This window comes from Romboutsia sp. (genome assembly GCF_051659545.1).
In the GTDB taxonomy this organism is placed as follows: domain Bacteria; phylum Bacillota; class Clostridia; order Peptostreptococcales; family Peptostreptococcaceae; genus JBOFOR01.
On the sequence record NZ_JBOFOR010000077.1, the window covers coordinates 1 to 57,671 of the forward strand.

The 57,671-nt window shown below is 29.3% G+C and carries 62 protein-coding genes (1 of these 62 running past the window's edge); 58 read left to right on the forward strand and 4 right to left on the reverse strand.

All coding sequences use genetic code 11. The features are described 5' to 3' along the window. The coding region (locus ACRC03_RS04360) for an Rqc2 family fibronectin-binding protein (protein WP_438651331.1) at nt 1–1,751 on the reverse strand (1,751 nt) is incomplete at its 3' end. A 208-nt stretch (nt 1,752–1,959) separates the two neighbouring features. Between ACRC03_RS04360 and dapF the strand changes: the two genes are divergently transcribed. The 18 genes from dapF to ACRC03_RS04450 all read left to right on the forward strand — a co-directional run bounded on the left by dapF (nt 1,960) and on the right by ACRC03_RS04450 (nt 19,038). Next, nucleotides 1,960–2,790 (forward strand): diaminopimelate epimerase, encoded by an 831-nt coding sequence (dapF, locus tag ACRC03_RS04365; RefSeq protein WP_438651332.1) that lies wholly within the window; start codon nt 1,960–1,962, stop codon nt 2,788–2,790. A gap of 1 nt (nt 2,791) precedes the next feature. Then, entirely contained in the window at nt 2,792–3,673 is an 882-nt protein-coding gene (locus tag ACRC03_RS04370; RefSeq protein WP_438651333.1) for a YicC/YloC family endoribonuclease, read from the forward strand. A gap of 77 nt (nt 3,674–3,750) precedes the next feature. Beyond that, nucleotides 3,751–4,368: a guanylate kinase gene (gmk, locus tag ACRC03_RS04375; RefSeq protein ID WP_438651334.1), complete on the forward strand. Its 618-nt coding sequence runs from the start codon at nt 3,751–3,753 to the stop codon at nt 4,366–4,368. 2 nt (nt 4,369–4,370) lie between these two features. Further along, the gene (gene rpoZ / locus ACRC03_RS04380) at nt 4,371–4,631 is read left to right on the forward strand and encodes a DNA-directed RNA polymerase subunit omega (RefSeq protein ID WP_438651335.1); all 261 of its coding nucleotides are present in this window, start codon (nt 4,371–4,373) and stop codon (nt 4,629–4,631) included. 5 nt (nt 4,632–4,636) lie between these two features. Next, nucleotides 4,637–5,830, forward strand: coding sequence for a bifunctional phosphopantothenoylcysteine decarboxylase/phosphopantothenate--cysteine ligase CoaBC (gene coaBC / locus ACRC03_RS04385; protein WP_438651337.1), 1,194 nt, complete (start codon nt 4,637–4,639; stop codon nt 5,828–5,830). 169 nt (nt 5,831–5,999) lie between these two features. Further along, the gene (gene priA, locus ACRC03_RS04390) at nt 6,000–8,489 is read left to right on the forward strand and encodes a primosomal protein N' (RefSeq protein WP_438651339.1); all 2,490 of its coding nucleotides are present in this window, start codon (nt 6,000–6,002) and stop codon (nt 8,487–8,489) included. Nucleotides 8,490–8,508: 19 nt separating this feature from the next. Continuing rightward, nucleotides 8,509–8,949, forward strand: coding sequence for a peptide deformylase (gene def, locus ACRC03_RS04395; RefSeq protein ID WP_438651340.1), 441 nt, complete (start codon nt 8,509–8,511; stop codon nt 8,947–8,949). Nucleotides 8,950–8,962: 13 nt separating this feature from the next. Next, nucleotides 8,963–9,892, forward strand: coding sequence for a methionyl-tRNA formyltransferase (fmt, locus tag ACRC03_RS04400; protein WP_438651341.1), 930 nt, complete (start codon nt 8,963–8,965; stop codon nt 9,890–9,892). Between the two features lie 11 nt (nt 9,893–9,903). Continuing rightward, nucleotides 9,904–10,632, forward strand: a complete 729-nt coding sequence (locus ACRC03_RS04405; RefSeq protein WP_438651342.1) for a DUF116 domain-containing protein — start codon at nt 9,904–9,906, stop codon at nt 10,630–10,632. Between the two features lie 21 nt (nt 10,633–10,653). Next, nucleotides 10,654–11,346: a zinc metallopeptidase gene (locus ACRC03_RS04410; protein WP_438651343.1), complete on the forward strand. Its 693-nt coding sequence runs from the start codon at nt 10,654–10,656 to the stop codon at nt 11,344–11,346. A 58-nt stretch (nt 11,347–11,404) separates the two neighbouring features. Continuing rightward, the gene (rsmB, locus tag ACRC03_RS04415; RefSeq protein ID WP_438651344.1) at nt 11,405–12,730 is read left to right on the forward strand and encodes a 16S rRNA (cytosine(967)-C(5))-methyltransferase RsmB; all 1,326 of its coding nucleotides are present in this window, start codon (nt 11,405–11,407) and stop codon (nt 12,728–12,730) included. Nucleotides 12,731–12,737: 7 nt separating this feature from the next. After that, entirely contained in the window at nt 12,738–13,769 is a 1,032-nt protein-coding gene (gene rlmN / locus ACRC03_RS04420; protein ID WP_438651345.1) for a 23S rRNA (adenine(2503)-C(2))-methyltransferase RlmN, read from the forward strand. An 18-nt stretch (nt 13,770–13,787) separates the two neighbouring features. Continuing rightward, a complete protein-coding gene (locus ACRC03_RS04425) occupies nt 13,788–14,537 on the forward strand; it encodes a Stp1/IreP family PP2C-type Ser/Thr phosphatase (RefSeq protein WP_438651346.1) in 750 nt (249 codons plus the stop codon). A gap of 12 nt (nt 14,538–14,549) precedes the next feature. Beyond that, the gene (pknB, locus tag ACRC03_RS04430; protein ID WP_438651347.1) at nt 14,550–16,397 is read left to right on the forward strand and encodes a Stk1 family PASTA domain-containing Ser/Thr kinase; all 1,848 of its coding nucleotides are present in this window, start codon (nt 14,550–14,552) and stop codon (nt 16,395–16,397) included. A 154-nt stretch (nt 16,398–16,551) separates the two neighbouring features. Beyond that, nucleotides 16,552–17,433: a ribosome small subunit-dependent GTPase A gene (gene rsgA, locus ACRC03_RS04435; RefSeq protein WP_438651348.1), complete on the forward strand. Its 882-nt coding sequence runs from the start codon at nt 16,552–16,554 to the stop codon at nt 17,431–17,433. A gap of 1 nt (nt 17,434) precedes the next feature. Then, nucleotides 17,435–18,097 carry a ribulose-phosphate 3-epimerase gene (gene rpe, locus ACRC03_RS04440; protein ID WP_438651349.1) on the forward strand — a complete coding sequence of 221 codons (663 nt, stop codon included), beginning with the start codon at nt 17,435–17,437 and terminating at the stop codon, nt 18,095–18,097. Nucleotides 18,098–18,101: 4 nt separating this feature from the next. After that, entirely contained in the window at nt 18,102–18,743 is a 642-nt protein-coding gene (locus ACRC03_RS04445; protein WP_438651350.1) for a thiamine diphosphokinase, read from the forward strand. Between the two features lie 145 nt (nt 18,744–18,888). Next, on the forward strand, nt 18,889–19,038 hold the full coding sequence (locus ACRC03_RS04450; RefSeq protein ID WP_438651351.1) for a 2-oxoglutarate translocator: 150 nt from the start codon (nt 18,889–18,891) through the stop codon (nt 19,036–19,038). A gap of 204 nt (nt 19,039–19,242) precedes the next feature. On the opposite strand, the gene rpmB is transcribed toward ACRC03_RS04450, so the two are convergent. After that, nucleotides 19,243–19,431, reverse strand: a complete 189-nt coding sequence (gene rpmB / locus ACRC03_RS04455; RefSeq protein WP_438651352.1) for a 50S ribosomal protein L28 — start codon at nt 19,429–19,431, stop codon at nt 19,243–19,245. 371 nt (nt 19,432–19,802) lie between these two features. On the opposite strand from rpmB, the gene ACRC03_RS04460 reads away from it, so the two are divergent. The 6 genes from ACRC03_RS04460 to ACRC03_RS04485 all read left to right on the forward strand — a co-directional run bounded on the left by ACRC03_RS04460 (nt 19,803) and on the right by ACRC03_RS04485 (nt 25,565). Continuing rightward, nucleotides 19,803–20,153, forward strand: coding sequence for an Asp23/Gls24 family envelope stress response protein (locus ACRC03_RS04460; RefSeq protein WP_438651353.1), 351 nt, complete (start codon nt 19,803–19,805; stop codon nt 20,151–20,153). 15 nt (nt 20,154–20,168) lie between these two features. Further along, complete coding sequence (locus tag ACRC03_RS04465) at nt 20,169–21,794, forward strand: DAK2 domain-containing protein (RefSeq protein ID WP_438651354.1); 1,626 nt, start codon at nt 20,169–20,171, stop codon at nt 21,792–21,794. 86 nt (nt 21,795–21,880) lie between these two features. After that, a complete protein-coding gene (gene recG / locus ACRC03_RS04470; RefSeq protein WP_438651355.1) occupies nt 21,881–23,941 on the forward strand; it encodes an ATP-dependent DNA helicase RecG in 2,061 nt (686 codons plus the stop codon). 19 nt (nt 23,942–23,960) lie between these two features. After that, nucleotides 23,961–24,533: a 16S rRNA (guanine(966)-N(2))-methyltransferase RsmD gene (gene rsmD, locus ACRC03_RS04475; RefSeq protein WP_438651400.1), complete on the forward strand. Its 573-nt coding sequence runs from the start codon at nt 23,961–23,963 to the stop codon at nt 24,531–24,533. A gap of 5 nt (nt 24,534–24,538) precedes the next feature. Then, nucleotides 24,539–25,036 (forward strand): pantetheine-phosphate adenylyltransferase, encoded by a 498-nt coding sequence (coaD, locus tag ACRC03_RS04480; protein ID WP_438651356.1) that lies wholly within the window; start codon nt 24,539–24,541, stop codon nt 25,034–25,036. Between the two features lie 4 nt (nt 25,037–25,040). Then, the gene (locus ACRC03_RS04485; protein ID WP_438651357.1) at nt 25,041–25,565 is read left to right on the forward strand and encodes a hypothetical protein; all 525 of its coding nucleotides are present in this window, start codon (nt 25,041–25,043) and stop codon (nt 25,563–25,565) included. 37 nt (nt 25,566–25,602) lie between these two features. Here ACRC03_RS04485 and ACRC03_RS04490 read toward each other — a convergent pair whose 3' ends face one another. After that, complete coding sequence (locus ACRC03_RS04490; protein ID WP_438651359.1) at nt 25,603–26,802, reverse strand: sporulation integral membrane protein YlbJ; 1,200 nt, start codon at nt 26,800–26,802, stop codon at nt 25,603–25,605. A 134-nt stretch (nt 26,803–26,936) separates the two neighbouring features. Between ACRC03_RS04490 and ACRC03_RS04495 the strand changes: the two genes are divergently transcribed. The 5 genes from ACRC03_RS04495 to ACRC03_RS04515 all read left to right on the forward strand — a co-directional run bounded on the left by ACRC03_RS04495 (nt 26,937) and on the right by ACRC03_RS04515 (nt 32,924). Next, nucleotides 26,937–27,647, forward strand: a complete 711-nt coding sequence (locus ACRC03_RS04495; RefSeq protein ID WP_438651360.1) for a FadR/GntR family transcriptional regulator — start codon at nt 26,937–26,939, stop codon at nt 27,645–27,647. Between the two features lie 174 nt (nt 27,648–27,821). After that, complete coding sequence (locus tag ACRC03_RS04500; RefSeq protein ID WP_438651361.1) at nt 27,822–29,390, forward strand: L-lactate permease; 1,569 nt, start codon at nt 27,822–27,824, stop codon at nt 29,388–29,390. A 92-nt stretch (nt 29,391–29,482) separates the two neighbouring features. Continuing rightward, a complete protein-coding gene (locus ACRC03_RS04505) occupies nt 29,483–30,271 on the forward strand; it encodes an electron transfer flavoprotein subunit beta/FixA family protein (protein ID WP_438651362.1) in 789 nt (262 codons plus the stop codon). Nucleotides 30,272–30,284: 13 nt separating this feature from the next. Further along, the gene (locus ACRC03_RS04510; protein ID WP_438651363.1) at nt 30,285–31,496 is read left to right on the forward strand and encodes an FAD-binding protein; all 1,212 of its coding nucleotides are present in this window, start codon (nt 30,285–30,287) and stop codon (nt 31,494–31,496) included. A gap of 12 nt (nt 31,497–31,508) precedes the next feature. After that, the gene (locus ACRC03_RS04515; RefSeq protein WP_438651365.1) at nt 31,509–32,924 is read left to right on the forward strand and encodes an FAD-binding oxidoreductase; all 1,416 of its coding nucleotides are present in this window, start codon (nt 31,509–31,511) and stop codon (nt 32,922–32,924) included. 60 nt (nt 32,925–32,984) lie between these two features. On the opposite strand, the gene ACRC03_RS04520 is transcribed toward ACRC03_RS04515, so the two are convergent. After that, entirely contained in the window at nt 32,985–34,256 is a 1,272-nt protein-coding gene (locus ACRC03_RS04520) for a nucleotidyltransferase (RefSeq protein ID WP_438651366.1), read from the reverse strand. Nucleotides 34,257–34,597: 341 nt separating this feature from the next. Between ACRC03_RS04520 and ACRC03_RS04525 the strand changes: the two genes are divergently transcribed. The 29 genes from ACRC03_RS04525 to ACRC03_RS04665 form a co-directional block, all read left to right on the forward strand. Then, the gene (locus ACRC03_RS04525) at nt 34,598–35,794 is read left to right on the forward strand and encodes an acetate/propionate family kinase (protein ID WP_438651367.1); all 1,197 of its coding nucleotides are present in this window, start codon (nt 34,598–34,600) and stop codon (nt 35,792–35,794) included. 178 nt (nt 35,795–35,972) lie between these two features. Next, nucleotides 35,973–36,500: a YceD family protein gene (locus ACRC03_RS04530; RefSeq protein ID WP_438651368.1), complete on the forward strand. Its 528-nt coding sequence runs from the start codon at nt 35,973–35,975 to the stop codon at nt 36,498–36,500. A gap of 13 nt (nt 36,501–36,513) precedes the next feature. Further along, complete coding sequence (gene rpmF / locus ACRC03_RS04535; protein ID WP_438651369.1) at nt 36,514–36,690, forward strand: 50S ribosomal protein L32; 177 nt, start codon at nt 36,514–36,516, stop codon at nt 36,688–36,690. Nucleotides 36,691–36,840: 150 nt separating this feature from the next. Beyond that, nucleotides 36,841–37,398, forward strand: a complete 558-nt coding sequence (fapR, locus tag ACRC03_RS04540; RefSeq protein WP_438651370.1) for a transcription factor FapR — start codon at nt 36,841–36,843, stop codon at nt 37,396–37,398. 11 nt (nt 37,399–37,409) lie between these two features. Then, nucleotides 37,410–38,429, forward strand: a complete 1,020-nt coding sequence (plsX, locus tag ACRC03_RS04545) for a phosphate acyltransferase PlsX (RefSeq protein WP_438651371.1) — start codon at nt 37,410–37,412, stop codon at nt 38,427–38,429. Between the two features lie 24 nt (nt 38,430–38,453). Further along, nucleotides 38,454–39,458, forward strand: a complete 1,005-nt coding sequence (locus ACRC03_RS04550; protein WP_438651372.1) for a beta-ketoacyl-ACP synthase III — start codon at nt 38,454–38,456, stop codon at nt 39,456–39,458. Beyond that, complete coding sequence (fabK, locus tag ACRC03_RS04555; RefSeq protein WP_438651373.1) at nt 39,451–40,380, forward strand: enoyl-[acyl-carrier-protein] reductase FabK; 930 nt, start codon at nt 39,451–39,453, stop codon at nt 40,378–40,380. Before ACRC03_RS04550 ends, fabK begins: the two co-directional genes overlap by 8 nt. A gap of 14 nt (nt 40,381–40,394) precedes the next feature. After that, nucleotides 40,395–41,351, forward strand: coding sequence for an ACP S-malonyltransferase (gene fabD, locus ACRC03_RS04560; RefSeq protein WP_438651374.1), 957 nt, complete (start codon nt 40,395–40,397; stop codon nt 41,349–41,351). Further along, entirely contained in the window at nt 41,345–42,094 is a 750-nt protein-coding gene (fabG, locus tag ACRC03_RS04565) for a 3-oxoacyl-[acyl-carrier-protein] reductase (protein WP_438651375.1), read from the forward strand. The genes fabD and fabG overlap by 7 nt, the downstream gene beginning before the upstream one ends. A gap of 91 nt (nt 42,095–42,185) precedes the next feature. Then, on the forward strand, nt 42,186–42,410 hold the full coding sequence (acpP, locus tag ACRC03_RS04570; RefSeq protein ID WP_438651376.1) for an acyl carrier protein: 225 nt from the start codon (nt 42,186–42,188) through the stop codon (nt 42,408–42,410). Between the two features lie 13 nt (nt 42,411–42,423). Further along, complete coding sequence (gene fabF, locus ACRC03_RS04575) at nt 42,424–43,659, forward strand: beta-ketoacyl-ACP synthase II (protein WP_438651378.1); 1,236 nt, start codon at nt 42,424–42,426, stop codon at nt 43,657–43,659. Between the two features lie 145 nt (nt 43,660–43,804). After that, nucleotides 43,805–44,308: a PTS sugar transporter subunit IIA gene (locus ACRC03_RS04580; RefSeq protein WP_438651379.1), complete on the forward strand. Its 504-nt coding sequence runs from the start codon at nt 43,805–43,807 to the stop codon at nt 44,306–44,308. 509 nt (nt 44,309–44,817) lie between these two features. Then, a complete protein-coding gene (spoIIIAA, locus tag ACRC03_RS04585; RefSeq protein ID WP_438651380.1) occupies nt 44,818–45,792 on the forward strand; it encodes a stage III sporulation protein AA in 975 nt (324 codons plus the stop codon). After that, nucleotides 45,782–46,303, forward strand: coding sequence for a stage III sporulation protein AB (locus ACRC03_RS04590; RefSeq protein ID WP_438651381.1), 522 nt, complete (start codon nt 45,782–45,784; stop codon nt 46,301–46,303). Before spoIIIAA ends, ACRC03_RS04590 begins: the two co-directional genes overlap by 11 nt. A gap of 10 nt (nt 46,304–46,313) precedes the next feature. Further along, nucleotides 46,314–46,511, forward strand: coding sequence for a stage III sporulation protein AC (gene spoIIIAC, locus ACRC03_RS04595; RefSeq protein WP_438651382.1), 198 nt, complete (start codon nt 46,314–46,316; stop codon nt 46,509–46,511). Nucleotides 46,512–46,535: 24 nt separating this feature from the next. Beyond that, on the forward strand, nt 46,536–46,913 hold the full coding sequence (spoIIIAD, locus tag ACRC03_RS04600) for a stage III sporulation protein AD (RefSeq protein WP_438651401.1): 378 nt from the start codon (nt 46,536–46,538) through the stop codon (nt 46,911–46,913). Nucleotides 46,914–46,927: 14 nt separating this feature from the next. Continuing rightward, a complete protein-coding gene (spoIIIAE, locus tag ACRC03_RS04605) occupies nt 46,928–48,109 on the forward strand; it encodes a stage III sporulation protein AE (protein WP_438651383.1) in 1,182 nt (393 codons plus the stop codon). A gap of 16 nt (nt 48,110–48,125) precedes the next feature. Further along, entirely contained in the window at nt 48,126–48,707 is a 582-nt protein-coding gene (locus ACRC03_RS04610) for a stage III sporulation protein AF (RefSeq protein WP_438651384.1), read from the forward strand. Nucleotides 48,708–48,721: 14 nt separating this feature from the next. After that, nucleotides 48,722–49,276, forward strand: coding sequence for a stage III sporulation protein AG (locus ACRC03_RS04615; protein ID WP_438651385.1), 555 nt, complete (start codon nt 48,722–48,724; stop codon nt 49,274–49,276). A 24-nt stretch (nt 49,277–49,300) separates the two neighbouring features. After that, nucleotides 49,301–49,954 (forward strand): SpoIIIAH-like family protein, encoded by a 654-nt coding sequence (locus ACRC03_RS04620; protein WP_438651386.1) that lies wholly within the window; start codon nt 49,301–49,303, stop codon nt 49,952–49,954. A 179-nt stretch (nt 49,955–50,133) separates the two neighbouring features. After that, nucleotides 50,134–50,496: an Asp23/Gls24 family envelope stress response protein gene (locus tag ACRC03_RS04625; RefSeq protein WP_438651387.1), complete on the forward strand. Its 363-nt coding sequence runs from the start codon at nt 50,134–50,136 to the stop codon at nt 50,494–50,496. A 77-nt stretch (nt 50,497–50,573) separates the two neighbouring features. After that, nucleotides 50,574–51,086 carry a transcription antitermination factor NusB gene (gene nusB / locus ACRC03_RS04630; protein ID WP_438651388.1) on the forward strand — a complete coding sequence of 171 codons (513 nt, stop codon included), beginning with the start codon at nt 50,574–50,576 and terminating at the stop codon, nt 51,084–51,086. Continuing rightward, nucleotides 51,076–52,044 (forward strand): Kae1-like domain-containing protein, encoded by a 969-nt coding sequence (locus ACRC03_RS04635; RefSeq protein WP_438651389.1) that lies wholly within the window; start codon nt 51,076–51,078, stop codon nt 52,042–52,044. Before nusB ends, ACRC03_RS04635 begins: the two co-directional genes overlap by 11 nt. A gap of 2 nt (nt 52,045–52,046) precedes the next feature. After that, complete coding sequence (xseA, locus tag ACRC03_RS04640; RefSeq protein ID WP_438651390.1) at nt 52,047–53,252, forward strand: exodeoxyribonuclease VII large subunit; 1,206 nt, start codon at nt 52,047–52,049, stop codon at nt 53,250–53,252. A 2-nt stretch (nt 53,253–53,254) separates the two neighbouring features. Beyond that, entirely contained in the window at nt 53,255–53,470 is a 216-nt protein-coding gene (gene xseB, locus ACRC03_RS04645) for an exodeoxyribonuclease VII small subunit (RefSeq protein WP_438651391.1), read from the forward strand. A 3-nt stretch (nt 53,471–53,473) separates the two neighbouring features. Further along, entirely contained in the window at nt 53,474–54,361 is an 888-nt protein-coding gene (locus ACRC03_RS04650; protein WP_438651392.1) for a polyprenyl synthetase family protein, read from the forward strand. Nucleotides 54,362–54,370: 9 nt separating this feature from the next. Then, nucleotides 54,371–54,808 carry a divergent PAP2 family protein gene (locus ACRC03_RS04655; protein ID WP_438651393.1) on the forward strand — a complete coding sequence of 146 codons (438 nt, stop codon included), beginning with the start codon at nt 54,371–54,373 and terminating at the stop codon, nt 54,806–54,808. Nucleotides 54,809–55,089: 281 nt separating this feature from the next. After that, nucleotides 55,090–56,946, forward strand: coding sequence for a 1-deoxy-D-xylulose-5-phosphate synthase (gene dxs, locus ACRC03_RS04660; RefSeq protein WP_438651394.1), 1,857 nt, complete (start codon nt 55,090–55,092; stop codon nt 56,944–56,946). A gap of 17 nt (nt 56,947–56,963) precedes the next feature. Continuing rightward, nucleotides 56,964–57,671, forward strand: the 5' portion of a protein-coding gene (locus ACRC03_RS04665) for a TlyA family RNA methyltransferase (protein ID WP_438651395.1). Its footprint extends 99 nt past the window's final position; the window shows 708 of its 807 coding nt (coding positions 1–708); the start codon lies at nt 56,964–56,966; its stop codon lies beyond the right edge, outside the window.

Consider the following 57,671-nt stretch of genomic DNA (forward strand, 5'->3'; position numbering starts at 1 on the left):
TTTGTAACTAACTCTTCACTAGGAGTAACATAAACCGTACTATTAGTTTCATAAATCACCATACCAGGCTTAGCTCCATTAGGCTTTTTGATATTCTTCTTTTTAGTATAATCAACAGGTACTTGAGAAGATAATTTAGCTTTACTAAAGAAGGCAGCAAGCATAGCACCTTCAAGTATTGTTTCATCTGGGACATCTTTTCCGTCAGTTTTTATTATAACGTGAGAACCAGGGATATTCTTAGTATGCATCCAAATATCATCATTATCAGCTACTTTCAAAGTAAGATGGTCATTTTGCTTATTATTTTTTCCGACAAGTATTTTAAATCCATCAGAACTCATAAACTCATTAGGATTAGTAGTAAGCTTAGTTTCTTTTTTATTTTTATTTGAAGATTTTAAGTAACCGACTTTTATTAACTCTTCTCTTATGTCTAAAAGTTCAGCTAAATTCTCACAGTTTTCTATACTTAGTAATATATTTTCTAAGTAATCTACTTCTTCCTTACTTATTTCTATCTGATGAGTTACTTCTATTTTAGCAGTTTTCATTTTACTGTACTTTTTAAAGTATTTTTGAGCATTTTCAGAAGGTGTAAGATTCTTATTTAATGAAACTTTTACAGGTTTGTAGTCTGGGTCGTAAAAATTAGCAACCTCAACACTTTCCATACCTTTTTCAATCATATATATATAAGAAGTAATTAATTCACCTCTCACTTTATATATATCTGCAGTTTCAGACTCTTTTAATTCATCTTCTTGCTTATGTAGCTTGTTATAAAGTCTATCTAGTTTAATAGATATACTTTTTCTTAAATCAGAAGAACGTTGATGTATTCTATCCTTTGCATCTTTAGTCCTGTAGTAGTCTTCTAATATTTTAGACATACTCTCATCGTGTATATATGATAAATCTTTAAATAAAGTTAATTCAATACAACTAAAATCAATAACTTTATCAATACTTTTGTCCAACACTATGCAAGGATTATAAATGTTGTTTTTTATATTATCAAATAAGCTAGAAAATACATTAAAAACAGAACAATAGTCCTCTGAACTTAATTCATTTGTAGATAAATTATCTTGTAGATTAGCTCTAAAAACTATTTCTTTAGCTATAGTAGGGCTAATTCCCAAGAACTTAGAGTAAATAGCTTTAAATAAGGGTCCGTCAAAGTTATTTAAAGTATTTGTAAAATCATCCTTAGAAATATTATCAATAGGACTTAACTTATTTTGTTCAGGTGGAAGAAAATAAGTGTGACCAGGTAATAATTGACGAACTCTACTTATACTCGGAGGAATTCTTTTTGCAGAGTCAATAATTTTATTATCTAAAGAATGAGTAAGAATAATATTACTATGTCTTCCCATTATTTCTACATAAATATCTTTAGTAGTTTTTTCTTTTAATTCATTGTAAGATTCAACACTTATTTTTATTATTCTTTCAAATCCAACTTGAGAAATGTCTACAATATTTCCGCTCTGTATATATTTTCTAAATAACATACAAAACATAGGTGCACTCATAGGATTTTCTTTTTTATAATTACTTGCTAAGTAAACTCTAGGAATAGAAGCGCTAGAGCTTAAGACTAACTTAAAGTTTTCTTTATTATTTCTTATATGTAAAATTATTTCATCATCTTCAGGTTGATAAACTTTATCAATTTTACCTCCTAGAAGCTTTGATGATAATTCATTTACTATAGAATGTATTACTAAACCATCTAAAGCCATAATATCTCTCCTTTCGGTTATAAAGCTGTATTAAATTTATTATTACACAATATTTATATATTGTGAATAGTGTAGACTATATATTGTAATCAGTATAAAAGCTATTATCTATATTTTATAATATAACTATACTTTATAATTTCCTTTTCTAGTTAAAATATTGTATAATAGTAAGTTAGTAACTTAAATTTATAGAGGGGGATTAACTGTGAATTTTTGGAAATTACATGGAATAGGTAATGATTTCATAGCAATAGATGGTAGATTTGATAATAAACAAAGTTTTGAGTACTCCAACTTAGCTAAAAAAGTATGCCATAGAAGATTTTCTGTTGGAGCAGATGGCCTATTAGTAGTAAAAAAATCAGAGACTACAGATGTTGAAATGGTATATTACAATGCGGATGGTTCAAGAGCTGCAATGTGTGGAAATGGATTAAGGTGTTTTGTAAAGTTTGTTTATGACAATAATATTGTTAAAAAAGAAGAATTTCAAGTTGCTACATTAGATGGAATAAAAAATATAAATGTTAATCTTAAGGACGGGGAAATAGAAAGTATAAAAGTAAATATGGGAAAAGGAAGTTTTTTAGCTAAGGATGTTCCTGTACTTACAGAAAAAGAAAATTTCATAGAGGAAAAGATTAGTATATTAGATAAAGAATTTAAAGTAAGTTCTATATTAATGGGAGTTCCTCATACTGTAATATTTGTAGACGAGCTTAATAAAGAAGAAGTACATAAATATGGAAAAGAAATAGAAAAAAATAATATTTTTCCTAAAGGGACTAATGTAAATTTTGTAAAAATAGAAGATAATAAGAACATATCAGTTTATACCTGGGAAAGAGGATGCGGATATACGCTAGGATGTGGAACAGGAATGACTGCAAGTGCTATAATATCAAACTTTTTAGGAAAAACTGAAAAAAGTGTAAGTGTTACATCAGAAGGCGGATGTGTAAAAATAGATATAGATGAATTCATTTATATGACAGGACCTAGTAAAAAAATATGCGAAGGAATTTTGGAGGTATAATATGGCAATAAGTATGACGGGCTTCGGAAGAGGAGAATATAAGGATGATAACTATTATTTTTTAGTTGAATGTAAGACTATAAATCATAAATATGCAGATATTAATATACGTCTTCCTAGAAAAATATCATTCTTAGAAGACAAAGCTAGAATATTAATTAAAGACTACGTAAAAAGAGGAAGAGTTGATCTATACATAAAGCTTGACTTAATAGGTAGTGAAGATGTAAACTTAAAATTTGATGAGGCATTAGCTGGAGAATACGTAAATATACTAAAGCAAATAAAAGATAAATTTGATTTAGTAGACGACATAAGTGTTATGAATGTAGCTAAGTTTCCAGATGTAGTTAAAAGTGAAGAAAAAGAAGAAGATGAAGAACTATTATGGTCAATGTTTAAAAAAGCACTAGAAGAGTCTTTAACAAAGTTAAAAGAAATGAGAAGTGAAGAAGGTAAAAAATTAGCAGAGGATGTTATAATGAGATGTGACCTTCTAAAAAAATATATTGAAGAAATTGAAAAGTATTCATATAATGTTGTTATTGACTATAAGGAAAAGTTAAATAATAGAATAAGTGAAATGTTAGAAGACCCTAGCATAATAGACCCAAATAGATTAGCACAAGAAGTGGCTATATACGCAGATAAAAGTAGTATAACAGAAGAAATAGTAAGATTTGAAAGTCATATAGAACAACTTAAAAAGACTGTTGTAAAAAATGACTCAATAGGAAGAAAAATAGACTTCTTAATTCAAGAAATGAATAGAGAAACTAATACAATAGGTTCGAAATCATCAGATATAAACATAACTAATTTAGTAGTTGAAGTTAAAAGTGAATTAGAAAAAATAAGAGAACAAATTCAAAACATAGAATAATAAAAAAAATCTTTTACATAAGATTTTAAAATATAGATATCTAGATAAGATTCGAAAAGAGAGAAAGGAAGAGAGTAATGGTTAAAAAAAACGGGCTATTATTAGTTGTATCAGGGCCATCAGGTGCTGGAAAAGGTACAATATGTAAAGAGTTATTAAAAAAGAATGACCAAATAAAACTTTCAGTATCAGCGACAACTAGAAAGCCAAGAACTGGAGAAGTTGATGGTGTAAATTATTTCTTTATAGAGAAAGATAAGTTTACACAAATGATAGGTAATAGTGAATTTTTAGAATATGCTCAAATATACGATAATTTCTATGGAACTCCAAAAGCTGCTATAATGGAGTGTTTAGAAAAAGGTCAAGATGTAATACTAGAAATAGAAATGCAAGGAGCAAAGCAAATAAAAGAAGTTTGCCCTGAAGGAGTATTTATATTTGTACTTCCGCCATCTCTTGAAGAATTAAAAAACAGAATAGTTGGAAGAGGAACAGAAACAGTTGAAGAAATAGACAAGAGATTTAGCTGTGCCTTTGAAGAAATAAACAGAATTGTAGATTATGATTATTTTGTAGTAAATGATGATTTAGAAAAGTCTGTTAAAGAAATAGAAAGTATAATATCATCTGAAAAAAATAAAGTTACTAGATATAAAAATAATATAATTGATAAATTTAAGGAGGAATTATAATCATGTTAAAACCATCAATCAATGAAGTATTAAACAAAATAGAAAACAGATATTATTTAGTAGGGACTGTTTCAAGAAGAGCGAGAGAGATAATCGATGGTGCTGATATTTATGTTCTAAACAAGCAAAAGGAAACTAAGCCAGTTAGTATAGCTACTCAAGAAGTTGCTGAAGGAAAAATATCTTATAGATTATTAACTCAAGAAGAAATAGACATAGAGCACGCTAAACAACATACAGCGCAAGTTGTAGAAGAGGAGTAATATCCATGCTAAAAGATAAAACTGTTGTAATAGGTGTAAGTGGTGGGATAGCTGTATACAAAGTATTAGATGTTATAAGCAGACTTAGAAAATTAGGCGTAAATGTATACGTTATAATGACTAAGAGTGCAACTGAGTTTGTAACACCGCTATCATTTCAATCATTAAGTCAAAATTATGTGGTTTGTGATATGTTTGAAGACCCTAAAACTTGGGATGTTGAACATATATCTTTAGCTAAGAGAGCGGATGTATTTTTAGTAGCTCCAGCTACAGCAAATGTCATTGGTAAAATGGCAAATGGAATAGCTGATGATATGCTTACAACAACAGTCATGGCAACAAAAGGTAAAGTACTAATAGCCCCAGCCATGAATACAAATATGTATGAAAATCCAATAGTTCAAAGAAACATAGATATCTTAAAAGAATTAGGTTATGATTTTGTTGAACCGGAAAGTGGAAGGCTTGCTTGTGGAGATACAGGCAAAGGTAAATTGGCATCTCCAGAGGTAATAGTTGATGAAATAGTTAAATTACTATCTAAAGAACAAGATTTAAAGGGAAAAAGTATAATAGTAACAGCGGGACCAACTGTAGAAAGTATAGATCCTATGAGGTTTATAAGCAATAGATCAAGTGGTAAAATGGGTTATTCAATAGCGAAAGAAGCTATTGAAAGAGGAGCAAATGTGACTCTTATATCAGGGCCAACAAATTTAACTCCACCTCAAAACCTTAAAAAGCTTATAAGAATAGAATCAGCAGAGGACATGTACAATGCAGTTGTAGAAAACTTAGAAGAAAATCAAGTAGTTATAAAAAGTGCAGCTGTTGCAGATTATAAACCTAAAAATTATTCAAATAAAAAAATAAAAAAATCTGATGAGGATTTAGTTATTAGTTTAGATAGAAATAAAGATATTGCCTATGAAATAGGTAAAATAAAAAAGGACAAAATATTAGTAGGCTTTGCAGCTGAAACTAATGACCTTTTAGAAAATGCTAAAGGTAAGGTTAAAAAGAAAAATTTAGACTTTATAGTAGCAAATGATTTAACAATGGAAGGTGCAGGCTTTGGCGTGGATACTAACATAGTTAAAATAATAGATAAAGACGGAAATATTACAGAATACCCTAAAATGAAAAAAGAAGAAGTAGCTAACGTTATTTTAGATAAAGTTAAATCACTACTTTAAAAGTAAGCATCTATGTTAATAGATGCTTATATTTTTAAAGAGCGCATACAACTGAAGTGTTTCGCCAACACGTTGCTCAAACGAATGTGAAGGCGTATCGTTGGCTATGAAATTTTAAAGAGCAGATAAAATAAAAATAAGCACTTAAATTAAAAATAGAGGTTATGATATGGAAAGATATGCAAAAGTAGTTGTAAGAAGTAATACTATACATACAGATAACTTATTTACATATAGGATTCCAGAATTTTTAATAGATGATATAAATATTGGTCATAGAGTATTAGTTCCATTTGGTAAGGGAAATAAACCTACAGAAGCTTTTGTATTTGAAATTACTAACAATTTAGAAGAAAACATAAGAACTAAAGATATAGTTGATGTACTTGATGAAAAACCTATATTTAGAATTGAAGATTTAGAACTAGTAAACTGGATGAAAAATAGGTATCTATGTACTTATGTGGACTGTATTAATTTAATATATCCCAAAGGATACAAATTAAATAATTACAAAGTTGCAGAGCTAAGTGAAGAATTATTAAGGTTAAATAAAGGTGAATTTGATAATATAATATTAAATTTAAATGAAAATCAAAAAAGCATAGTTGATTCTATAATTGAAAACAAAGGAAAAGTAAAAATAGAAAAATTAGGCAAAATTTCTACTATTAACAATATATTAGAAAATTTAAAAAAGAAAAATATTGTTGATATAAAATGGGAATACAAAAGTCACAAAAATGAAAAGAAATTATGCTATGTAGCTTTAACTGTGGAAGAACACGAAGTTGATGATTACATTGTTAACCATAAAATAAATCTAGGAACTAAACAAAAAGAAATCGTAAATTTCTTGAAAAATAATGATAACGTAGAAATAAATGACTTAATGGAATTATTAAAGGTATCTAAGCCAAGTATAAAATCTTTACATGAAAAGAATATTATAACTTTAGAACTTAAGGATTACTACAGAAAACCTGAAAGTATATATAAATCTAACCACAAAGATATACATCTAAACGAAGAACAAATATATGCTATAAATAAAATAACTTCAAATATGTTTGAAGAAAATAAAAAGCCTTATTTGTTACACGGAGTAACAGGTAGTGGAAAAACAGAAGTGTATATGGAAACAATAGAGTATGCTTTAAGTCAAGGTATGGATAGTATTGTTTTAGTTCCTGAAATAGCACTTACTCCACAAACTATATCTAGATTTAAAAATAGATTTGGAGACATAGTAGGAGTTTTTCATAGTCAACTTTCAGAAGGACAAAAACACGATGTTTATAAGGCTATAAAGAGCGGAAAAATAAGGATATTAATAGGTGCTAGATCTGCTTTATTTGCACCATTTAATAGTTTAGGAATAATTGTAATAGATGAGTTTCATGAGGGATCATATAAATCAGAAAAAAATCCAAAGTTTAGTGCAATAGAAGTAGCTAAATTTATGGCTATTAAAAACAATGTATCTTTAGTATTAGGTTCAGCAACTCCATCGATAGATGAATATTACAAAGCTAAAAATGGAGAATATGAACTTATAGAAATAAAAAATAGAGCTAATAAAAAGCCCTTACCTAAAATTGAAGTTGTAGATATGAAAAATGAACTTAATAATGGTAACACTAGCATATTTAGTGCTAAACTTCAGGAACAAATAGAAGAAGCCATTAGAAATAAAACTCAGGTAATACTATTTTTAAATAGAAGAGGATATGCGAGCTTTGTTTCGTGTAGAAAATGTGGTTATGTGTTTCAATGTGAAAACTGCGATATATCATTGACTTATCACAAAAGCAAGAATATAGGTAGATGTCATTATTGTGGATTTGAAAAACAAATTCCAAAGGAATGCCCGGAATGTAGTAGTACATATGTTAAACCTTTTGGAGTAGGAACTCAAAAAATTGAAGAAGAATTAAAGAATATATTTCCTCAATACAAAGTTCTAAGAATGGATAAAGATACAACCTCTAAAAAAGGTTCATTAGAAGAAATTTTAAATAAGTTTAAAAATAAAGAAGCACAAATTTTAATAGGAACTCAAATGTTAAGTAAAGGTTTAGATTTTGATAATGTAACCTTAGTAGGAATATTATCAGCTGATATGATACTTAATTTTCCTGATTTTAAAAGTTTTGAAACAACTTTTCAATTAGTAACTCAAGTTTCAGGTAGAGCAGGAAGGTCAGATAAAGAAGGTATAGTTATACTTCAAACCTACGATACAGACCATTATGCTATAAGAAGAGCTATAAATTATGACTTTGAAGGATTTTTTGAAGATGAAATAAAAATAAGAAAAGCATTTGGGTATGCTCCATTTAACAATATGATAAGTGTAGTTATAAGTGGAGAAAATGAAAAAAATGTAACTCAAAATGCTAAAAACATGTATGAATCAATTGTTTACCTATTAAAACAAAGGGGGATAGATGATTTTGACTTTATATTAGGTCCAAATCCTTGTTCAATAGGTAAAATAAATCAAAATTATAGATGGCAAATATTATTTAAAGATGATAATATTGAAATTAATTTATTAAAGGGTATAATAAAATATATATGTATAACAAAAAGAGATATTGTATTTAGCAAAGATGTTAATGTATCGATAGACATTAATCCAAATAGTGTATTATAAATTTAGGAGGAAAGATAAAATGGCAATAAGACAGATAGTTCAAATAGGTGAACCTGTGCTTAGAAAAAAAGCAAAAAAGGTTGAAAAAATTGATGAAAAAATAATTCAATTATTAGAAGATATGACAGATACAATGTATGAAGCTGATGGTGTAGGCCTTGCAGCACCACAAGTTGGAATATTAAAGAGAGTGGTAGTAATAGATATAGGTGAAGGTTTAATAGAGTTTATAAATCCAGAAATAGTAGAAACTTCAGGAGAATATATAGATGATGAAGGCTGTTTAAGTGTTGTAGGAGAATCTGGAGCTGTAAAAAGACCTTACTATGTAAAAGTTAGAGCATTTGATAGAAATGGACAATTATTTGAAATAGAAGGTGAAGAACTTTTAGCTAGAGCTTTCTGCCACGAAATAGACCACTTAGAAGGTGTGTTATTTGTTGACAAAATAGAGAAATAATAGGAGTGATTACATGAGAATTGTTTTTATGGGAACACCTGAAATTGCAACAGGGTGTCTACAAAAACTAATAGATGAAAAACATGAGATAATAGGTGTTGTAACTCAACCTGACAAACCTCAAAATAGAGGTAAAAAGTTAGGGATGCCGCCTGTAAAAGAACTTGCCATAAAGTATGATTTAGCAGTATATCAACCACAAAAAGCAAGGGAAGAAGGCTTTGTACAAACTTTAAGAGAGCTTAATCCTGATGTTATAGTAGTTGTAGCTTTTGGTCAAATACTACCAAAATCTATACTAGATATACCTAAGTATGGATGCATAAATGTACACGTATCTTTATTACCAAAATATAGAGGGGCAGCTCCTATAAATTGGGTGATAATAAACGGAGAAGAAAAAACTGGTGTAACTACTATGTATATGGATGAAGGTCTAGATACAGGAGATATTATATTAACTGAGGAATTTGGCTTAGATGATAGTATAACTGCAGGAGAACTTCATGATAAAATGATGGTGAGTGGAGCACAAACTCTAAAGGAAACTTTAGACTTGATAGAAAAAGGATGTGCGCCTAGAACAATACAAAACCACGAAGAACACACTTATGCTCCTATGATGAATAAATCATTAGGAAATATAGATTGGAATAAAGATGCTAAAGATATTCACAATCTTGTTAGAGGAGTTAATCCGTGGCCAAGTGCATACACAACCTACAATGATGCTACAATGAAGGTTTGGAAGACTAAGGTATTAGATGAATCTAGCGAGAAAACACCTGGAACTATACTTAAAGTAGACAAAGACGGTATTAGAGTAAGTACAAATAATAAAGTTATACTAATTGAAGAAATTCAGATGCCAGGCAAGAAAAGAGTGCAAGTATCTGAATATATAAAAGGAAATAGTATAGAACCTAATACAGTATTGGGTTAGGTGATAAATATATGGAAGCCAAAAAATATTTAACTACAGTTACTATATTAGTTGCAATACTTTTAGCAGTTACTATAATAATAAATATTTTCATATCCAGTTTGGCTCAAATGTTTGGAATAATAATAAATATTATGGTTGCTATATTAGTTACTATGATAATTTTTTCTACTATAATAACTTATAGTGTAATTAAAGACAGAAAAATAAATTCTAAACTAATGAGTATAAACTTTAAAATAGTGAATATTTTATTTCCTATAATAACTTCAATAGCATCAACTATAGGAATACCAAAAAATGAAATAAGAAAAATTTATGTAAAATTAAACAATAGCTATATTTATAGTCAAAAATATAGTGTTAAACATGAAGACATACTAATACTTATACCTCATTGTATACAAAAAAACAGTTGTAAGCTTAAAGTTACCACAGACATAAAGAACTGTGCTAATTGTGGTAAGTGTAATATAGGAAACTTGGTACAACTAAAGGAAAAGCTAAATGTAAATATATTTGTAGCTACAGGAGGGACCTTGGCTAGAAAGATTATTATGGAAAACAAACCTAAAGTTGTTATAGCGGTAGCCTGTGAAAGAGATTTAACTTCAGGGGTACAAGATGTAAAAAAAATACCAGTTTTAGGTGTGTTTAATAAAAGGCCTAACGGTCCATGTGTAGACACAAGTATAGATATAAAAGAAGTAGAAGATGCAATAAGTTTCTTCACAAAATAAATTTATGGGAGAGTGTTTAATATGTATCCATACGGTTTTGGCTGGGATCCAACGTTTATAATACTAATTCCAGCTATACTATTCACAATTTATGCTCAATTTAAAGTAAGCTCTACCACTAGTAGATACCTAAAAGTAAGAAGTCAAAGAGGTTATACAGGAGAGCAAACAGCTAGAAAAATATTAGATACAAATGGATTATATGATGTTAGAATCGAGATGGTAAGGGGGCGCTTATCGGATCATTATGATCCAAGAAGTAAGGTATTAAGATTATCTCAAGATATATACTATGAAACTTCTATAACATCAGTTGCAGTAGCTGCACATGAATGTGGTCATGCTATACAACATGCTAAAGGATATGCTCCTCTTAACTTAAGAAGTGCATTAGTTCCAGTAGTAAACTTTGCATCAAATATGTCTTGGATTTTAATAATGCTAGGATTTATTATGCAAGGTCCATTATTAAAGATTGGTATACTATTATTCGCAGCTTCTGTATTATTCCAAATAATAACATTACCTGTTGAATTTAATGCATCTAACAGAGCAATGGTTCAACTTTCAAATATAGGAATACTAGAAGGCAAAGAATTAAATCAAGGTAGAAGTGTACTTACAGCGGCAGCTTTAACTTATGTAGCAGCAGCACTTACAGCAGTACTTCAATTACTAAGATTAGTAGCTATAGCAAACAGAGATAATGATTAGAGGAGATTGTCCTAGTAATTCTAGGACTTTTTCTGTTTAAATAAAAGGAGAAAAAATTATGAAAGCTAGAGAAATAGCATTTAAAGTACTATGCGATATAGAAGATAATAATAATTATTCTAATATTGCTATTAATAAACATTTTAGAAATTTACAAATAACAAATCAAGACAGAGGTCTTGCTACAGAACTAATATATGGAGTGGTAGAAAATAAATATTATTTAGATTATATTATAGATAAACTTTCAAAGATAAAGACGCAAAAGCTATCAACTTATGTTAAAATATTGCTAAGGATGGGAATTTATCAAATTGCTTTTCTAGACAGTATTTCAGACTATGCATCAGTTAATGAAACTGTGAATTTAGTAAAAAAATATGATAATCGATCAGCAGGATTTGTAAATGCAATTCTTAGGAATATACTAAGAAGTAAAGAGGAAGTTTTAAAGGTTGATACAGGAAATCAAATAATGGACTTAGCTACAAAATACTCTTATAGTCCTTGGATAATAAAAAATTGGACAAAAACTTTTGGTGAGGAATTTACAGAAGATTTATTAGAAGCAAATAATGAAAAACCAAATCTTTACTTAAGAGTTAATACTTTAAAAATAAGTAGAGACGAGCTTATTGATAAATTACAAAGTCAAGATATAAAAGCATATAAGGTACCGACTATAGAAGAAGCAATAAGAGTTGAAAACCTTAAAGATATTGAAAATAATGAGCTATTTAAAAATGGATTATTTACAATACAAGATATAAGCTCTATGCTTATAGGGAAAGTAATTAATCCTAAAGAAAATTCATTAATTTTAGATGTATGTAGTGCCCCAGGAGGTAAAACTACTCACCTAGCAACACTAATGAATAATACAGGTAAGGTAATCGCAAGAGACGTTTTTGAGCACAAATTAAAACTTATACAAAATGCTGTTGATAGATTAGGCCTTACAAATGTAGAAGTAGAAAACTTTGATGCTTCTCAAATAGATGAGAATAACGCTGGAAAGTTTGATTATGTATTAGCAGATGTTCCTTGCTCAGGTCTTGGGATAATAAGAAGAAAGCCTGAGATAAAATATAAGACTAAGGCAGATCTTAAAGATTTACCGACAATACAAAGTTCGATACTAGAAAATGCATCAAAATATGTAAAGGTAGATGGTATATTAGTTTATAGTACTTGTACTATTCAAGATAATGAAAATATTAATGTAATCGATGAATTTTTAAAGAATAATGATAATTTTGAGTTAGTAGCAATAGATGAATTAAATGTAGATTTAGATAATCAAAACAAAGGATATCTGAAAATATATCCTAATATTCATGGTATGGATGGCTTCTTTATATCAAAATTAAAAAGAGTAAGGTAGTGATAATATGAATCAGAATAAAGTGGCATTAAAAAACTTTACAGAAGAAGAAATGAAAGAATTTATGAAGACAATAGGAGAAAAGCCTTTTAGAGGAACTCAGATATTTTCGTGGATTTATAAAGGAGCCAAAACTTTTGAAGATATGAATAACATTCCTAAAAATCTAAGGACTAAATTAGAAGAGGTTTCTTATATAGGAACTATAAAACAAGAACTTAAACTAGAGTCCAAAAAAGATGGAACTAAAAAATATCTTTTTGAATTGAATGATGGCAATATAATAGAAACTGTAATGATGGACTATGAAAGTAGAGTAACTGTATGTGTATCTAATCAAGTTGGTTGTAGAATGGGTTGTAGATTCTGTGCATCTACAATAGATGGATTAGTTAGAAATCTAGAGCCATGGGAAATACTAGACCAAATCATGCATATACAAGAAGACAATGGGAAGAGAGTATCAAACATTGTTTTAATGGGAAGTGGAGAACCTTTAGATAACTTTGAAAACACTAAAAAGTTCTTACAACTTGTAAATGAAAAAAATGGACTAAATATAGGATATAGACATATAACTTTATCTACTTGTGGGATAGAACCAAAAATGAGAGAATTAGCAGATTTAGGTTTACCTATAAATCTTGCTCTTTCGCTACATTCTCCTTACGATGAAGCAAGAAAAGAAATTATGCCTATAGCAAATGCATATTCAGTTAATGAAATAATAAATGCTTGCAAATATTATATTGAAAAAACTAATAGAAGAGTTACATTTGAGTATTCACTAATAAAAGGTGTAAATGATTCTGAAAAAGAAGCATTAGCCTTAGTGAAGCTTTTAAAAGGTATACTATGTCATGTAAATATAATACCTATAAATAAAGTAGAAGAAAGAGAATATGAGAAGCCAGATAAAGCATTTGTTTACAAGTTTAGAGATATACTAGAAAAAAACAATATACCAGCTACTGTTAGGATATCTATGGGCTCTGATATTAGTGGAGCTTGTGGTCAGTTAAGAAGAAAACATAAGTAGCTTTAAGGGGGAAGTCTTATGATTTATAGTTGTATCTCCCATATAGGAAAAGTAAGGAAAAATAACGAAGACTACTGTAAGGGCGAAATTATAGATACAGAGCGTGGATCTATAGGAATCTTTGCTTTGGCTGATGGAATGGGCGGTCATAACAAAGGTGAAGTAGCAAGTAAATTAGCTGTAGAAAATATAATCTGTTTCTTAAAAGAGAATTTATTGCAAAGTAACAACATAAAAATTGATTATGTAGATGATATAATCAAGCAAGCTTATAATAATGTTAATTCTATTATTCACAAAAAATCAATGGAAGATTTAGAGTTTGAAGGAATGGGTACAACACTTACAACTGCTATTTTATACAAAGATAATTTGTATGTGGCAAATGTAGGTGATAGTAGATGTTATTTATTTCAAGATGATAAATTAGAAAAAATAACAGTAGACCACTCTATAGTAGAAGAACTTATAAGAGCTCATGTTATTACGGAAGAAGAAGCTAAAACTCATCCAAGAAGAAATCATATAACAAGAGCTATGGGCACTGATGAAATGGTTATTGTAGATATCTTTAAGCGTAAGCTAAATAGAGGAGATAGAATTCTTCTAGCAAGTGACGGTTTGACAGGGTTTGTAGATGATTTTCTTATAAAAGAAATAATTGAAAAAGAAGATGAAATAGAAATTTTAAGTGAACAATTAATAAATATAGCCAATGACATTTCAGGTAGGGATAATATTTCGGTTATATTGATAGAAGATATTTAGGACGGTGATATAGTGGGAGAGACTGTTTTAGGAAACAGATATGAAATCATCAGAAAAATTGGTGATGGAGGAATGGCTTTCGTCTACGAAGCTAAGGATAGATTGTTAAACAGGACTGTAGCTGTAAAAGTGCTTAGACCTGAATTTGTAGATGATGAAGAGTTTTTAGGTAAGTTTAAAAGAGAAGCAGAAGCGGTAGCAAGCTTATCACATCAAAATATAGTGAATGTATATGATGTAGGAGAAGACGGAAAAGTTCACTATATAGTAATGGAATTTATAGATGGACAAAATCTAAAAGAAATAATAAAAGATGAAGGAACATTAGATGAATATACTGCATTAGACATAGCAAAACAAATAGCGATGGCACTTAGTGCAGCACATAAAAAAGGCATTATACATAGAGATATAAAGCCTCACAATATACTTATATCTAATGAAGGAAGACTAGTTAAGGTGGCTGATTTTGGTATTGCTAAAGCTGTATCTAATTCAACAGTAACTAACATTGGTAGTATAATAGGGTCTGTTCACTATTTTTCTCCAGAGCAAGCTAAGGGTAAGTTTGTAACTAATAATGCGGACCTTTATTCTCTAGGAATAGTTTTATATGAAATGTTAATAGGTAAAGTTCCTTTTAGAGGAGATAGTCCAATTTCAATAGCGCTTCAACATATAAATGATGATATAGAATTTACACCTGAAGAGAAAGTGAGTATACCTCAAAGTGTAAGAACTATAATTAAAAAATTAACTGAAAAATCTAGTGATGATAGATATCAAAGTGCAGAAGAATTAATAGAAGATATAGAGTATATAGAAAAAAATATAGATTTAGACTTTATCAAAGAGTACGACAATTTTGCTACTCAAAAAATTGATGAAAAAGAATTTAGTAGGGCTACAAAACATCAAATTACTCCAATTCACATAGAAGATGAAGACGAAGAGGAATTTGAAGACGAAGAGGAATTTGAAGAAGTAGTAAAGCCTAAAAATCAAAAGGCGAATAAAAAATCAAATAAGGATTCCAAAAAAAGTAGAAAAAGGCTAAAAATAGCGGCTATAATATTAGGTTTAATATTGCTGATTCAAGGATTCTTTATAGCTAAATTTGCATTATCTGGAAGTTTAGGAAATGCTGTAACAGAGGAAGGTACGCTGACTACTCCAGATGTACAAAATATGTCCTTAGAAGATGCTCAAAGAGAACTTGATAAATTAGATTTAAAAGTATCTTGGAGAGATGAGTACAATGCAGATGTAGAAAAAGGTGATGTAATATCTCAAACTCCTTTACCAGGATCAGATATTAAAAAAGGAGATATTGTAAACTTAGTATTAAGTAAAGGTTCTAAAAGTGCAGAGGTTCCTAATGTAGTAGGATTTACACTTGGAGAAGCTGAAACTATATTAAAAGATAATAAATTAAGCTTAGGAAATATAAAGTATGAATATAATGACACTTATAAAAATGGTGTTGTACTAAGACAAGATCCTAACTCTGGAACTTCTAGTGTAGAAGAAGGAGAAAAAATAAATCTAGTAGTAAGTAAAGGTCCTAAGGAAGTTGAACCAGAAGCAACTCCTGAACCAGAAAAACCTACGCTTCCACCTAATCCTGGCACTGGAGGAAGTGGAACTGGAGGAGGAAATACTGGATCTGGCAACTCTGGTGGTACAGATACTGGTGGTACAGATACTGGAGGAGGAGATAACGGATCAGGTGACTCAAATAATGGGTCAGGAAGTACTAAACCTGATGGAGATGGGGACTCAGGTAGTGGAGAAGGGGATACAGGAAATGATACAGATACTGGAACAACTCCAAATCCTCCTACAACACAAACACCATAGATAAAAGGTAATTATAATATGTAATTTGTAAAAGTCCAACTTATTATAGTTGGGCTTTTACAATATAAATAAAATCAAAACATAAAGTTATTATGATATTATATAAAAATAGGATACAATATTTATATGAGTTAAAAATTTAAGGAGGCAATAAATGATAAATGGAAAAATTATTAAAGGAATAGGGGGATTTTATTACGTAGATACTGAAAATGGTCTTTATGAATGCAGAGCTAGAGGAATATTTAGAAAAGATAAAATAACACCTTTAGTTGGAGATAGAGTAGCTATAAGCGTAGTGGATGAAGAAAATAAAAAAGGTGTTGTAGAAGAGATAAATAAAAGGGATACAGAGCTTGTAAGACCACCTATAGCTAATGTAGATAAGGCTTTGATAGTTTTTGCTATAAAAAATCCTGCGCCAAATTTATCTCTATTAGATAGATTTATAGTATTAGCAGAAAAAGAAAATTTAGAAATCGTAATAGTATTGACTAAGGCAGATTTAGATGATGGAAGTATTTTACAAGAAATACAAGGCATTTATGAGCTTAGTGGATATAAAGTAATTCCTGTAAGCAATAAAACTAAATTAAATATAGATAAAATAAAAGATGAACTAAGGGGTAATGTAGTAGTATTTGCAGGGCCATCTGGAGTAGGTAAGTCGAGTTTATTAAATGAAATAGATAAAAATTTTAAACTTCAAACTGGAGAAGTTAGTGAAAAAATAAAAAGAGGAAAACATACAACTAGACACGCAGAACTTTTAAAGTTAGAATGTGGAGGTATGGTTGCAGATACTCCAGGATTCAGTTCATTAACTCTTGATGATATAGGCGAAGTTGAACTAAAAGATTACTTTATCGAGTTTAGTGATTTTAATGATTGTAGATTTGGTTCAAGATGTATACATGAAAAGGAGCCAAATTGTGCAGTTAAAGAAGCAGTACAAAATGGAGACATACCTAAGAAAAGATATGAAAGCTATATACAACTACTAAACGAAATTAGACAAGGGAGAAGGAGATATTAAAATGATAAAATTAGCACCATCAATATTATCAGCAGATTTTGCTAGATTATTAGAAGATGTAAAAAAAGTAGAAAATGCAGGATGTGAATATTTACACATAGACGTAATGGATGGGCATTTTGTGCCTAATATTACTTTAGGTCCAGGAATAGTAAAATCTTTGAGAAAAGACGTTAATATGGTATTTGATGCTCATTTAATGATAGAAAATCCAGATCAATATATAAAAGAATTTGTGGATGCAGGTTGTGACTTAATAGTAGTTCATCAAGAAGCTTGCAGACATTTACATAGAACTATACAAAATATTAAATCTTATGGAATAAAAGCAGGAGTTGCGTTAAATCCAGCTACACCTATAGAAACTATAAAACATGTAGTACAGGACTTGGACATGGTTCTTATAATGACGGTTAACCCAGGGTTTGGAGGTCAATCATTTATAGAAAGTATGATACCTAAAATAAAAGAGTTAAAAACGTTGATAGATAGCCAAAATCTAAGTGTAGATATACAAGTTGATGGTGGTATAAAGCCAGATAATGTAGCTGAAGTAGTAGAGGCTGGAGCTAATATAATAGTTGCAGGGTCAGCTATATTTAATAGTGAAGATATACAAAAGTCAGTAGACTTATTTAGAAAAAATACAAATAAAATAGGATAATATTATGAAAATTTGTATTGTTCTAAATGGAGAAATAAAGGATTATAAAGCTACAAAAGGTATTATGCTTAAAGAAAGTTACGATTATATAATATGTGCAGATGGAGGGGCAAATCATACATACAAGATGAATATTGTACCACATTATATAATCGGCGATTTAGATTCTATAGATAGTAATATAATTAAACATTACAAAGAATGTAATGTGAAATTTGAAAAATTTCCAACTAAAAAAAATGAAACTGATTCAGAAATATGTATATACTTAGCAGAAACATTAAAAGCGAAAGAAATACACTTAATAGGTGCATTAGGAGGTAGAATAGACCACACTATTGCAAATATAAACCTTTTATATTATATAAAAAATAAGGGGATTATACCCAAAATTATTTCTGAAAAAGAGGAAATGTATATAGCTATGAATGAAGAAATAACCATAAGTGGAGAAAAAGGAAATATAATTTCTGTAATACCTACAAATGGAGATGCAAAGGGTGTAACCTTAAAACATTTAGAATATCCATTAGAAAGGCATTGTATGAAGTTTTCAGTACCTTTAGGGATATCCAATGTAATGACTAAGGATATATGTAGTATAAGAGTTGATGAGGGTAGTTTGATTATAGTAAACAACAAATAAAGGATAGCTTTTAGCTGTCCTTTTTTGTTGTTATAAAATTTTTGTATTTAAAAAATAGGACAGGTCTAATTATAAAATATTTTGCATAAATTTAAATTATAGAAGCAAACTTAAAGATTGATAAAACACATAGGAGAGATTTTTTATGAAAAACAATTCAAAAAGTTTATTAGGTATAATATGCTTAGCCACAGGAATTGCTGTAATATTATCTATGATACTTCCTAACTGGATTTGGACAGTGCTTACGGCATTTGTCCTTATTGGATGTGGAATATTATTTTTTCTATATTAAAAATATCAGAATAAGAGTTGTTTTTTACATAAGAAAAAAATAGAAATCATATAAAATATAATGAGGGGGAAAATATTATGAAAATGGTAACAATAACATTACCAAAATGGATGTCAAATATAATTTTAAAGTTTATGAGAAATGGTAAAAAGAATTAAAAAGTATAAAAGCCTACTTTGAAAAAGTAGGCTTTTATGTAAGCAATTAAGCTCTCTCAACTTTACCAGAACGTAAACATCTAGTACAAACTTTTACTCTCTTAGGAGTACCATCTATTATAGCTCTAACGTTTCTTAAGTTAGCTGACCATGTTCTTTTGTTATGTCTATTTGAGTGTGATACTTGGTTTCCAGAAACCTTTCCTTTACCACATACGCTACATATTTTTGCCATTCGTGTACACCTCCTTAAAATGATAACTGATTTAAAGACTAAAAACATATTTATCTTAACATAAATACTAAAAACGTGCAATAGAAATATATATTTGCTTTACACATATTGAAGAATTTCTTGTTATCATATAAAATTATATATATAATTTTGTATAAAGTAAATATTAAACAAGAAATAGTAAATATTTTCTTTTTACAATTGATCCAAGATTTATTAGAAAAATTGGACCGGTTTAAATTATACCATATTTATAGTATTATATGTTATATATTTTTCTATAATATTATAATAAGACAAAGTTTTTCTCATTATTTGAGAAAAATAAAAAAAAATTAAGAAAAATAAAAATAAACTTAAGGGGGTCAACCATGAGTGTAAAGGTAATGAACCAGTATGGAAGTATAGAAATAGATAAGCAAATTATATCTCAAATAGCGTATAGAGCAGCTATGGAAAGTTATGGATTAGTAGGACTGGCATACAAATCTAAAGGTATAGTTGAATTATTAAAAGGTGAAAATGCTTTTAAAGGTGTTTCAGTAGAAGAATTAGAAGATAATACTATAGCAATAGAACTTTATGTTATACTACAATATGGAACAAATATATCAACAGTTGCAAATAACATAATTGATAAAGTAAAATATACAGTTGAGAAACTAACTTCAACAAAAGTAAGTAAAATAGATATTAATGTTCAAGGTATCAGAGTGAAGTAATTTAGGAGGAAAAATATGATTCAATATATAGACGGAAAAATGTTAAGGGAGATGTTTGTATCAGGTGCAAACAATCTTCAAAATCATAGAGACTTAGTAGACAGATTAAATGTATTCCCTGTTCCAGATGGGGATACAGGAACTAATATGTCACTTACTATCTCATATGCTATGAAAGAATTATCTAAAGCAGAACAAGACGATATAACTACAATAGGAAAGGCACTATCAAAAGGTTCTTTAATGGGTGCTAGAGGAAATTCAGGAGTTATATTATCACAAATAATAAGAGGATTTTCTAAATCAATAGAAGGTAAAGATAAAATATCAACAGAAGATTTAGCAAAAGCATTAAAAAATGGATCTGATACGGCATATAAAGCGGTTATTAAGCCAATAGAAGGAACTATACTTACCGTGGTAAGAGAGAGTGGAGAATATGCTGTAAAGACTTATAAAAAAGAAAAGGACTTAATAGCATTTTTAGAAATGGTAATTAAAGAAGCTAATGCATCTTTAGAAAGAACTCCAGACTTATTAAAGAACTTAAAAGACGCTGGTGTTGTAGACTCTGGAGGTAAAGGGTTAGTTCTTCTATATGAAGGAATGCTTGCTACGCTAAAAGGAAAATCTATAGAAATACAAGATACTAACTCTAACGAAGTACAAAATGTTGAAGTTATAACAAATCCAATAAACACTGAAGATATTAAGTTCTGCTATTGTACAGAATTTATATTAGAAAGTAATAAAATAAGTGACACTCAAATAAGAGATATGATGCTTGAATATGGAGATAGTTTAGCTGTAGTAGGAGACGAAGGTATAATAAAAGTTCACGTTCATACTAATGATCCAGGACTTGTCTTACAAGATGCATTAAAGTATGGACAATTAGTAACTATCAAGATAGAGAACATGAAAGTGCAACATGAAAATACATTAGTAGAATCTAATGATGAAATAGCACAAGCGGCAGAAGAAAAAGAATATGGATTTATAGCTACATCAATGGGTGATGGCCTTGCTAAAATATTTAAGGACTTTGGAGTTGACCATATAATTGAAGGTGGTCAAACAATGAATCCAAGTACAGAAGATTTTATGAAGGCAATAGAATATGTAAATGCTAAAAACATATTTATATTCCCTAATAACAGCAACATAATAATGGCTGCAAACCAAGCTAAAGAATTAAGTGAAAAGAACATAATAGTTATACCTACAAAGAATACACCACAAGGGTTTACATCACTAGTGAACTTCAATGGAGATGCAACTGTAGAAGAAAATGAAGGTGCTATGATGGAATCTTTAGGAATGGTTAAATCAGGTCAAGTAACTTTTGCAGTTAGAGATACTGTTATGAATGATGTAGATGTTAAAGAAGGAAACATAATTGGTATAGCAGAAGGTAAATTACTATCAGCAGGAGAAGGCGTAGATGAAATAACAACAACTCTTGTTGAAAAATTAGTAGACGAAGATACTGCAATAATAACTTTATTCTATGGGGAAGAAATAAGTGAAGAATCTGCAAATGAACTTCGTGACTCATTAGAAGAAAAGTTTGAAGACATAGATGTAGAGTTATACTATGGAGGACAGCCTCTTTATTACTACTTAATTTCAGTTGAATAATGATTTTAAAGTCCTGTATAATCTTACTATCTTATGATTATACAGGCTTTTTTACGTTCAAATAAATTATTTAATGGGTGATAACTATGATAGATTTAAACAAAGATATACAATATGTAAAAGGTATAGGCCCTAAAAAAGCATATAAGCTAAATAAATTAGGAATATTTACATTGAAAGACTTGGTGTATTATTTTCCAAGACAATTTGAGGATAGAAATAATTTAAAAAAAATAGCACAATTAGAAAATGAAGAAAAGGCAACCATAAAAGTTGTAGTAGTAGGAATTAGTACTAGTAGTCCTAGAAAAGGATTAAGTTTAACTAAAGTAGATGTAAGAGATGAAACTGGATATGCTAAGTTAGCATTTTTTAATCAACCTCATATAAGCAAAATATTGAAAAGTGGAGATAGCGTACTTGTTTTTGGTAAAGTAAAAAAAGAATTTAAGCAAATTGAGCTAAGTTCTTGTGAAGTAGAACAACTTACTAATTCACCTAAAAAAACTTGTAAAGTAATGCCAATATATCCTCTTACATACGGAGTAACAAATAAGGAAATTATAAGTATAATAAAAAGTATTACAGATAAAGACGATTTTAAAATAAAAGAATATTTACCCAAAATAATAATAGAAAAATACAAGTTGTGCAGTATAGAATATGCAATAAAAAATATTCACTCACCATCTAGCAAAGAAGCATTAAAAGTTGCTTTATACAGAATTGTATTTGAAGAATTTCTAATTTTACAATTGGGACTATTTATGTTCAAAAATGGTTTAGAGCAATCGGATGGAATAAAGTTTTTAGAAAATAATGAATTAAAGCCTGTAGTTAACAGTTTGCCATTTAAGCTTACTAAAGCTCAAGATAGAGCTTTGAATGAGATTATAGCGGATATGAATGATTCTAAAGTAATGAATAGATTAGTACAAGGTGATGTTGGTTCAGGGAAGACTGTAGTAGCTCTTTTAGCCTTAGCAAATTGTGTCTCAAATGGATATCAAGGTGCTTTAATGGCGCCAACTGAAATATTAGCAGAGCAACATTATATTTCTCTTACAGAAATACTAAAACCATTTGGAGTAAAAGTGGAGTTGCTTGTAGGAAGTTTAACTAAAAAACAAAAAGAAAACGTACTAGAAAAAATTAAAAACAAAGAAATAGATATACTAATAGGGACTCATGCTTTAATTGAAGATAAAGTAGAGTTTAATAATTTAGGTTTAGTAATTACAGACGAACAACATAGATTTGGAGTTAGACAAAGAAATAAACTATCAGAAAAAGGTATTAATCCAGACATACTAGTAATGACAGCAACACCAATACCTAGAACACTGGCACTTATACTTTATGGAGACTTAGATATATCTATAATTGATGAGTTGCCTCCAGGAAGGCAACCGATAGAAACTATTTCTCTAGACAAAGACAAAAGAGACAGAGCATATAACTCTTTAGTTAGAAGTGAAGTTGAAAAAGGTAGACAAGTTTACATAGTATGTCCTCTAGTAGAAGAAAGTGAAGCAATAGAAGCGAAGGCAGCTACAGAACTTGTAGAAGAATTAAAGCTAGAGTACTTTAGCGACCTTAGAGTAGGATTACTACATGGTAAAATGAAAGCTAGTGAAAAAGACACTATCATGAAAAGTTTCAAAAATAAAGAAATAGATATATTAGTTTCAACTACAGTTATAGAAGTTGGAGTAAATGTACCAAATGCAACACTTATGATAATAGAAAATGCAGAAAGATTTGGACTAGCCCAGTTACATCAGCTTAGAGGAAGGGTTGGAAGAGGAAGTCATAAATCTTATTGTATATTAATTTATGCATCGAAAAGTGAAGTTTGTAGACAAAGAATGTCCATAATGGAAGAAACCAATGATGGATTTAAAATATCAGAAAAAGATTTAGAAATAAGAGGACCAGGAGAATTCTTTGGAACTAGACAACATGGTTTACCAGAACTTAAAGTAGCTAATATATTTAAACATATGAAAATACTTAAATTAGCTCAACAAGAAGCAAGGTATATAATAGCTCAAGACAAGAAACTACAAAATTTTGAAAATAAAATGTTAAAAGATGAAATAATTAGTAAATTTGAACACTCAATGAAAGAAATTTCGTTAAATTAATCCAAATTTATGTTAAAATATACAAGAGGTGAATAACTTGAGAGTAATATCAGGAAAAGTAAGAGGACTAAAGTTAAATACTCCTAAAAATGATGATGTAAGGCCAACAACAGACAGAGTAAAAGAATCATTATTTAATATAATAAATTCATATATAATAGAAAGTGATATATTAGATTTATTTGCAGGGACAGGCTCACTAGGAATAGAGTGCCTATCAAGAGGAGCAAATAAATGTATTTTTGTAGATATAAGCAAAGAGAGTATAGCTGTAATAAATTCTAATATAAAAAAGGCTAGAGTAGAAAATGAAAGTACAGTTTTAAGCCTAGACTTTAAAAATGCAATAGATAAACTACAAATTCAAAAAGAACAATTTGATGTAATATTTATGGACCCTCCGTATTATAAAGATATGTTTATAGATGCACTAGAAAAAATTGATAATACAAATTTATTAAAAGAAGAAGGAATAATAGTTGTAGAACATGATACAAAACATGTTTTTCCAGATCGTGTAGGAAGATTAGAAAAAACAAGAGACAAGAAATATGGAAGCACGACTTTAACCTTTTATCAAATGGAGGGGTAAACCAAATGGAAAAAAAAATAAAAAAAGCTATTTTTGCTGGAAGTTTTGATCCAATTACTAATGGTCACTTAGATATAATTTGCAGGTCAGCAAAAATATTTGATGAGTTACAAATAGGTGTACTTTATAATCCAAATAAAAAAGGATTATTTAACTTTGATGAAAGAGTAGAATTAATAGAAGCATGTACGAATCATTTAAACAATATTAAAGTTGTAAGTTTCGATGGACTTTTAGTGAACTATTGCAAAGAACAAGGTATAGACACTTTGGTTAGAGGGATTAGAAGTGGAGCAGACATAGAGTATGAATTACAAATGGCTCATATGAATAAAGAACTAAATCCAGACATAGAAACTATTATACTACCTACGAGTACAAAATACTCATATATAAGTTCATCTTTAATAAAAGAAGTATTAGCATTTGATGCAGATATAAAAAATCTAGTTCCAGGGGTAGTTCTAGAAGAGCTAAAAAGAAAAGCAAATAGGGGGAAGTAAAAATATGTACGTAGACTTAGAAATAATGGAGTTATTTGAAGAATTAGAAAGTATAGTAAAAAATGCTTCTTCAATACCTTTTACACATAAAAGTGGAATAGATAAAAATGAAGTTTTAGGAATAATAAATGAAATAAAAGCAATAATTCCAGAAGAAGTTAAACAAGCTTCATGGATAAATAAAGAAAGAAATAAAATAATAAATGATTCAAAAAAAGAAGCTGAAGAGATAAGAGAACAAGCTAAAAGAGAAGCTGAAATAATAAAAAGCGAAAATAAAAACCAGATGGAAGAAATAAAGAAAAATTCTGAAGAGATTCTTCAAGCTTATGTAGAAGCGAGTGAGCCAGTAGCAAAAGCAGATGAAAAAGCTAAAGGAATAGTATCAAGGGCAGAGAATGTAGCAAGAGAAATTAAGCTAGGTTCAATAGAATATGCAGAAGATGTGCTTTCTAGTGTAGAATATACTTTAAAAAATCTATTACAAGAAGTAGAAAGAGATAGAAAAGAATTGAATTCAGGTAAATAAAAAAGATCCCCAAATACAATAAAATGTATAGGGGGATTTATTTTTTTGAGTTGGAGCTTGTTCTTTCTAATACTAACAGCACTGTGAAAATGTATATTATTATAAATATAGGAAGAATTAGTTTAAAATGAGTGATGTAATAATTCCACAAGAAATTATCATAAAATACATTATATAAATTAGAGAAGTTGGATACTAAAGATGTAGATTTTAAAAGAGGATAAAATAAAAATGTAAATAAGCCTGCAAACATTCCGTGTAAAAACTTACTAAATATGTACAATCCAGTATTTATATCTGTCTTAGCTATAAAATTGCAACATTGGGCTAGTATAGACAACCCACTAAAACCAATCAAAAAGCTAGCCAAAGTGGCTTTAAGTATTTCAGGAGCAGAAGTTACAGATGCGATTTTATTGCAACCGATAGTAATCTCAAATAATCCACTAATAAAAGCGAAACATAAATCTTTGCTAACTCCTAAGAAGGATAAAGGTATATAGATTAAAGTAGTGATTAAACTTATTATGTTAAATAAAGATAAAATCTTAAAAACAACTGAAAAAATTATTACAAACCCTCCAACCATAAGAAGTGTATTTACTCCACTATATACAGCGTTTCCAAATAATACAAAAAATCCTTTATTGCTTAGTAGGTGAGAGTCAATGGTGTTTAAAATATTAGATTTTAAATTTTGATTAGGATTAGAGAGAATTTCTTTGCCATAATTCCTATATAATAAACCAACAGAAATTGAACCTAAATAATGGCAAAGTAACATTAAATAGCCTAAATTAGAATTTTGAAACATACCTGTAGCGACAGCACCAATAATAAAAAGTGGACCGGAGGTAGAACAAAAAGAAACTAATCTTTGAGCTTCATAGTTAGAAATTTGATTGGTAGCTCTAAGTTCAGAGGCTAATTTAGCACCTACAGGATAACCAGACACAGTTGAAATTACAAAAACTAAAGCACTTTTACCAGAAACATTAAAAATAAGCTTAGTAATAGGATTTATAATAAGACCTATTATATCGACTATTTTTAAATCTACAATCAAATTAGCTCCAATTATAAATGGTAAAAGGGATGGTATTAATATTTGAGTCCATATACGAAGACCCTCTTTTGCAGAGAGTATAGACTCATTTGGAAATAAAATAACACCTAAAACTATAAATAAGACAATACAGCCAGGTGTAAAAAAAGAAATAAATTTATTTTCTTTCATGAAATCACCTAAATTATAAAATTAATATACAATAATTATATTAGCTAAGTAAAATATATATGAATAAAACAAATATCTATATATAATATAGATATACAGATAAATATAAAGTCATTATATAAAGGAGAAATACAATGTTTAATAGTGTTAGTGGGAAAAAAGTTTATGAATTAGTGATTGAACAAATACAAGATAATATACTAAATGGGAAAATAAAAAAAGGAGATCAGCTACCGTCAGAAAGAGAATTATCAGAACAAATGGGGGTAAGTAGAACTTCTATTAGAGAAGCTATTAGAGTATTAGAAACAATGGGACTTATAGAAAGTAGACAAGGAGAAGGAAATTTTATATGTGCAAAAGTAGAAAAATCTTTTATACAACCATTATCTATAATGTTTAAGTTAAATGATGGAAATTGGGATAATATATTAGAATTAAGAGAACTATTAGAATTACAAACAGCATCAATAGCAGCTCAAAAAATAACTAAAGAAGAAGAAAAAGAATTAGATGAAATAATGATTGAAATGGAAAAAGAAACAAATGGTGAAAATAGAGAAAAAATTCTAGTAATTATTGACCAAAAATTTCACAAAAAAATTGCTTCTATAAGTAAAAATTATTTAATTGAGAGTTTTTTTATAACAGCGTCTAAATTATTTGAGCAGTTTATAGAAGATGCTAGAGTGAAAATTATAGAAGCACATGCTGGTGAAAATATACTATATAAAGAGCATAATGAGATTTATAAGGCAATAAAGCAAAGAAATCCTGAACTAGCTTATGAAAAGATGAAACAGCATATGGAGTTGATTAAAAAAAGTTATGAAAAATTAAAATAAAAATAAAACTGTTAATAAAAAAACAAATGTTGCGAAAGTTTAAACTAAATAATATTATTAACTCAGAAGTGGTAAAACGATTTCTAGGTGATAATATTGCATTTAAAGTGGTAATACCACATACCATCATTCGAGTGACCATCATAATATTAATTAATAAGGGGATGAAACTTGATGAACGAATATGTACTATTCGCAATAGCCATAATTCCTATAATGTGGCTAATTGTATCTTTGGGAGTTATGAAATTGCCAGCACACAAAACATGTCTTTTTACTGCAGTATTAACCGTTGTAATAGCTATTATATTTTGGAAGATGCCATTTATTTCAGCAGCAACAGCATCATTAGAAGGAATGGCAATAGCATTTTGGCCGATACTTCTAGTTATAGTAGCAGCATTATTTACTTACAACTTAGCAGTTGAAACAAAAAGCATGGACACTATGAAAAATATGTTATCTAGTATTACTACTGATAATAGAATCCAAGTTCTTATATTAGCATGGGGATTTGGAGGTTTTCTAGAGGCAGTAGCAGGTTTTGGAACAGCAGTGGCGATACCAGCTAGTATACTTATATCTTTTGGATTCAATCCAGTATTTGCAGCAATAATATGTCTTATAGCAAATACTGTACCTACAGCTTTTGGAGCAATAGGATTACCTGTAACAACATTAGCAGCAGTAACGGGTCTTGACGTAATGCACCTAAGTTATCTAATCTCAATTCAGTTATCAATATTTATAGTCATAATACCTTTCGTATTAGTAATATTAACAAGAAAAAGTTTCAAAGCAGTTAAAGGAGTATTTTTAATAACTTTAGTTTCAGGATTAGCTTTTGCAATACCACAAATATTTATTTCTAAATATTTAGGAGCAGAATTACCATCTTTAATAGGAAGTTTGTGTAGTATGCTATGTACAATAATAATGGCTAAGAGTATGAATAAAAAAGAAGTGGTAGAGCTTGAAACAACTGAAGGACTTGAAGGAAATTCAACAGCTGCTAAGACTAAGATATCTACTAAAGAAGGTATATTAGCATGGCTTCCATACATACTTTTATGCGTATTTATATTAGTAGCAAGTCCACTATGTCCACCAATAAATGAAACATTAGCTAAAGTTAGTAGTAAGATTAATATTTATATAGGAGAAGGGTCAAAGCCTTCATCATTTATATGGATAAACACACCAGGTGTGATGATTATTTTAGCTACTGTAATATCAGGATTAGTACAAAAAGTAAAACTATCAGTAATGCTTAATGTATTTACTAGAACTGTAATACAATTAAAAAAATCTTTTGTTACTATAATGTCTATAGTTGCAATATCTAAAGTTATGGCTCACAGTGGAATGACTAGTTCAATTTCATTTGGATTATGTGCATTAACTGGAAGCTACTACCCTGTAATAGCACCATTACTAGGAGCAATAGGTACATTTGTTACAGGTAGTGATACATCAGCAAATGTATTGTTTGGTGGATTACAAGCAGAGGCAGCTAAGTCTTTAGGTATAGACCCTTACTGGATAGCAGCAGCTAATACAGCAGGTGCGACTGCTGGGAAAATGATTTCGCCACAAAGTATAGCTATAGCCACATCTGCAACAGGGCTTATTGGAAGTGAAGGCAAAATACTTAGTTCGACACTTAAGTTTTGTTTAGTATATGTACTTATATTAGGAATAGTAGTTTACTTTGGTAGATTTGCACCATTTATAGGTATTTAACTAAAAGGGAGGAAAGAAAAAGATTCAAAAGTAGTAGTAATACCAGATGGAGTATCAGTAATAGTCAAATAGATAAGGAGGTAATTTAATTTATGGAGATTTTAACATGTATCAAACAAGTTCCAGGAACTAGTGAAGTAGAAGTAGATGAAAAAACAGGGGTGTTAAAAAGAGATGGTGTAGATTCAAAGATGAATCCCTATGATTTATATGCATTAGAAACTGCACTTAGAATAAAAAAAGAAAAAGGTGCTACTCTAAAGGTAATAACAATGGGACCTCCTCAAGCTAAACAAATAATAGAAGAAAGTTTTATGATGGGTGCAGATGAGGGTGCTATATTAAGTGATAGAAAATTTGCAGGTGCAGATGTTCTTGCTACATCATATACATTGTCTCAAGGAATAAGAAAAGTAGGAAATCCAGACTTAATAATATGTGGAAAGCAAACAACAGATGGAGATACAGCCCAAGTTGGACCAGAAATAGCAGAGTTTTTAAATATACCTCATGTTACAAATGTAACTAAAATAATAGAAGTTAAGGAAAAGAGTATTATTGTAGAAGTAGATATGCCTAATACACAGGAAGTGTGTGAAGTTGAGTACCCTTGTTTAATAACTGTAGAAAAATGTATATTCCAACCTAGACTACCATCATTTAAATTAGGATTAACAACAAAAAACAAAGAAATATCAGTATATTCTTTAGGTGATTTTGAAGACCAAGATGAAAAAAATTATGGATTAAATGGTTCACCAACGCAGGTTTTAAGAATCTTCCCTCCTACTCCGAATAATGAAAAAGAGGTTCTAAGAGGAAGTTCAGAAGAGATAAGTGATATATTAGTAGAAAAATTAATAAGCAAGAAGTTAGTGTAAGGGGGGATTATAAATGTCAAAAATAATTATAAATCAATCTAAAATAAATAACTTTGAAGAAGTTATGGAATTATGTCCATTTAATGCAATAGAATTAGAAAATGATAAATTAGAAATCAATGCTGCATGTAAAATGTGTAAAATTTGTGTTAATAAAGGACCTGAAGGAGCTTTTGAATTTGTAGAAGATAAGAAGAAAGAAGTTAATAAAGATGAATGGAGAGGTATTTGTGTATATGTAGACCATCATGAAGGCGATATACATCCTGTAACATACGAATTAATAGGTAAGGCTAGAGAAATGGCTGCAAAAATAAATCATCCAGTGTACTGTGTATTCGTAGGTAGCAACATAAAGGATAAGTGTGATAAATTATTGTCTTACGGAGTAGATGAAGTTTTTGTGTATGATAATGAAGCATTTGAAAACTTTAGAATAGAGCCTTATGCTAAGGCAGTAGAAAATTTTATTGAAAATATAAAACCTACGATAATGTTAGTTGGTGGAACAACTTTAGGTAGATCGTTAGCACCAAGACTTTCGGCTAGATTTAGAACAGGTCTTACGGCTGACTGTACAGTACTTGATATACAAGAAAATACTGATTTAGATCAAATACGACCAGCATTTGGTGGTAACATAATGGCACATATACACACACCAAGTCATAGACCACAATTTGCAACTGTTAGATATAAAATATTCTCAGCACCTGAGCAAGTAGAAAATCCAACTGGAAAAGTTACGATATGTGAAATTGATAAAGAGGAATTAAACTCTAAAATAAAAGTACTGGATATTAAACCAAAGACCAAGGAAATAGGATTAGAAGATGCAGAAGTGATAGTAGTTGCTAGTAGAGCTATCAAAAAACAAGATGATATGGAAATGATATATAAATTAGCCAATACTTTAGGTGCACAAGTAGCTGGAACAAGACCACTAATAGAAGCAGGATGGATAGACCCTAGAAAACAAATTGGTCTAAGTGGAAGAACTGTAAAACCAAAGTTAATAATAACTTGTGGTGTATCTGGATCAGTTCAATTTGTTGCCGGAATGAAGGGCTCTGACTATATAGTAGCAATAAACCTAGATGAAAAAGCTCCTATATTTGATGTGGCACATTTGGCATTAGTAGGAGATGTATATGAAATAATTCCTAAATTAATAGAAAAAATAGAGCAAAATGCATTAGAAGTAGCATTAACTGTTGAAGAATAGGGGGGATTAGTTATGGAAATGACAATAACTAAAAATAATTATAAGATCATAGATCAAAATGATATAGATTTTTTAATAAATGTATGTGGAGAAGAAAATGTAATTGCTGGAAATAATATAAGTGAAGATTTTTCTCATGATGAGTTGGGCGGAACAGAAAATTATCCAGAAGTACTTGTTTATGTACTAGAAACAGAACAGGTGTCTAAAATAATGAAATATGCATACGAAAATAATATATGTGTAACTCCTAGAGGGCAAGGAACAGGATTAGTTGGTGCATCGGTAGCGATTCATGGTGGTATAATGTTAAATCTATGCAAGATGAATAAAATACTTGAACTTGACTATGAAAACTTAACTTTAACAGTAGAACCAGGTGTACTACTTATGACTATAGGTCAATATGTTCAAGAACAAGATTTATTTTATCCACCAGACCCAGGTGAAAAAAGTGCTACAATAGCAGGTAATATAAATACTAATGCAGGTGGAATGAGAGCTGTTAAGTATGGCGTTACTAGAGATTATGTTAGAGGATTAGAAGTAGTTCTTCCTAATGGAGAAATAATAAATATAGGTGGAAAAGTAGTTAAAAATAGTTCTGGATATAGTATAAAAGATTTAATAGTAGGATCAGAAGGTACATTAGGGATTGTAACTAAGGCTATACTTAGACTACTTCCTTTACCTAAAAAAGATGTAAGTTTATTAATACCATTCCCCGATTTAACTACAGCAATAGAAACAGTGCCAAAGATAATAAAGTCAAAATCTATACCAACAGCGATAGAGTTTATGGAAAGAGATGTAATACTTGCAGCAGAAGAGTTTTTAGGTAAAAAATTCCCAGACAACACTTCAGATGCATATTTATTATTAAAATTTGATGGAAATAGCAAAGAAGAAATAGAAAAAGAATATGCAAAAGTTGCACATCTTTGCTTAGAATGTGGAGCATACGATGTACTTATATCAGATACTCAAGAAAGAAATGATTCTATATGGTCAGCAAGAGGAGCATTCTTAGAAGCTATAAAAGCATCTACAAGTGAAATGGATGAATGTGATGTTGTTGTACCAAGAGATAAGGTAGCAGAGTTTATTAGATATACTCATGATCTTCAGACTGAGTTAAATGTTAGAATAAAAAGCTTTGGGCATGCAGGAGATGGAAACTTACATGTTTACACATTGAGAGATGATATGGATGATGAAGCGTGGGGAGTAAAATTAAAAGAAAGTTTTGACTGTATGTACAAAAAATCAAGAGAGTTAAGAGGTCAAGTTTCAGGAGAGCATGGTATAGGATATGCTAAAAAAGGATATTTACATGAGTCGCAAAGTGAACCATATATGGATTTAATAAAAAATATAAAAGTAGCTTTTGACCCTAAGAATATACTGAATCCAGGTAAAATATACTAATTGTAGTTTGGAAGTTAAAAAGAGTGGAGGAATCTCCACTCTAATTAGTTGTATAAGATGCTAATCTCTGACATATATTGGAGCGGTATAATAGTCCATAGGACCTTTCAATAAATGTTTGTTATCTTTATAGTATACTAAATTATATATATTACTAGCTTTAATATCATAATCTATTAACGTTTTAAAAATATCGTCGTCCATTGAGAAAGATACATTTGAAAATTTATTTATAATATTTATGTCAGAGTTTGATTTTATAGTTTTTAAAATTTCGCGACCTTTATCATTAAAAGCTAAAACTCTTATATAAGGCATAGATGTAACATTTTTAACTTTATTTACATCTTCTTTAGTGATACCTAATAAAATATTGTTTAAAGTTCGTTTAATTTTAGTCAAAGTATACCTTTTAGACTTTATAGACAACTGTAAATCGTAAAGGGAATTAGAAGTAAATACATTTTGATATATTTTGTTTTCTATTCCTTCATTAACTTCAAAAAAATTATTTAAATTGTTTGTATCTCGAAGTATGGTAGCATTAATTAAATCAAAATATTTATCATCAAACATGGGTGAAAAATTGTCTTTGATTTTGGTTTCTAAAGTACTATATGTAGCATTTGGAATTACATCATAAATATTTGATAAATTATTATAATCTTTTAAAGATTTTCTTATAGCAGTGGCAGAACATATATTGCTACTTATATCTTCGGAGTTATAAGAGGCAGATATTCTACAAATTGTAAAAGGTTTTATATTACTTTGTAATTTTAGTAGACATTTTATGTATTCTAGGCCTAAAATATTATTAGAGGAATTTAATACTAATAAAAGATTATCTTTCGAAATGTCTAATAAACTATTATCACAAATATAATCAAACAATGCTAAACTACGAGCAGTAGGATAAAGCATTCCGTCATCTAAGTATTTTCTTAAAAGCTTTTTAAAGTCATCAGGCTCATTCACCAATATTTTTGAAATTATATAAAGTATATCAACGCTACCTTCTTCGCTGCCAAAACAAACAGAGTTTACACAATTTAGCGAATTAAGGGCAGTTATAGCGCCATGAGCAAAAAATTCTGCGCTTTGACATGCAAAAATAGTGGGGAGTTCTATAACTAAATCGACACCATTTTTTACAGCTATTTGAGCACGTGTATATTTATCAAATAAAGCAGGTTCTCCTCTTTGGAGGAAATTTCCACTCATAATAGCTACACTATGAGTAGCATTAGTTACTTTTAATGATTCTTTTAAATGATACAAGTGACCATTATGAAAGGGATTATATTCGACTATTAATCCTAATATATTCATAAAAAATTCTCCTTTGAAAGTTTTAAATAAAGGTTTTCTATAGATAATATAGAAGTATATTATTAAAATGTTAAAATTATGCTATATATTTAGTCAAGCAAATTTTTTCATAATTATATTATAATATTATAACAAATAGAGAAAAATAATCTATGTTCACAGAAAAAAATAAAAAAATAAAAATAATTAACTAAGTTATGTATTAAAGTATATACTTTTATTAAAAAAAGTGATATATTAATTAATATTAAATTGTTCAATGTATACAATCTAATGCAATAAATATTAAGCCGAAATCGGCTTCTTACATAATTAATGTTAAATTTTAAGGAGGTATACTAATGAAAATATTAGTATTAAACTGTGGTAGTTCTTCATTAAAATATCAATTAATAGATATGTTAAATGAAGAAGTTTTATGTATAGGATTAGTTGAAAGAATAGGTATAGAAGGTTCTATCCTAAAGCAAGAAAAAGATGGAGTAGAAGGTAAATTAGTTGTTGAACAACCAATGAAAAACCATCAAGATGCTATAAAGTTAGTATTAGAGGGATTAATTGATGCTACTTATGGTGGAGTTAAAGAAATGTCTGAAATAGAAGCTGTAGGACACAGAGTTGTTCACGGTGGAGAAAAGTTTGCAGGATCAGTAAAAATAACTGATGAAGTTAAAGCTGCACTAGTAGATTGCATTGAATTAGCACCACTTCATAACCCAGCTAACATAATGGGAATAGAAGCTTGTGAAGAAATACTTCCAGGAGTTCCAATGGTAGGAGTGTTTGATACTGCTTTCCATCAAACAATGCCTAAATCTTCTTATTTATATGGATTACCTCATGAATTATACACTAAGTATGGTGTAAGAAGATATGGATTCCACGGTACTTCTCACAAGTATGTATCTCAAAGAGCTGCTGCTATGTTAGGAAAAGATATAAAAGACCTTAAAATAATAACTTGTCACCTAGGAAATGGGGCTTCTGTAGCTGCTATAGATGGTGGTAAGTGTGTTGATACATCTATGGGATTCACACCATTAGAAGGTTTAATAATGGGAACTAGATGTGGAGATATAGATGCTGCTATATTACCATTCCTAATGGAAAAAGAAGGATTAGATGCTAAAGGATTAAGCGATATGATGAATAAAAAGTCAGGGATATACGGAATGACTGGTATATCAAGTGACTTCAGAGATATAGAAGGTGCAGCTAAAGAAGGAAATGAATTAGCTCAAGTAGCATTAGTAGCTTATGACAACAGAGTTAAGAAATACATAGGTGCTTACGCTGCTGAAATGGGTGGAGTAGACGCTATAGTATTCACTGCTGGTGTTGGTGAGAATGGTATAGCTACTAGAGAAAAAATATTATCTAATATGGAATTCTTAGGAGTTAAATTAGATAAAGAAGCTAACAACGTAAGAGGAAAAGAAAGAGTAATATCTACAGAAGATTCTACAGTTAAAGCTTTATTAATACCAACTAATGAAGAATTAGTTATAGCTAGAGACACATTAGCTTTAGTAAAATAAGTATAAGTGGATATAATATATTTAAGGTAGGGTAAAACCTACCTTAAATTTTGCCTAATAAATGAAGAAATCTTAAAAATTAAATATTTTAATGGCAAAAATATCTATCAAGTAAAAATACTTGACAAACAACGGCCAAATTTGTATAATAAATTGGTAATGTATTGAGGTGAATTTGATGCAAATCAGTCTAGATAAATTAACTAGAGGAGAAACTGACAAATTAGACTTGAATTTTTCTCGAAAAATTGATACTATTAATTATTGTGAGAATAGTTACAAATTAGCTTCACCTATAAATGCAAATGGTAAAGTTTCAATCACGAATAAAGGGTTATACCTTGATGTGGATATAAACTTTACGATTCTTGACAACTGTGCAAGATGCTTAGTAGAGGTAGAAGTACCAATAGAGTATTCTATAAAAGGATTTCTAGTTAAAGAAAACTATGATGAAGACAGTTTTGAAGATGATGATGCTTTCATTTATGATGGACAAGAGTTAAATCTGTTAGACATAATAGAGCAAACATTAGATTTTAAAATTCCAGCAAGAGTTCTTTGTAAAGAAGATTGTGAAGGTCTTTGTCAAGGATGCGGAGCAAACTTAAATAAAGAAGAGTGTTCTTGCAATGAAACCGCGAACGACGAGGAGATTATAGATCCCCGTTTTGCTAAATTAAAAGATATATTTAAAAACGACTAAGGAGGTGGCGTAAATGGCAGTACCAAAGTGTAAAACATCTAAATCAAAAACAAAAATGAGAAGAGCAGCTAACTCAAAAATAGTAGCAACTGGATTTGTAAGTTGCCCACAATGTCATGAGCCGAAATTACCACATAGATTATGTCCAGACTGTGGATATTATAAAGGTAAAGAAGTTGTATCTGAATAATAACTTCTAAAAACATGTAGAGTATACTCTACATGTTTTTTTTGTTTATAAGAAGAATAAGAAGAAAAAAGTATTGCTAAAGTTATAGACTTATTATATACTACTATTAGTAGCTGGTACTAATCCTAGCTATAAAAACTTGGAGGTAATATGAAAAAACAAAGTAAAGCCCAAAGACAAACAGAACTTATTGAAAGACTACAAGAAGATCCTTTTTATACAGATGAAGAATTAGCAACTTTATTTGATGTAAGTATTCAAACTATAAGATTAGATAGGATGAGTTTGAATATACCTGAATTAAGGGAGAGGGTTAAATCTATAGCAGAATTAGAAAGTTCTAAAGTTAAAACTTTAGGGATTAAGGAGATTACAGGAGAGATAATTGACTTATCAGTAGGGCAATTAGGAATATCTATGTTGGAAATTACAGAGGATATGCTTTACTCTAAAACTAACACTTTAAAGGATACATATATATTTTCCTTGGCAGACTCATTAGCGATGGCTATAATAGATGCACCAAAGGTAATTATGAGAGTTGCAAATGTAAAGTGCTTGAAATTGATTGAACAAAAAGATAGGCTTATAGCTAAGGCTGAAATCTATAAAAGAGTAGACAAGAAGCATTATGTAAAAGTTGTTGTCAATAATAAAGCACAAGAGCAAATCTTTAGAGGAAAATTTATATTAGAGGAAATAGAATAGGAGAAAAAGTTATGAGAATAGTAATTGATGGTATGGGTGGAGATAATGCACCCAAATCTAACGTAGAAGGTGTTGTAAACGCCATAAAAGAATATAATGTTGATTTAATAATCACTGGAGATAAAGAAATATTAGAAAAAGAATTTGCTAACTATGAATTTGATAGAAGTAAATTAGAAATAGTTCATACTACCGAAGTTGTAAAAAATGAAGATAAACCAGTAAAAGCAATTAGAAGCAAAAAAGATTCATCTATGGTTGTTGCCCTAAGGCTTGTAAAAGAAGGAAAGGCAGATGCAATAATCAGTGCAGGGAGTACAGGTGCACTACTTGCAGGAGGATTATTCGTAGTAGGAAGAATAAAAGGTATAGATAGACCTTGTTTGTGTCCTACTATCCCAAATGCAAAAAGAGGTATGACTTTAATTGCTGATGGTGGGGCTAATGTAGATTGTAAAACTAGAAACCTTGTAGAGTTTGCAGCTATGAGCAATATTTATGCTAAAAAAGTTTTAGATATGGAAAACCCTAGATTGGCATTAGCTAATGTAGGAATAGAAGAGGGTAAAGGAAATGACTTAGTTAAAAAGTCATATGAAGAATTAAAAAAGCTTGACTTAAACTTTATAGGAAATGTTGAAGCAAGAGATGTTATAAATGCATATACAGACATAATAGTTTGTGATGGTTTTACGGGAAATATATTACTTAAATCTTGTGAAGGCGTAGCTATGTCTGTTATGAAACTAATAAAAGAAACTTTATTAAGTAGTACAAAAGGTAAATTAGGAGCTATGCTAATAAAGGATGATTTAAAAAAATTAAAGAGTTTTATGGATTATGCTGAGTATGGAGGTGCACCGCTGTTAGGAGTTAACGGAGGTGTTATAAAAGCCCATGGAAGTTCTGATTCAAGAGCTATAAAAAATGCTATAAATCAAGGAATAAAATTTGCAAAAGGTAATGTTGTTGAAGATATAAAAGAGTTTATAAAGACTATAGAAGAACAACAAGGTAAGGATGAAGAATAAACTCGTTTTGGAGGTTTATATAAAATGAACAATAAAGCTGGTATATTAGGAATAGGAAGCTATTTGCCTGAAAAAATAATAGATAATTTATATTTTGAAAAAACAATGGATACTTCAGATGAATGGATAAAAACTAGAACAGGAATAAGTGAAAGAAGAATAGCTAATGACAATGAGGCTACTTCTGATTTAGCAACAAAAGCAGCCTTAAAGGCTATAAAATGTGCAAAGTTAAAACCTGAAAATATAGATTTAGTAATTGTAGCTACGGCAACTAGCGATATGGTATTTCCATCTACAGCATGTATAGTTCAAAATAATATAGGAGCAACAAAAGCTGCTGCATTTGATATGTCAGCAGCCTGCTCTGGATTTATATACGCTATGACAGTAGCTAAACAATTTGTAGAAAATAAGGTATACCAAAATGTATTAGTAATAGGAGCTGAAGTTTTGTCTAGAGTACTAGATTATACGGACAGAACAACATCTATATTGTTTGGTGATGGTGCTGGAGCAGTAGTAATTGGGAATGTTGAATTTGGAGGTATTTTATCTACTTATTTGGGATCAGATGGCAGTGGAAAAGAATTCTTAAATATACCAGCTGGAGGTTCTAAACTTCCGGCTAGTCAAAACACAATAGATAATAAGCTACATACCATAAAAATGGCAGGAAATGATGTATATAAGTTTGCTGTAAGAATAATGGGAGATGCATCTTTAAAAGCTTTAGAAATGGCAAATTTAAAAACTTGTAACATAGACTACTTAATACCGCATCAAGCTAATATTAGAATTATAGAAGCATCAGCGAAAAGGCTAAAATTAAACATGGATAAAGTTTATGTAAACTTAGATAAGTGTGGAAATATGTCTGCGGCATCAATACCAGTGGCTTTAGATGAAGCTTATAGATTAGGTAAAATAAAAAAAGGTGATAATGTAGTGTTAGTTGGCTTTGGTGGAGGATTGACTTGGGGATCTTCAGTAGTAAACTGGAGCATACAAGGAGGTAAAAATGAATAAAATTTGTCAAATTTTAAGTATACAATATCCAATAATTCAAGGTGGAATGGCTTGGGTAGCTGATGCATATTTAGCAAGTGCAGTTTCTAATGCGGGAGGACTAGGTCTTATAGCAGGAGGAAATGCACCTAAGGAGATTATAAAAAAAGAAATAGACAAATGTAGAGAACTGACAGATAAACCTTTTGGTGTAAATGTAATGCTATTATCTCCTTATGTAGATGAAATAATGGAGTTAATAATAGAAGAAAAAATTGAAGTAATAACTACAGGAGCTGGAAACCCAGCAAAATACATAGATAGACTGAAAAAAGTGGGAACAAAAATAATTCCTGTGGTTCCTAGTATAGCTTTAGCACAAAGAATGGAAAAACTAGGCGCAGATGCAGTGATAGTAGAAGGAACAGAAGCAGGAGGGCATATTGGAGAACTAACTACAATGGTTTTAACACCACAAGTGGTAGATTCGGTAAGCATACCTGTGATTTGTGCAGGTGGAATTGCTGATGGAAGAGGAGTTGCAGCGGCTTTTGCATTAGGAGCTAAAGGAGTTCAAGTTGGAACTAGATTTATATGTAGTAAAGAGTGTAATATACATGAAAATTATAAGAATATGGTATTGAAGTCTAAAGATAGAGATGCCATAGTAACAGGAAGAAGCACAGGTCATCCTGTAAGAACCTTAAAAAATAAATTAGCTAAAGATGTTTTAAATATGGAGAAAGAAGGCTATCCAACTGAAGAAATTAACAAAAGAGCAATAGGGTCATTAAGAATAGCTACAGTAGATGGAGATGTTAATGAAGGGTCATTTATGGCAGGTCAAATAGCATCAATTATAAAAGATATAAAACCTTGTAAAGAAATTATAGAAACTATGGTCTGTGAGGCAAAACATATTATGCCTACAATAGAACTATAAATTAGGAGGGATTTATGGAGAAAGTGGCGTTAGTATTTCCGGGTCAAGGTGCTCAATATGTGGGTATGGCTAAGGATTTATATGAAAATAATGATACCGCTAAAAAAGTAATAGACTGTGCTTGCCATGTTTTAAATATGGACTTAAAAAGTATAATGTTTGAAGGTGACTCTGAAGAATTATCAAAAACTGAAAACACTCAACCTGCAATACTTACACATAGCATAGCTTTATTGCAAGCTATAAATGAAGAAATAGATTTAAAGTATGATGCATGCCTAGGTTTATCATTAGGAGAATATAGTGCATTAGTGGCTGCAGAGGGAATAAATTTTGAAGATGCGGTATCTTTAGTTAAAAGAAGAGGGCGATTCATGCAAGAAGCTGTGCCTGTGGGGAAAGGTTCTATGGCTGCTATTTTAGGTCTAGACAGAGATAAGTTAAAAGAAGTTATAGAAAATATCAATGATGGTATTATAGAAGTTGCAAATTATAATTCTCCAGGACAGATAGTTATATCAGGAGAAAGTAAAAAGATTGATGAAGCTATGCTAAAGTTAAAAGATAGTGGTGCGAAAAAAGCTATAAAGCTAAATGTAAGTGGTCCATTTCACTCATCAATGTTAAATGAAGCTGGTATTAAATTATCTAAAGAATTAGATAAAATTAAACTTAGTAAACCGAAAGTGCCATTAGTATCAAATGTCAGTGCAAAGTACTATGAAGATGAATACAAAGACTTGCTTGTAAGTCAAGTTAGTTCATCAGTTCTTTGGGAAGACTCTATAGAAAACTTATTAGATGAAGGCTACAAAAGTTTTATAGAAATAGGACCAGGAAAAACTTTAAAAGCATTCATAAAAAAGATTGCCTCAAATAAAGGGATTGACATAAATATTTACAATATAGATGACTTAACTTCATTGGAAGAATTTATTCAAACTTATAAGAATGGAGGTCTAGGATGTTAAATTTAAAGGATAAAGTAGCTATAGTTACAGGTGGATCTAGAGGTATAGGAAAGGAAGTTGCTAAAAAATTAGCTAAACTAGGAGTTAATTTAGTTATAAACTATACTTCAAAAGAAGAAGAAGCTTTACAAACTAAATCTGAAATAGAAGCTTTAGGTGTAAAGTGTATAAGTGTAAAGTGTGATGTTTCTAATGCTGAAGAAGTTAAGAATATGATAAATTTTGCATTAACAGAGTTCAAAAAAATAGATATATTAGTAAATAATGCAGGTATAACTAGAGATGGATTATTAATGAGAATGAAAGAAGAAGACTTTGATAAGGTAATAGAAATAAACTTAAAAGGCACATTTAACTGTACTAAAGCTGTTACTAAGCCTATGATGAAACAAAAGTATGGAAAGATAATAAATATAGCTTCAGTAGTAGGTGTGATAGGAAATGCAGGTCAAGCTAATTACTGTGCATCTAAAGCAGGTGTTATAGGGTTTACTAAATCAACTGCGAGAGAGTTAGCATCAAGAAATATAAATATAAATGCAGTAGCTCCTGGATTTATAGAGACAGATATGACTAAAATATTAAGTGATGAAATAAAACAAAGTATGTTAATTAATATTCCTCAAAACACTTTTGGTAAACCGGAAGATGTAGCTAATGTAGTAGCATTTTTAGCTAGTGATATGTCTAGTTATGTTACAGGTCAGGTTATAAATGTTGATGGTGGTATGGTAATGCAATAATTCAGAAAATAAAAGGGGAATGTGTACCTATTAGAATCTGAATATTTTGAATATAAAATAAATAATAATTAAATTTTAGGAGGAAATACAAATGTTTGAAAGAGTAGTAGAAATAATAAGAGAGCAATTAAGTGTTGATGATAAAGTTATAACAATGGAAACGTCTTTAATGAAAGATTTAGAAGCAGATTCACTAGATGCAGTAGAAATAATAATGGCTTTAGAAGATGAGTTTAATGTAGAAATACCAGATGCTGAAGCAGAAAAATTTAAGTCAATCGGAGACATAGTTAAATATGTAGAAGCAAATAAATAGTGGAGGATTCTCTATGAAAAGAAGAGTTGTAATAACTGGTCTTGGGTGTGTTACGCCAGTAGGAAATGGGAAAGAAGAATTTTGGAGTAATATAAAATCTGGATTTTGTGGAATAGATAAAGTAACTAGATTTGATACTAGTACTTTTCAAACACAGGTAGCAGCTGAAGTTAAAAACTTTAATGGTGAAGAATATATAAATAAAAAAGAATTAAAAAGATTAGATAGATTTACTCAGTATGCAATAGCTTCTGCAAAAATGGCAGTAGAAGATGCAAAACTAGACTTAGATACTATTAATAAAGAAAGTATGGGAGTTATTATAGGTACTGGTATAGGTGGAGTAGAAACAATAGAGGAACAACATAAGATACTTTTAGATAAAGGAAATAAAAGAGTAAGTCCGTTCTTTGTTCCTATGATGATAGGAAATATGGCTGCAGGTCAAGTTTCGATATCTTTAGGTGCTAAAGGACCAAATACTAATGTATGTACAGCCTGTGCATCAGGAACACATTCGATAGGAGATGCTTTTAAGATTATACAAAGAGGAGATGCAAGTATAATGGTAGCTGGAGGGAGTGAAGCTCCTATAACAGCACTTGCTTTTTCTGGATTTTGTAATATGAAAGCAATGACTACTAGAAATGATAATCCTAAAACAGCATCAAGACCATTTGACAAGGACAGAGATGGTTTTGTAATGGGAGAAGGAGCAGGAATACTTATATTAGAAGATTTAGAACATGCATTAAGTAGAAGTGCAAAAATATATGCAGAGATAGTAGGATATGGATTGACTGCAGATGCCTATCATATGACTACTCCTGCAGAAGATGGTGAAGGAGCACGTAGAGCTATGGAAATGGCACTTCAAGATGGAGAAGTTCCGTTAGATGAAGTTGATTATATAAATGCTCATGGAACATCTACACCATACAATGATAGATTAGAAACATTAGCTATAAAGAATTTATTTGAAGACAAAGCATATAAGCTATGTGTTTCATCTACAAAATCTATGACAGGGCATTTATTAGGTGCAGCAGGAGCTATTGAAGCGATTATTTGTACTATGAGTATAGAAGAAGGTTTTATACCTCCAACAATAAATGTTGAAACCCTAGATGAAGAATTGGATTTAGATTATGTTCTTGATAAGGGGAAATCTAAGAACGTTAGATATGCAATGTCAAACTCTTTAGGGTTTGGTGGGCATAATGCTAGTATAGTATTAAAAAAATATTAGAATAAGAGTCATACTAAAAATAATTTAGTATGACTTTTTATGTTTTTTTGTGTTATTATTTGCTAATACTATAGACATAAAAGTATAAATATTATAAAATCTAATTTATAAAAAAAATTTAAAATACAAAAGGAGAATTTAAACCATGGGTATGTTCGATTTCTTAAAAACAAATAAAAAAGAAGTAGCTGTAGAAGCTGATGCAATAGTATCACCAACAAATGGAGAATTATTAGAACTATCATCTGTTCCAGATGAAGTATTTTCTCAAAAAATGATGGGAGATGGATTTGCTATGAAATCTACAGATGGAATGATAGTTTCTCCTATAGATGGTACTATAGAAATGGTATTTGAAACTAAGCATGCAGTAGGATTAAAGAGCAATGATGGAGTAGAAATATTAATCCACTTAGGTGTAGATACGGTTAATTTAAAAGGTGAAGGATTTGAAGTATTTGTAAAGGCTGGAGATAAAGTTAAAGCAGGAGATAAATTAATAAAAATGGACGTTGACTTTATACAAAAGAATGCAAAGACAGATATCAGCCCTGTTATATTCACTAACTTAAAAGATGATGAACGTGTAGAAGTAGTAACTGGAAAAGTTAATGCAAAAGAAGTAAATAGAATAAGCATAAGTAAATAAAAAAAAGCTCGATAAATGAAATTCGTTTATTGGGCTTTTTTTATTTTTATCAATCAAGTGAAAAATGAAAAAAATAAAGTTTAAAATTCAAACAAAATGTAAACTTTAAAAAAAAACTTGCATATATATATTATATATGAATCGATTTAAAAAAAACTTGCAAAAATTAATATTATAAAATAATAATTATTATAAAAAAGTTTATGGAGGGATACAGATATGCAAGAAACGTTAGAAATAGTATATTTCGATTATGAAAACGAATTAGAATACGACTATACACCAGATTATGGAATAGAGTAAATGAATAAAAAATAATTTTAAAATCTTAAGCTAGAATTTCGAATAAATAATCTTGCAAATAAAGATCTCTTTATATAAAGGGATCTTTATTTTTTACGCTTTATAAAATTATACTAACTTTATAAATAATGAAATTATATCAATTATTTGTAATATTTTTTTAGTTATATAAATAGACTTATATAAACAAGAGAGGAGGACAAGGTATGAGTAAACTTTGTAGTGAAGTAGTAAACGCACTTTCCGCCAATATAAAAGAAAAAATTAAAAATATTGCACAAGATAATAGAAATATAAATATAGAAGAAATAAGACTTAGAAATCAAAAACCATTAATTTTAAATGCTAACAATAAAGACTACTTTTATAATATCAATTCAAATAAGTTAGACACAAAAATTAATAATTCTTATATTGTTACCAAGGAAGATATAGAACAAACTTTTCAGATTATATGTAAATACTCAATTCACTCATTTATGGATGATATCAAAAAAGGGTTTATAACCCTTCAAGGAGGGCATAGAGTGGGACTAGTAGGTAAGGTGATAATAGAAGATGGGCAAGTCAAAAATATAAAGCATATATCCTCTTTAAATATAAGAGTATCTAGAGAAATAATAGGCTGTTCAGATAAAATAATATCTCATATAGTAGGCTTAAATAATAAGGTAAATAACACGCTTATAATTTCTCCGCCTCAATGTGGAAAAACTACCTTAGTAAGAGATATAGTTAGAAATCTTAGTAATGGAAATGAAAAATATGGCTTTGAAGGCATAAAGGTAGCATTAATAGATGAACGTAATGAAATTTCAGGTTCTTATTTAGGAACGCCTCAAATGGATGTAGGTATTAGAACAGATATAATAGAAACATGTCCAAAAGATTTAGGAATAATTATGCTTTTAAGGTCTATGTCTCCCAATATTATAGTAACAGATGAGATTGGAAACATAGATGAAATAAAAGCTTTATATACCGCTTTAAATGGAGGTGTAAATTTAATTACAACAGTACATGGAGATTCCATAGAGGATATAAAAAATAGAAAAGAATTAAACATGCTGTTAGATAAAGAATTATTTAAAAAAGTAATAATACTATCAGCTAAGAAAGGTCCAGGAACAATAGAAAAAATCTATGATTTAGAAGAAAAGAGATGGTATTTTGCAAATTAAAATATTTATTATAGGTGTTTTAGTAGCTTGTAGTTATATGATTGGTGAATATATTTATAAAGCATACACAAAAAGGCATAAACAAGTCCATGAACTCATAAGAATATTAGAGATAATAAGAATGGATTTGTCCTTTGGACTATATACTTTAGAAGAAATTTTTAAAAGGATAGGAGATAGAACTGAATATTGTACTTCTGTATTTTTTAAAAAATTAGAGTATGAGTTACATAATAATCAAAATAAAGTACTAGATGAAATATTAAATGACAGTATGAGTATATTAACTAAAGAAACTTATTTACAAAATAAGGAGGTTGATGAGCTAAGAAAACTTATACTTACCTTAGGTAAAAGTGATATAGAATCTCAAGAAAGAATGATAGATTTATCTATTGAAAATCTTAAAAAACTAACTAATGAAACTCAAGAGGACATAAATAAAAAGGGTATGGTTTATAAAAGATTATCTACTATTGTAGGTTTGATAGTAGGAATAATTTTAATTTAGGAGGATGAGTATGGATATATCATTAATAATAAAAGTTGCAGGAGTAGGAATATTAATATCAATATTAAACATGCTTTTAGAAAAAACAGATAGAAAAGATTGGGCAAGTTTGACTACATTAGCAGGTGTAATAATAGTTCTAGGAATGGTGTTGACTGAAATGGGAGATTTATTTAATACGGTAAGAACAATGTTTCAACTTTACTAAAGAGGGGGAGATGTCTTGGAAGTAATGCAATTAGTAGGTATTGCAATTATATCAACAGTACTTTGTTTAGTAATAAAAAAAGATAGACCAGAAATAGCTATGTTTATAGCAATACTTACAGGAATATCAATATTTTTGTCGGTAATATTTAAGCTGAATTTTATAATAGAAAGTATACAAAACCTAGCAGATAAAGCCAATATACCTACTATGTACATATCATTAATAATAAAATTAATTGGAATAGCTTATCTTATGGAATTTGCAATACAGCTTTGCAAAGATTGTGGTGAAGGTAATATAGCTACAAAGCTAGAATTTGGGGGGAAAATAATAGTTATGACAATGTCTTTCCCTATACTTTTATCTATTGTGGAAATGATATTAAATATTATCCCATAGGAGAATGATTACGGATGAAAAAAATATTTGTAGGAATGTTACTAACTTTTATTTTAGTAGCAGGATCTTTTGTAGTATGTTTTGGGGATGAAAACAATACAAAAGACTATAGCGAAACAAAAAATAATATAAATAATTATATTGATGGACAGTTAGAAAAAATAAATTTAGGAGAAGTAGAGAATTACATAACACAATCGGGAGCACTAGAAAATGTAGACTTAAAAACATTTATAAAAGATGTTATTAGTGGTAAAAAAAATTTGTTAGATATTTTTGATAAAGAAAGTATTAAATTACTGGTATTTAATGAATTAAAATCAAGCTTTAAAGTTGCAGCAATAATATTAGTATTAGCGTTATTATCATCAATATTAAAAAGTTTAGACAATTCTTTTTCATCAGGAGTAATTAGTCAAATCACAACCTACATTATATTTATAACCATGGTATCTGTAACTTTAATAGGGTTTAAGGATGCATTATCGATTTGTAATACAACTATAGATTCTATAGTTGGGCTTATGCAAGTTATAATGCCTATAATGATAACCTTATTAGTACTAGTAGGATTTCCAATTACTTCAACCGTATTAAATCCTATATTTATAGGTGGAGTAACTTTTATCAACTTAATATTTAAGCAATTTTTATTTGTATCCATTGCAGTTGCTTTTGCTATATTAGTGGTGAATAATTTATCAAAAAATATAAAATTAAAAAAGTTATCATCATTTATAAAACAATTAAATCTAGTTTGCATAGCTGCAATGTTTACAATTTATTTAGGATTAGTGTCAATACAGGGGTTGTATGTTACTAATATTGATAACTTCACTATAAAAACTGCTAAGTTTGCCTTAGGTAACTTTATACCTGTTGTGGGAGGTTTTGTATCAGATTCGATTAACATATTATTATCATCATCTCAACTTATAAAAGGTGTATTTGGAGGTATAGGTTTAATTTTATTAGTAGCAATTTGCTTGGTTCCTATTATAAAAATTTTATCAATAATACTTGTATATAAAGTTTCAGCTATAGTTGTAGAACCAATAGGAGAAGAAAATATATCAAGCTTTTTAAATGAAGTTGCAAATCTAATGATAGTAATGCTGGCATGCATAATTGCAGTAATGATAATGTTTTTCGTAACAATAGCTATACTCACATCAATAAGTGTGGTAGGTCAATGATAGGGAGGGGTGCTATATGTTAAATGATATAAAAATGTGGATTGTAACAATATTAATAGGTGCATTTATAGTAAACATAGTAGATATGTTATTACCTGAATCAAAGATAAAACCTTATATAAATGTAGTCTTAAATTTTATCTTTGTATTTATAGTATTAACTCCTATAATAGGATTTTTTTCTAAAGATATGAGCTTAGAAGATAGACTTTTGAAATATATGGGAGAATATAATAAAGAGTACGTAAATAGTGTAAATAATCTAGCAAGTAAAACTGGCAATAGCAACTTATCTAAAGGCTATGAAGATGGTTTAAAAGAAGTTTTAAAATTAAAGCTACAAGACTATGGATATGAATTAGAAGATATACAATTTGATGGTTCAAAAATTGAAAATATAAAATTAAAAGAAAATAATAGTAATAAAGATTTAAATGAGGACATACAATATAATAAAAATGAAAAGTCACAACAAGTTTTTAGGGATAAAGATAAAGAAAAAAATGCTAACCAAGAATTAGATTTAAAAGAAGATAAGATTAAAGAAGAATTAGTAAAAATACTAGACGTATCAATTGAGACTATACAAATTGATTAATAGGGGATGAGAAGATGTTTAAAAACTTAAATGAAAAAGATAAGAAAAAAATATACTCATTACTATCTTTAGCAGTAGTATGTGCGATTGCACTTATAGTAATATCAGGACTTCCAGGTGGAAAAGAAATAAGCAAAAAAGAAGATAATGCCAAACAAACTAATAGTGATACCGAAGCATCACAAGAAGTTGGAAAGCAGGATTTAGAAAATAAATTAAAGAAAATTTTAGCTCAAATTAAAGGAGTAGGAGATTTAGATGTAATGATTACATTTGAATCAAGTGAAGAAATACAACCAGCCTATAATTCAAATTCAACTACAGAAAAAACACAGGAAAAAGACAAACAAGGCGGGGAAAGAACCGTTACAACATCTAGTGAAAATAAGACAATGATTACATCTAGCTCAAATGGCCCAATTGTAATAAAAACAAATGAGCCTAAAATAAAAGGCGTATTAGTAGTAGCAAGTGGAGCAAGTGACCCAACAGTTAAAGAAAATCTTTATAATGCGGTACAAGTAGCATTACAAATATCAGGACATCAAGTAGAGATATACATAAAATAAAATGAATAACTTGGGGGGATAAAAATGAAATTTAATTATAAGGGAAGAGGATTTGTAGTATTAACATTAGCTACAATGTTAGTTGTAGTAGGAACAGTAAATTATCAATTAAGTAAAAAATCTTTATTAGAAACATCTAAAGAATTTAAAGCATATGAACAAGCACAAATAGAAAAGAATACAGATGAAAAACAAGCAAATAAAGACAAAGAAAAACCAAATTTGCAAATAGTAGATAGCAAAACTACAAAAGTAAATGAAAAGGTAACTGAAACTAGTAAAGAAATTAAAACTCAGCTAATATCACAAAAAAATATGAATAAATCTACTTATGTACTAGACATGAAAATGAATAGAGAAAAAGAAAGAAATGAATTAACTCAAGATTTAAATGAGATGATAAATAATCCATCTACAGCAGATGAAGCTAGAAAAGAAGCTTCATCTATGAAATTACAACTAGTAAAAGATCAGGAAACAGAACTTAAAATAGAAAACTTATTAAGTGCTAAAGGATTTGAAGATGCACTTGTGTACATAAGTAATAATAATGTTAATGTAGTAGTAAATGAATCTAAACTAGAAAAAGCAGATGCAGCGAAAATATTTGACTTAGTTGCAGAACAAGCTAATATTAAATATGAAAATATAAAGTTAATGAATAATAATCAAAAATAAAAACATAATTGTATATTATGGATTAAAAATATAGAAAATGAACATAATTTTAATATAATAATTGCTTGAATATAGATACCTCAGAAATAACTGAGGTTATTTTCTTGCAAAGTGGTTGTGTATTTGATATTATTAGATGTATAAAAATAGTTCCTTAAAATAAGGGGGTAGTCTTTATCATGGAAAATAACAATTTTGGACAAGTTAAAATATCTAATGATGTAATTGCTACTATAGCAGGTCTTGCAGCCTTAGAAATCGAAGGTGTAGAGACAAATACAACATTTACAGATAAAATACTTAAGAATAACGGCGTTAAAATACAAATAGAGGAAGAAGAAGTTAACTTAGATGTAATGGTTATGATAGAGTACGGTGTATCAATACCAGATGTAGCTTTTAAAATTCAGGAAAATGTAAAAAATACTGTTGAAACAATGACAGGATTAAAAGTTTCTCAAGTAAATATACATGCTCAAGGAATCAGCTTTAAAAAAGAAAAAGCTGAAAAAGAAGAAGCTAAGCAAAACAAAAAAAGTTAATAAGTACCCTCTGAAAAATCAGAGGGTTTTTTCTTGCTTAATGTGTGCATAATAGAATTGAAGGAGGATTACAACCAATGATGAACGATAAAGCAAAAAAAGTAACAAGTAGAGAATACATGATGAAATTAATGTATCAAGCGGATGTAAACAAAAATGATGTACAAGATTTAGAAGGTATATTAGATGAATTCTTAAAAAATAACTTTGAATACATAGTTAATAGATATGAAGAACTTAGACTACAATATTCTAATAACCCTGAAATAAAATTAGGAAACTTAGAATTAGAAGATGTTATAGATAGGAACTACATGGTCGAGATATGTAATGCATTAAAAGAAAATCATACTGAGATAAATGAATTAATAAATAAATATGCCAAAAACTGGTCTATAGGAAGAATGCCAAAAGTAGATGTGTCTATATTAAGATTATCTATATGTGAATTACTTTTTGTTGAGGGAATACCGAATAAAGTTTCTATAAATGAAGCTGTAGAAATTGCAAAAATATACTGTGACGATAAGGCTCCTAAATTTATAAATGGAATATTAGGAAGTATTGTCAACGAAGTTGATGGAAAATAATATAATAATCGGAATAGATACTAGCTGCTATACAACTTCTATAGCAGCTATATCTTTAGGTAAAAAAGTAATTCTCAACAAAAAAGTAATGTTGGAAGTAAAAGAAAACTCAAAAGGCCTAAGGCAAAGTGAAGGAGTTTTTCAACATGTTAATAACTTAGGTCAAATAAGTAATCAAATTAATGAACTAACTAAAGAATATAGAGTAAGGGGGATTTGTGTCTCAACAAAGCCTAGACCAGTAGACGGTTCATACATGCCTGTATTCAATGTAGGTTATAATTTTGGTAAACTATGTGCAAGTATGATACAATGCCCAATTTATGAAACTACTCATCAAGAAAATCATATTGAAGCAAGTTTATTTACTAATGATATAAAAAATAAAAATAAATTTTTATCTGTACACATGTCTGGAGGCACCACAGAAATACTATTAGTTGAAAAAAATAAAGAAGAATTAAATTCCAATTATAAAATTCAAATTGTAGGTGGGAGCAAAGATATAAGTTTTGGACAAGTAATAGATAGAGCTGGTGTTAAATTAGGATATAAATTTCCAGCGGGTAAATACATAGATGCAGAGGCTATAACATGTAAAAAAGCTATAAGGCAGGGTTTAAAAACTTCTGTAACAGATGGATATATGAACTTATCTGGATTAGAAAATCAAGTAAATAAATTAATAGAAGAAGAAAGCAAAGAATATATAGCTAAGTTGATTTTAGATTCTATAGTTAGGTGTATGTACAAATCAATAGTACATATTAGTAGGAATTATGAAGTAGATGAGGTAGTATTTGCAGGTGGAGTATCTGCAAGTAAGTATATATCTAGAGAACTAACCTTAAAACTAAGCAAAAATAAAATAAAAGGATACTTTACAAGACCTGAATATTCAACAGATAATGCAGTTGGTTGTGCTATAATAGGAGTGAATAAATTTTTAGGAGAATAAGTATGAAACTAAGAGCTTTAGAAATAAGTGAAGCAAATTCATATATAAAGAGGATTCTAACTAATGATCCTATATTATACAATTTAAAGGTAAGAGGAGAAATTTCTAACTTTAAAGTTCATAGTGGTGGTAATGTATATTTATCATTAAAAGATGAAAATTCAAAAATAAATTGTGTAATATTTAAAAGTAATTACGACAAAAGCTTAAAAATAGATAATGGAGTAAAGATAATTGCTAATGGATATATATCTGTATATGAAAGAGATGGTTCTTATCAACTATATATAAATAGTATAGAAATAGAGGGGATAGGTAATTTATACATTGAATTTAACAAATTAAAGGATAAATTAAATAAAGAAGGCCTATTTGATCCTAGATACAAAAAAGCTATACCTAAGATGCCAAAGTCAATAGGTGTTATAACATCTCCAACAGGAGCAGTTATAAGAGATATTATTAATGTAATAAAAAGAAGATATCCAAAGGTTGATATAAAACTATACCCTGTAAATGTTCAAGGGTCTCAATCAAAAGATGATATTTGTGAAGGAATAAAATTCTTTAACGAAAGAGAAAACGTAGATACTATTATCTTAGGCAGAGGGGGCGGTTCTATAGAAGAACTTTGGTCTTTTAATGAGGAAATGGTTGCTAGAGAGGTATTTAATTCTAGGATACCTATAATATCTGCCGTAGGACATGAAACAGATTTTACAATTTGTGATTTTGTATCAGATATGAGAGCACCTACTCCTTCAGCAGGTGCAGAAATAGCTACCCCATCCTTAAATGAAGTAAATTATAAATTAGAAAATATAAAAAACAGAATGAATAAAACTTTAATTAGCCAAATTGATGTAGATGGATATAGGTTGAATTCTGCATTTGATAAGATAAATAATTACATTAAAGCCTACATAATAAAAGATAAATTGACGCAAATAGATAAAATATATGATAAAATAGTTTTTGAAACAGAAAATAAGCTAAGCATAGAACGCGAGATATTAAATAAAAGTGGAGCTATATTACATAACTTAAGTCCACTAGCAACTATAGATAGAGGATATAGTATAGTACAAAAAGATGGAGAAATGGTAAATAGTATAAAAAGCATAAAATCTAAAGATAGTATAGATATAGTACTAAAAGATGGAAATCTAGAATGTACTGTAGATAAAATTAAAAATAAAGAGGGATAAATATGAATTTAACATATGAAGAAGCATACAAAAAATTAGAAGTCATATTAGAAAAGCTAGAGTCAAAAAATACTAGTTTAGATCAATCTTTAAGCTTATACGAAGAAGGAATAAGCCTTTATAAACATTGCAATAGACTTTTAGGAGATGCTCAACTTAAAATAAGTAAATTTAATCAAGTAGGTATAGAAGAAGATTTCAACATTATGGAGGAGTAGTAAATGGAATTTAAACAGTGTTTAAAAGAGAGAGCTAATTTTATTGAAAATATATTAAAAGAATATATGCCTAAAGAAGAAGGGCACCAAAAAACTATAATAGAGGCTATGAACTATAGTTTAAGTGCAGGCGGAAAAAGATTAAGACCTATATTAACATTAGAAGCGTGTAAAATAGTAGGTGGTAATGAAGCTGATGCAATTCCTTTTGCAGTAGCTATAGAAATGATACATACTTATTCATTAATACATGATGATTTACCTGCTATTGATAATGATGATTTAAGAAGAGGAAGAAAAACTAACCATATAGTATTTGGAGAAGATATGGCAATTCTTGCAGGTGATGCTCTTTTAAACTATGCTTTTGAATTGATGCTTTCAACATCTATAAATAAAGAAAATCCACAAAAATATTTAAAAGCAATAAATGAAATTGCAAAAGCTTCTGGTATATATGGGATGATAGGTGGACAAGTAGTTGATGTACAAAGTGAAAATAAAGAAATATCTAAAGAAAAATTAGATTACATTCATAATAATAAAACAGCAGCGATAATTATAGGATGTATGAGAGCCGGAGCAATAATAGGAGATGCTACAGAAATAGAGTTGGAAAGCATAACTAAATATGCAAAAAATATAGGATTATCATTCCAAATAGTAGATGACATACTAGATATAATTGGAGATGAAGCTAAATTAGGTAAAAAGGTAGGTAGTGATATAGAAAATCATAAATCAACTTATCCTTCTTTATTAGGACTAGAAAAATCTAAAGAAATTGCATATGAACTAATAGACGAGGCGAAGAAAAGTATAAAATTAATAAATAAAGATATAAGATTTTTAAATGGATTAGCAGAATATATAATAGACAGAGAATATTAAGGAGGAAAAATGAATTTTTTTTCGGAAATATTTAGCAATAAGGTTTTAGTAATAAGTATGTTTGCATGCTTTCTAGCTCAGTTTATAAAAATATTTACTGGAGAAGGAAGAAAAATTAAATTAGGAAGAATATTTACTTCTGGAGGTATGCCTAGTTCGCACAGTTCTTTCGTTACAAGTTTAGGAACGTTAGTAGGTATTGAAAAAGGATTTAACTCTACGGAGTTTGCTATAGTTTGTGTATTTGCATTAATAATAATGTATGATGCATCTGGAGTAAGGAGAGCTGTAGGAAAGCAAGCTATTATACTAAACCAGATATTAGAAGATTTACACAATAAAAAGCATATAGAACAAAAAAAATTAAAAGAACTAATAGGTCATACACCTATAGAAGTATTTCTTGGAGCCATATTAGGCATTATAACTGCTATAGTATTGGCATAAATTGAAAATTAATATCACATATGATATAATTTTTATGTTTTATTTCAGTTATAAAATGGATATAACTTAGTCAATACTAAGATATATTCATTTTTTCTAATTAATTAAGACTATGCAAAGAAAAAAGTCTTCTCATAGAAGACTTTTTTTAAACCGATTGAGGTATGATATCAAAAGTAGCGATTACACGTGGTTTAAAGTAGTGCATACCTAGATTAGTGATTGTGAATTTACAGATGATAAAAGTGAACAAAATATAGTCAGTAAAAGGTGAGGATAATATGTATAAATATTTAGATAAAGTGGATTCTCCTACGGACGTAAAAAAAATGACTACAGAAGAAATGGATTTGCTAGCTAAAGATATAAGAAAATTTTTAGTAAGATCTGTTTCTCAAACAGGTGGACATTTAGCTTCAAATTTAGGTGTGGTAGAATTAACTTTAGCTCTACACAAAGTGTTTGATAGTCCAAAAGATAAAATCGTATGGGATGTAGGTCATCAATCTTATGTACATAAAATGATTACAGGAAGAAAAGAAGACTTTGTATCCTTAAGACAATATAATGGACTAAGTGGATTTCCAAAGGAGAGCGAAAGTCCTCATGACATATTTGACACAGGGCACAGCAGTACTTCTATTTCAATAGCACAAGGACTTGCATGTGCTAGAGATATAAAAGGAGAAGAGGATAGTGTAATAGCGGTAATAGGTGATGGTTCTATTACTGGTGGTATGGCCTTAGAGGCATTAAATCATCTAGGTTATACTGGTACAGATATGATAGTTATACTTAATGACAATGAAATGTCTATAGATAAAAATGTTGGAGGAATGTCTAGATATCTATCTAGTATAATAAGGAATTCAACTGTGAATAAAGTAAAAGATGAAGTAGAAAAAATACTAAATATTACACCAGCAGGAAATTTAATATCTAAAACTGCGAATAAAGTAAAAGATAGTATTATTAGTTCATTTGTACCTCAAGAAGGTGAGTTTTTTGACTCAATAGGTATTAAGTATTATGGACCAATAGATGGTCACAATATAAATGAACTAATAGGAACATTAAAAAAAGCAAAAGAAGTAAAAGGACCCAAATTACTACATGTAATAACTAAAAAAGGTAAAGGGTATAGATATGCAGAAGAGCAGCCTGAAAAATATCATAGTGTATCTAAATTTGATGTAAAAGTAGGAACACAATCTTCAGGAACTGCATCTATATCTCAAAAAGTAGGTGAGAAACTTACTTTAATGGCAGATAATGACGATAGAATTGTAGCAATAACTGCAGCTATGCCATCTGGAACCGGTCTAAATATATTTGAAAAAATGCATCCAAACAGACATTATGATGTAGGCATAGCAGAACAGCATGCAACAACATTTGCCGCGGGTCTTGCAAAAAATGGAATGAAGCCATATTTTGCAGTGTATTCATCGTTTTTACAAAGAGGATATGACCAAGTTGTGCATGATGTATGTATAACTCAAAAACCTGTAACCTTTCTTATAGATAGGGCTGGGATTGTTGGGAATGATGGCGAAACTCATCATGGTATGCTTGATTTAAGTTACTTAAACTGCATACCAAATATGACAGTAATGGCACCTAAAGATACTAAAGAGTTAGAGCTAATGATGGACTTATCATTAAGTATAAATGCTCCTGTAGCAATAAGATATCCAAGAGGAAACTGCTACTACTTAGAAATGGGAGATTATAGTCCTATAAAAGTAGGCAGTTATGAAATATTATCTCAAGGTGAAGATATAGTTGTATTAGCCATAGGTAATATGGTTAAACATGCAATAGAAGCTAAAGAAATAACTTTGAAAGTAAATATAAATCCTACTATAGTTAATGCGAGATTTTTAAAACCAATAGATGAAAATTTATTGGATGAATTATTCAAGACACACAAAAAGGTAATAACTATAGAAGACAATGTTAGTAGTGGAGGCTTTGGAAGTAGAATAAATCAATTTATAATAGACAATAATTATAATGTAGAAATTAAAAATATTGCTCTTCCAGATGAGTTTATAAAACATGGACAGGTAGATAAAATATATGAAGAAGTTGGATTATCACCAAATAAAATAGCGGACAAAATAAAAAGTTTATAAACGGGAAAGGTAAACATATGAAAAAAAGAATAGATGTATTATTAGTAGAGCAAGGTCATTTTGACAGTAGAGAAAGAGCTAAAAAAGCTATAATGGCAGGTCTTATATTTGTTAACAATCAAAGATGTGATAAAGCTGGTGTAGATGTAAATGAAGAAGCTAAAATAGAAGTAAAAGGAAATCCCATACCATATGTTAGTAGAGGAGGACTTAAACTTGAAAAAGCTATGAAGAACTTTGATTTAACTTTAGAAGGTAAGATTTGTATGGATATAGGATCATCTACAGGTGGATTTACAGACTGTATGCTTCAAAATGGAGCAAAAAAAGTATTTTCTATAGATGTTGGATATGGACAACTTGCTTGGAAATTAAGACAAGATGAAAGAGTTGTTTGTATGGAAAGAACCAATATAAGACACGTAACTATAGAGCAAACAAAAGAATTTGCAGATTTTGCATCAATAGATGTTTCATTTATATCTTTAAGATTAGTTTTACCAAAATGTAAAGAACTTATAATACCTAATGGAGAAGTGGTAGCATTAATAAAACCTCAATTTGAAGCAGGTAGAGAAAAGGTTGGGAAAAAGGGTGTAGTTAGAGAAAAATCTACACATATAGAAGTTATTGAAACTATATCAAACTTTGCAGTAGAAAATGGATTTGAAATATTAGGATTAGATTACTCTCCGATAAAGGGTCCAGAAGGAAACATAGAGTAT

Coding starts and splice junctions, on each gene's coding strand:
- ACRC03_RS04370 (WP_438651333.1), top strand. CDS start 2,792: ATGGCAATAAGTATGACGGGCTTCGGAAGAGGAGAATATAAGGATGAT.
- gmk (WP_438651334.1), top strand. CDS start 3,751: ATGGTTAAAAAAAACGGGCTATTATTAGTTGTATCAGGGCCATCAGGT.
- rpoZ (WP_438651335.1), top strand. CDS start 4,371: ATGTTAAAACCATCAATCAATGAAGTATTAAACAAAATAGAAAACAGA.
- coaBC (WP_438651337.1), top strand. CDS start 4,637: ATGCTAAAAGATAAAACTGTTGTAATAGGTGTAAGTGGTGGGATAGCT.
- priA (WP_438651339.1), top strand. CDS start 6,000: ATGGAAAGATATGCAAAAGTAGTTGTAAGAAGTAATACTATACATACA.
- def (WP_438651340.1), top strand. CDS start 8,509: ATGGCAATAAGACAGATAGTTCAAATAGGTGAACCTGTGCTTAGAAAA.
- fmt (WP_438651341.1), top strand. CDS start 8,963: ATGAGAATTGTTTTTATGGGAACACCTGAAATTGCAACAGGGTGTCTA.
- ACRC03_RS04405 (WP_438651342.1), top strand. CDS start 9,904: ATGGAAGCCAAAAAATATTTAACTACAGTTACTATATTAGTTGCAATA.
- ACRC03_RS04410 (WP_438651343.1), top strand. CDS start 10,654: ATGTATCCATACGGTTTTGGCTGGGATCCAACGTTTATAATACTAATT.
- rsmB (WP_438651344.1), top strand. CDS start 11,405: ATGAAAGCTAGAGAAATAGCATTTAAAGTACTATGCGATATAGAAGAT.
- rlmN (WP_438651345.1), top strand. CDS start 12,738: ATGAATCAGAATAAAGTGGCATTAAAAAACTTTACAGAAGAAGAAATG.
- ACRC03_RS04425 (WP_438651346.1), top strand. CDS start 13,788: ATGATTTATAGTTGTATCTCCCATATAGGAAAAGTAAGGAAAAATAAC.
- rsgA (WP_438651348.1), top strand. CDS start 16,552: ATGATAAATGGAAAAATTATTAAAGGAATAGGGGGATTTTATTACGTA.
- rpe (WP_438651349.1), top strand. CDS start 17,435: ATGATAAAATTAGCACCATCAATATTATCAGCAGATTTTGCTAGATTA.
- ACRC03_RS04445 (WP_438651350.1), top strand. CDS start 18,102: ATGAAAATTTGTATTGTTCTAAATGGAGAAATAAAGGATTATAAAGCT.
- ACRC03_RS04450 (WP_438651351.1), top strand. CDS start 18,889: ATGAAAAACAATTCAAAAAGTTTATTAGGTATAATATGCTTAGCCACA.
- rpmB (WP_438651352.1), bottom strand. CDS start 19,431: ATGGCAAAAATATGTAGCGTATGTGGTAAAGGAAAGGTTTCTGGAAAC.
- ACRC03_RS04460 (WP_438651353.1), top strand. CDS start 19,803: ATGAGTGTAAAGGTAATGAACCAGTATGGAAGTATAGAAATAGATAAG.
- ACRC03_RS04465 (WP_438651354.1), top strand. CDS start 20,169: ATGATTCAATATATAGACGGAAAAATGTTAAGGGAGATGTTTGTATCA.
- recG (WP_438651355.1), top strand. CDS start 21,881: ATGATAGATTTAAACAAAGATATACAATATGTAAAAGGTATAGGCCCT.
- coaD (WP_438651356.1), top strand. CDS start 24,539: ATGGAAAAAAAAATAAAAAAAGCTATTTTTGCTGGAAGTTTTGATCCA.
- ACRC03_RS04485 (WP_438651357.1), top strand. CDS start 25,041: ATGTACGTAGACTTAGAAATAATGGAGTTATTTGAAGAATTAGAAAGT.
- ACRC03_RS04490 (WP_438651359.1), bottom strand. CDS start 26,802: ATGAAAGAAAATAAATTTATTTCTTTTTTTACACCTGGCTGTATTGTC.
- ACRC03_RS04495 (WP_438651360.1), top strand. CDS start 26,937: ATGTTTAATAGTGTTAGTGGGAAAAAAGTTTATGAATTAGTGATTGAA.
- ACRC03_RS04500 (WP_438651361.1), top strand. CDS start 27,822: ATGAACGAATATGTACTATTCGCAATAGCCATAATTCCTATAATGTGG.
- ACRC03_RS04505 (WP_438651362.1), top strand. CDS start 29,483: ATGGAGATTTTAACATGTATCAAACAAGTTCCAGGAACTAGTGAAGTA.
- ACRC03_RS04510 (WP_438651363.1), top strand. CDS start 30,285: ATGTCAAAAATAATTATAAATCAATCTAAAATAAATAACTTTGAAGAA.
- ACRC03_RS04515 (WP_438651365.1), top strand. CDS start 31,509: ATGGAAATGACAATAACTAAAAATAATTATAAGATCATAGATCAAAAT.
- ACRC03_RS04520 (WP_438651366.1), bottom strand. CDS start 34,256: ATGAATATATTAGGATTAATAGTCGAATATAATCCCTTTCATAATGGT.
- ACRC03_RS04525 (WP_438651367.1), top strand. CDS start 34,598: ATGAAAATATTAGTATTAAACTGTGGTAGTTCTTCATTAAAATATCAA.
- ACRC03_RS04530 (WP_438651368.1), top strand. CDS start 35,973: ATGCAAATCAGTCTAGATAAATTAACTAGAGGAGAAACTGACAAATTA.
- rpmF (WP_438651369.1), top strand. CDS start 36,514: ATGGCAGTACCAAAGTGTAAAACATCTAAATCAAAAACAAAAATGAGA.
- fapR (WP_438651370.1), top strand. CDS start 36,841: ATGAAAAAACAAAGTAAAGCCCAAAGACAAACAGAACTTATTGAAAGA.
- plsX (WP_438651371.1), top strand. CDS start 37,410: ATGAGAATAGTAATTGATGGTATGGGTGGAGATAATGCACCCAAATCT.
- ACRC03_RS04550 (WP_438651372.1), top strand. CDS start 38,454: ATGAACAATAAAGCTGGTATATTAGGAATAGGAAGCTATTTGCCTGAA.
- fabK (WP_438651373.1), top strand. CDS start 39,451: ATGAATAAAATTTGTCAAATTTTAAGTATACAATATCCAATAATTCAA.
- fabD (WP_438651374.1), top strand. CDS start 40,395: ATGGAGAAAGTGGCGTTAGTATTTCCGGGTCAAGGTGCTCAATATGTG.
- fabG (WP_438651375.1), top strand. CDS start 41,345: ATGTTAAATTTAAAGGATAAAGTAGCTATAGTTACAGGTGGATCTAGA.
- acpP (WP_438651376.1), top strand. CDS start 42,186: ATGTTTGAAAGAGTAGTAGAAATAATAAGAGAGCAATTAAGTGTTGAT.
- fabF (WP_438651378.1), top strand. CDS start 42,424: ATGAAAAGAAGAGTTGTAATAACTGGTCTTGGGTGTGTTACGCCAGTA.
- ACRC03_RS04580 (WP_438651379.1), top strand. CDS start 43,805: ATGGGTATGTTCGATTTCTTAAAAACAAATAAAAAAGAAGTAGCTGTA.
- spoIIIAA (WP_438651380.1), top strand. CDS start 44,818: ATGAGTAAACTTTGTAGTGAAGTAGTAAACGCACTTTCCGCCAATATA.
- spoIIIAC (WP_438651382.1), top strand. CDS start 46,314: ATGGATATATCATTAATAATAAAAGTTGCAGGAGTAGGAATATTAATA.
- spoIIIAD (WP_438651401.1), top strand. CDS start 46,536: ATGCAATTAGTAGGTATTGCAATTATATCAACAGTACTTTGTTTAGTA.
- spoIIIAE (WP_438651383.1), top strand. CDS start 46,928: ATGAAAAAAATATTTGTAGGAATGTTACTAACTTTTATTTTAGTAGCA.
- ACRC03_RS04610 (WP_438651384.1), top strand. CDS start 48,126: ATGTTAAATGATATAAAAATGTGGATTGTAACAATATTAATAGGTGCA.
- ACRC03_RS04615 (WP_438651385.1), top strand. CDS start 48,722: ATGTTTAAAAACTTAAATGAAAAAGATAAGAAAAAAATATACTCATTA.
- ACRC03_RS04620 (WP_438651386.1), top strand. CDS start 49,301: ATGAAATTTAATTATAAGGGAAGAGGATTTGTAGTATTAACATTAGCT.
- ACRC03_RS04625 (WP_438651387.1), top strand. CDS start 50,134: ATGGAAAATAACAATTTTGGACAAGTTAAAATATCTAATGATGTAATT.
- nusB (WP_438651388.1), top strand. CDS start 50,574: ATGATGAACGATAAAGCAAAAAAAGTAACAAGTAGAGAATACATGATG.
- ACRC03_RS04635 (WP_438651389.1), top strand. CDS start 51,076: ATGGAAAATAATATAATAATCGGAATAGATACTAGCTGCTATACAACT.
- xseA (WP_438651390.1), top strand. CDS start 52,047: ATGAAACTAAGAGCTTTAGAAATAAGTGAAGCAAATTCATATATAAAG.
- xseB (WP_438651391.1), top strand. CDS start 53,255: ATGAATTTAACATATGAAGAAGCATACAAAAAATTAGAAGTCATATTA.
- ACRC03_RS04650 (WP_438651392.1), top strand. CDS start 53,474: ATGGAATTTAAACAGTGTTTAAAAGAGAGAGCTAATTTTATTGAAAAT.
- ACRC03_RS04655 (WP_438651393.1), top strand. CDS start 54,371: ATGAATTTTTTTTCGGAAATATTTAGCAATAAGGTTTTAGTAATAAGT.
- dxs (WP_438651394.1), top strand. CDS start 55,090: ATGTATAAATATTTAGATAAAGTGGATTCTCCTACGGACGTAAAAAAA.